The following is a 56,669-nucleotide window of genomic DNA, read 5'->3' as shown; positions in this document are numbered from 1 at the left end:
TGGCCGACGCCGTGGACGCCCCGAGCGCCCTCGCGACCTTCCCCTCGGCGTTCGCCGCGGACGCCGCAGCACTGGCCGATGCGCTGTCGTCGCTCGCCGATGATCACGGCGTCGAACTGCAGCCGGTCACCGAGCGCCGCGCCGCGTGGGCACTGGCCGCCGGCGGCGTCGGATCAGCGGCCGACGGGGTCGAGGTCGCCCACGGCAGCGCACCCGTGCGCTGGGCGGACGTCCCGCCCCAGGCCGTGTCCGCGGATGCCGAGGCACGCTGGTCGCTCCGGCACGTCGCCGGCGAGCCGACCCTGGCGGTCGAGGTCGCGGCCGTCGCCGGCGGCAGCGCCGAACTGCACGCTCGCTTCGGGCCGGACGAGCTGGGAATCGACATGCCGCTCGCCCTCTCCGGCGCGGTGTTCACCGGATCGGTCGCCGTGCCGGCATCCGTCGCCCTGCTGCCGATCGAGCAGCGCACGCTGTGGGTGCGCGACGTGCGCATGGCTGCGCACCCTGGCGCCGCCGAGTCGGCGGACGCGCACGGGTCCGCGCTCGCCCATGCATCCGCGCGCATCGTCGATGCCGACGCCGGGCTGGCGGAGCGGGCCGCGGGGGCGCGTCGATGACGGAGCAGGTCGACCCCAGGGCGGTCCGCGGGAAGAAGCCGCTCGGCCCGCAGTGGCACGCGCTGCGCGATGCCCACAATGCGGCCGTCAGGCTTCTGCAGACCGGCGATGTCGACACTGCCACGCGGCGCCTGCGCGAGGTGCTTTCGGCACTGGAGGAGACCGACGACGTCTCGGCGTGGGATCTGCGAGCGCGCGCCCAGCTGAACCTCGCATCGGCCCTCGAGAGCGTCGATGCCGCAGCCGCGCTGGAGATGACCGATCAGGCGATCACCACGGCATCCGCCGTCCTGGAGCGCGACGGCGACGAGTACGGCAGCCGCACCGTGCTCGTGAACGCCCTCCTGTCCCGTGCGCAGACTCTCGCCCTGCGCGACCGGCTGGACGACGCGCTGGCGCAGATCATCGTCGCCGAGGGCGTGCTGAACGAGCACGATCTCGAGCAGGCCGACCTGATGCGCTTCTCGGCGCACAACATCCGCAGCGGGCTCCTGATCTTCGCCGGCCGTCTGGAGGAAGCGGATGCCGAAGCCCGCCGCGCGCTGTCGGCAGCGCTCGTGGTGGATCCTCGGCTGGCCGTCCACGCGTACATGAACCTGGCGGCGATCGCCCAGCGCACCGGCGACGAGCAGGCGGCATGGGAGTTCACGGATCTCGCCGCGCGTCTGCAGGGCGACGACTCCGATGCGATCGCAGCCCAGATCACCGTCGAGAACCGCGCCAGGGTCGCGATGCAGCAGCGACGGTTCGCGGAGGCGGAGACGGCTTTTCTGCGGGCGGCGGAGCTGGCGGAGGCCGCTGGGCTGCGTGCGCGTCTCGCGGCGAGTCGCACCGGTCTGGCCGCGGTGTACCTGGAGTCCGGAAATCCGGCTCGGGCGGCGAAGCGCCTGCGTGAACTGATCGCGGGCATGGACCCCGCCGGCGACGTGCACGAGCGACGAGAGGCCTACGGATTCCTCGGCGACGCGGAGTCGAAGCGCGGCCGATTCGCCCTCGCGGAAGAGGCGTACCGCGCGGCGCGCGACCTCACGCGTTCGGCCCACGAACGCTGCCGCGTCAACCTGCGACGCGCCGAGATGCAGGCGGAGTGGGCGAGCTTCACGCCCGGCCCGCGCACGCGCACCGAGCGACTGACCGCCGGGCTGCACATGGCGATTCCCGTGCTGCTGGCGACCGAGGCGCTGCGCGGCGACTTCGCGCCGGGTCCGGTGCGCGAGCGGTGGAGTCTGCAGGTCGCCGCCCCGGCACGCGAGCTGGCATTCCGCCTCGCCGTGACGCTGCGCGACGGCGAACTCCTGTTCGCCCTCATCGAGAATGCGACGGCCTCCGCCACGCTGATGGCGGAGGCGATCGAGGCCGGGGACGCCGCGGCGACCCTGACCGCGCCGGATGCATCGCCGGGGCCGCGGGTCCACTCCCCCGCCACCACCGATGCGTCCGCCGATGATCTGCTGCCGGCAGCGGCATCCGGTTTCGTCGGAGATCTGGGCGCGGCCACCGCCGACCTGCGCTTCGCTCCCCCGCCGCGGGTCGTCGCCATCCCCGGCCGGCCGCCGGTGCTGGAGGCGTTCATCCGGGCAGCCGAGGAGGAGTACGGCGTCACCGTCCGTTCGGAGCGGGTGGTGGCGTCATGGTGAAGAACTGGCGCGAGCTCGCGCACCTCGGTCCCGCGGGCAGCGCGACGGTCGCCGACGGCGACCGTGTGCTCATCGATCTGCCCGCCGACCGGCAGCCGGTCGCGCGGCTGCGCTACGTCGACGGCGACGACCTCTTCGTCAACTGGATCTGGGACCACCAGCCGGAGTCTCCGCGCATGACCGTGATCGGACGTCATCTGGTCGCGCCGGCGCTCGAGTCCCTCGCGCAGGCGCTGCCGACGCCCATCCCGGGGTCCGGTGAGAGCGGAGACCAGGCGCTGACCCGCGCCTTGACGCACGGCGCGCTGCTCGACCTCGAGCGGGAGCAGCACCTCGCCGAGGCTCTGACGGCGGCGCTCATCCCGCACTGGCTCGCACGGGAGCTGAACGCACTCGAGGTCGCCGGGGTGCGCCCGCATGTGCGCGTGCAGCTGTCGCCGTCGACGTCGCAGCTGCCGTGGGAGCTGCTCAGCACGTCCGACGGTGAGCGCGGCATCGACATGGTCGACGTGTCGCTTCTCCTGCCGGCGACGCTGCGCAACGATCCGGCGCGGACGCTGTCGCCATGGGCGCCCGGTTCGCCCGTCGCCGCCGTGCTCGATCCGGTCGTTCCCGGCTTCTCCGATGCCGGCGAGCTGGGCAGCGTGCTGGGGCCGGTATCGCCCGAGTCGCCCCTCACGCGCATGGCGGCGGAACTCGGTGGACGCGTGCGCCCGGCCGGCCCGATCTTCCGGCGCGCGGACATGGGGCGCGTCGCACTGGCGACCGCAGCGGCCGATGCCGGTCGGCTGCTGTACGTCGGTCACGTGACGGCGTCGACGCACGCCCTGGATGCTCGGATGCACCTGTCCGACGGCCTCGATGCTCCGGGACTCGCCGCGCCGATCGGCGCGCACCGGCCGTACACCGCGGCCGACATCGCACTCGGCGCCCCCGGCCTCGAGCCGCTGCGCGCGCCGAACCGGGTCGCGTTGATCGCCTGCGATTCCGGCGCCGATGCGCGCTACGCGGAGCCCACAGGGCTGATGGCCGCGTTCGTGCACCGCGGAGCAGAGTACGTCACCGCGACCCGATGGACGCTGCCGACCGAGGCGGGCCTGGATCGCTACACCCCCGCTCTGGCCGGTCACGCCGAAGGCATGCTGGGCGACGCGATCGTCGCGGTCGACGCCGCGCACGAGGCATCCGATCCGGTCGTGGCTCTCGGCGCCTGGCAGCGCGAGCAGCGCCGCCGCTGGACATCGACCGGTGATCCGCGATTCTCGCCGATCATCTGGGCGACGCTGACGACGGCGTGGGCTCCGGCACCGCCGGCACCGAGCTGAGGGGCGCGCCTCGGCCATCGTGGCCCCGTTGTCCGAGGCACCGACCATGATGGAGACATGAGCGATGTGCTCGAGCGCTTCACGCCCGCGACCCAGGACTGGTTCCGCGGGGCATTCGCCGCGCCCACGCCAGCGCAGGCGGGCGCATGGGACGCGATCTCGGCGGGCAAGCACGCCCTCGTCGTCGCGCCGACGGGCTCCGGCAAGACCCTGTCTGCGTTCCTCTGGGCGATCGACAGCATCTTCCGCGAGCGCACGGCTGCGGCACCGGCGGATGCCGAAGACGAGGCCCCGCGAACGCGGGTGCTGTACATCTCGCCGTTGAAGGCGCTGGGCGTCGATGTCGAGCGCAACCTGCGCTCCCCGCTGGTCGGCATCGGACAATCCGCGCGCCGCCTCGGCATCCCGGCGCCATCGGTCACCGTCGGAGTGCGCTCCGGAGACACGACGTCGAGCGACCGTCGCAAGCTCGTGTCGAATCCGCCCGACATCCTCATCACCACTCCGGAGTCGCTGTACCTCATGCTCACCAGCCGCGCCGGAGAGACGCTCCGCGGTGTGCACACCGTCATCATCGACGAAGTGCACGCCGTCGCCGCGACCAAGCGAGGAGCTCATCTGGCAGTGAGCCTCGAGCGCCTGGACGCCCTCAGACGCGCTCGCGGCGCCGAGTCGCCGGCGCAGCGCATCGGGCTCTCGGCGACGGTACGGCCCATCGACGAGGTCGCCCGGTTCCTCGGCGGCGCTGAGCCGGTCGAGATCGTCGCACCGCGGGCGACGAAGACATTCGAACTCGGTGTCGTCGTCCCGATCCCCGATATGACGAACCCACCGGCGCCCCCGGGGGCACCGGATCCGATGGCCCAGGGCGACGCGGAGTACACCGAGGTCACCGGCTCGGTCTGGCCGCACGTCGAAGAGGCGATCGTCGACCGCATCCTGCAGAACAACTCCACGATCGTGTTCTCGAACTCGCGTCGACTGGCCGAACGCCTCACCGGCCGGCTCAACGAGATCTACGCCGAACGCAGCGGAGAGAGCCCCCCGCCGGCACCGGCCAGGCGGGTCCCCGCGGCGATGCCGGCTCAGGGCGGCACGACATCCGGTGCCGATCCGGTGCTCGCCAAGGCCCACCACGGCTCGGTCTCCAAAGAGCAGCGTGCCCAGGTCGAAGAGGAGCTGAAGTCCGGCGTCCTGCGCTGCGTCGTCGCCACCAGCAGCCTCGAACTCGGCATCGACATGGGCGCGGTCGATCTGGTGATCCAGGTCGAAGCCCCGCCCTCCGCGGCATCCGGCCTCCAGCGGGTCGGACGCGCCGGGCACCAGGTCGGCGAGATCAGTCGTGCAGCACTGTTCCCCAAGCACCGCGGCGACGTGCTGCACACCGCGATCGTGACCGAGCGCATGCTGGCGGGGAAGATCGAGGCGATCTCCGTGCCGCGCAATCCGCTCGACATCCTCGCCCAGCAGACGGTCGCCGCATGCGCGATCGATCCGATCGGCGTCGAGGACTGGTTCGAGACCGTGCGCCGCTCGGCACCGTTCCAGGCTCTGCCGCGTTCGGCCTATGAAGCGACGCTCGACCTGCTGGCCGGTCGCTTCCCGTCCGACGAGTTCGCCGAGCTGCGCCCTCGCCTCGTCTGGGATCGGGATGCCGGGACGCTCACCGGCCGCCCTGGCGCGCAGCGCATCGCGGTGACCAGCGGCGGGACGATCCCCGACCGCGGCCTGTTCGGCGTCTTCGTCGCGGGCGAGACGACCGGAGCACGGGTCGGCGAACTCGATGAGGAGATGGTCTACGAGTCCCGCGTCGGCGACGTGTTCACACTCGGCACGACGAGCTGGCGCATCGCCGAGATCACTCATGACCGCGTCAACGTGATCCCCGCGTACGGTCAGCCGGGGCGGGTGCCGTTCTGGCACGGCGACGGCATCGGCCGCCCGTTCGAACTGGGCGAAGCGCTGGGCGCGTTCTCGCGCGAGGTGTCCTCCGCCGAACCGGCGAAGGCGACGCAGCGCCTCATGGACGCGGGTCTCGACGCGATGGCTCGCGACAACCTCATGGCGCATCTCACCGAGCAGCGTGAGGCGACCGGCACGCTTCCCACCGATCGGACTCTGACGGTCGAACGCGGGCACGACGAGGTCGGCGACTGGCGCATCATCCTGCATTCCCCGTACGGCATGAAGGTCCACGCGCCGTGGGCGCTGGCCATCAACGCCCGCGTCAGGGAGCGTCTCGGCGTCGAGGGTTCGGCGGTCGCGAGCGACGACGGCATCATCGTCCGGATCCCGGATGCCGAGACCGAGCCGCCCGGTGCCGACCTGTTCGTGTTCGACCCGGATGAACTCGAGCAGCTCGTGACAGAGGAGGTCGGCGGCTCGGCGCTGTTCGCCTCGCGCTTCCGCGAGTGCGCAGCGCGGGCGCTGCTCATGCCCCGGACGAATCCGAACCGCCGCTCGCCGCTGTGGCAGCAACGGCAGCGCAGCGCCCAGCTGCTCGAGGTGGCCAGGCGCCATCCCACCTTCCCGGTGATCCTGGAGACGCTGCGCGAAGTGCTGCAGGACGTCTACGATCTGCCGTCGCTGCGCAGGCTCGCGACGTCGATCGCCGATCGTCGCGTGCGCCTCGTCGAGACCGAGCCGGCCCAGCCCTCGCCGTACGCCCGTGACCTGTTGTTCGGTTACGTCGGCGCGTTCATGTACGAGGGCGATTCTCCGCTGGCCGAGCGGCGCGCGGCCGCGCTCTCGGTCGATCCCGCGCTGCTGGGCGAGCTGCTCGGCACGGTCGAGATGCGCGAGCTGCTCGATCCCGAGGTGATCGCGCAGTTCGAACGCGAAGCGCAGCGGCTCGATCCGGACCGCCGCGCCCGCGGGCTCGAGGGCGTCGCCGACCTGCTGCGGATGCTCGGCCCGCTGGACGCCGCGGAGGTCGCGGACCGGCTGGAGGCCACCACCACGGCACCGGAGTCCGAAGCGGCCGCTCACCTCGATGCCCTCGTCACCGCACGGCGGGCGATCCCGGTCACGATCGGCGGCGTGCCGCGCATCACGGCGATCGAGGACGCAGCGCGTCTGCGCGATGCACTCGGCGCCGCGCTGCCCACCGGCATCCCCGTCGCCTTCCTCGAGCCGGTCGCCGACCCGCTGGGCGATCTCATCGCACGGCACGCGCGTACGCACGGGCCCTTCACGACGGATGCCGTGGCAACCAGGTTCGGCATCGGAACGGCCGTGGCCCGGCACGCCCTGCAGCGACTCGAGAGCGCAGGACGCCTCAGCAGCGGATACTTCCTGTCCGCGGCGGAAGCCGCTGACGACGCAGGGCCGGAATGGTGCGACACGGAAGTCCTGCGCCGCCTCCGCATGCGCTCGCTCGCGGCGATCCGGGGCAGCGTCGAACCCGTCGAACCGGCGGCCTTCGCCCGCTTCCTGCCCGACTGGCAGCACCTCTCGCGCCCGGTGGAGGGCCTCGACGGCGTCCTCAGCGTGATCGAGCAGCTCGCAGGTGTCCCGATTCCGGCGAGCGCCTGGGAATCGCTCGTGCTGCCGTCGCGCGTCAGGGACTACTCACCCGCACTGCTGGACGAGCTCACCGCGAACGGCGAGGTCATCTGGTCCGGGCACGGGACGCTGCCGGGCCGCGACGGCTGGGTGTCTCTGCATCCCGTCGACCTCGCACCGTTCACACTTCCCGAGCCCGACGAGACCGAGATCGCCGCCGATTCGCTCGAAGCGCGTCTGCTGGGCGCACTCGGGGCCGGTGGGGCGTCCTTCGCCACGCACCTGCGCGACCGCGTCGGAGCCGAGAACGAGCAGTCGGTGCTCGATGCGCTCTGGGCGCTGACCTGGTCGGGGCGCGTCACCAACGACACGTTCGCCCCGGTGCGGCAGCTGCTCGCCGGCGGTTCGCAGGCGCACAAGGCCGTTCGCCGCGCTCCCCGTGCGCGCACCTACCGCGGAGTCTCGTTCACGGGCGCGGCATCGCGCCCGACCATCACCGGCGGGCGCTGGTCACTGCTGCCGGCCGGCGAAGCCGACGCCGCACGGCGCGCGACGGTCACGGCGGGGTTGCTGCTCGACCGGTACGGCGTCGTCACCCGAGGCTCCGCGCAGTCCGAGGGCGTCCCCGGCGGTTTCGCGCAGGTGTACCGCGTGCTGGCCGGGTTCGAAGAGGCCGGACACTGCCGACGCGGCTACGTCATCGAGAAGCTCGGCGCCGCGCAGTTCGCGGCGTCGAACACCGTCGATCGTCTGCGGACGTTCGCGGGCCTCACCGATCCCCCGCCGCGCCATGCCATCACCCTGGCCGCCACCGACCCGGCGAACCCGTACGGGGCCGCTCTTGCGTGGCCGCGACGCGACGGAGTGACGCACCGGCCAGGGCGCAAGGCCGGCGGACTGGTCGTGCTCGTGGACGGTGCCCTCGTCCTCTACCTCGAGCGCGGCGGGCGCACGGTGCTGGCGTTCGGAGAGGACGACGAAGCGCTGCATGCCGCAGCATCCGATCTGGCGACGACATCGCGCGCCCGCCGACTGGAGACCCTCACCGTCGAGAAGGTCAACGGCGATCCGGTGTACGGCACGGCCTTCGCGATCGCGCTCCAGGAGGCGGGATTCGTCGCGACGCCCCGCGGCTACACTCTGCGCAAGGCGATCTGACGGCAGCAGCGCCGACCCGCGCGAACGCGCGCATGGCAGCGTGTCCGCACCGCCCTCTACGCTGGGAGCATGCTGCGCGAGTTCGGGATCGGCGTCGGGATGCTCCTGAAGGGGTTCCGGTTCTGGCGCACGCGGCCGCGGCTCATGGCCCTGGGCCTGATCCCGGCTGTCATCGCGTTCCTCCTGCTCGCCGCCGCACTCGTGCCGTTCGGCTTCAGCCTCGGCGTCGTCACCGACTGGGCGACGCCGTTCGCCGACGGATGGATCAGCCCCTGGCGCGAGGTCCTTCGCGTGAGCCTCGGCATCGTCCTCTTCATCGCCGCTCTCGCGCTGGCCGGGGCCGTGTTCACCGCGCTGACGCTGACGATCGGCGACCCGTTCTACCAGCGGATCTGGCGTGGAGCGGAGCGCGAGTTCGGCGGCGATGAGCCGACGGGTGAAACGGGATTCTGGACGACCGTCGGCGAGGGCCTCCGACTCATCGCGCTCGGCATCCTGGTGGCGCTGCTGACGCTGGCGATCGGATTCATCCCGCTCGTCGGCGGCTTCCTCGCCGGTGCCACCAGCATCGTGCTCACCGGCCGTCTGCTCGCCCGCGAGCTCACCGGTCGCGCGTTCGACGCGCGCGGCCTGACCGCCTATTCGCGCTCCGAGGTCCTCCGAGTCAGCCGCGCACGCGTGCTCGGCTTCGGCGTGGCGACGCAGCTGTGCTTCATGGTGCCGCTCGGCGCGATCGTCACGATGCCGGCGGCTGTCGCCGGGTCGACCGCGCTCGCTCGTTCGCTCGTGGAACGTGCCGCGGTACCGGTGCTGACACCGACCCCGCCGGCGGCCCCGGGTCCGATCCCCGGCCCGGTGCCGATGCAGACCCGGGCTCCGGCACCGCCCTCGATGCCGGCCCCGGCGTCCCCGCCACCGAGCTCTGATGCCTGAGGGCGACACCGTCTTCCGCACGGCGCGCCGATTGCACGAGGCGCTGGCCGGTCACACGGTGACGCGTTTCGATCTGAGGGTTCCACGCTTCGCCACTGCCGATCTCACCGGCCGGACCGTCCGCGGCTGCGTGGCCCGCGGCAAGCACCTGCTGCTGCGCATCGGCGATGACACGCTGCATTCCCATCTGAGGATGGAAGGCGCCTGGCACCTGTACGCGCCGGGGCAGAAATGGCGGCATCCGGCGTTCCGAGTGCGCGCGATCGTCGGCACCGCTCGCCGCGAGGCCGTGGGCGTCGACCTCGCCGAGGTGGAGCTCATCGCGACACGCGATGAGGATCAGCTCGTCGGGTATCTCGGTCCCGACCCGCTCGATGCGCAGTGGGATGCCGCGGAGGCCGCCCGGCGACTCGGCGCGGACGAGAGAAGCATCCATGTGGCCCTGCTCGACCAGCGCAATGTCGCCGGCTTCGGCAACGAGTACGCGGCCGAACTCCTGTTCCTGCGCGGCATCCTGCCCACCACGCCGGCCCGGGTCGTCGACGTCGACGCGCTCCTCGCGCTCGGATGCCGCGTGATCCGAGCGAACCGCGACCGGCCGGACCGCACGTTCACCGGCGTCGCACGACGCGGCGAGACGGACTGGGTCTACGGACGCGCCGGTCGGCCGTGCCGGCGCTGCGGAACGCTCATCCGTCGCGGCGAGCAGGGCGCGGATCCCACCCGCGAACGCGTGACCTTCTGGTGTCCGAACTGCCAGCGGTGATCGCATCCCGATCCGGGAATGAATTCACGGGAGTCGTGGTTGTCCATATATCCGGGAGTCTCCGGAACGGGAGGAATCGTGGGCAAGAACTACATCGATATCGAGGACGACCAGGGCGCCACGCTGCGATACCGCAAGCATGCCAACGGCCGCGGCCTCGTCGCGCACGGCGCGACGGTGCACCCGATGGCCGTCATCGAGGCCGGCGCCTATATCGAACCCGGCGCGCGCATCGCCGCGGGGGCGAAGATCGCCCGCGGCGCGTGGATCGAGCCGGGTGCCGTGATCGGCGAGAACGCGTCGATCGACGCGCACGCGCACATCGGAGAGGGAGCAGCCGTCGGCGCGGGGGCGCACATCGGCGTCCGCACCGAGGTCGGCGCCGGCGCACGCATCGTGCGCGGCTCGCGCATCGGCGACGACGAGACCGTCGCCGCGGGCCTCACGATCGCGACCGACCGCAAGGGACTCTGGCTGGCGGCCTGATCGGCATTCCCCCGAGAAACCCTCTCCGGCGCGAGACACCACCGCCGTCGTGGTTTCTCGGCGGCAGTCGGTGACGCGCGGCGCGGGCGAGTAGCCTGAAGGACGTGGCGAAAGCGGGAAACGGCGGGCGGAACGGTCGCGCAGGCGGAAGCCGGCGGACCGTCAGCAAAGGAACGCCCGTCCGAACCGGCAAGGGAGCGCCCACGCAGAAGAAGTCCACCAGGGGCGCGCAGAAGAACACCGCGCCCGCGAAGAAGTCGGGCACGCCCGCACCGACGGACGCCCGGTATGACGCCCCGGCATCCGAACCGCGCACGTTCCGCCTCGGAGCGATCCCCGGGGCGACCCCCGGGAAGTGGATCGACGCCTGGAAGCAGCGCATGCCGGACGTCGCGCTCGAACTCGTCCCGATCCTCTTCGCCGACCAGCGCACCGCGTTGGAGGAGTTGGACGCCGCACTCGTCCGGCTTCCGATCGAGGATGCCGATCTGCACGTGATCCGCCTCTACGACGAGGTTCCCGTGGTCGTGGCATCCGCTGAATCGCATCTGCTCGCGGCGGACGAGCTCGAGCCATCCGATCTGGACGGCGAGGTGCTGCTCGCATCGGACGAGGACGTCCTGGAACTCGATCTCCCCGGCACCACGGCATCCGCATACGGCGCGGTTCCGACGACGGCCGACCTGATCGCCACGGTCGCGACCGGCGCGGGGATCGCCGTCGTCCCGATGTCGCTCGCCCGCCTTCACCACCGCAAGGATGTCGACTACCGCGTGCTGCGGGACGGCCCCGTGTCGACCGTCGCGTTCGTCTGGGCGCGTGAACGCAGCACCGACGACGTCGACACCTTCGTCGGAATCATCCGGGGTCGCACCGCGCGCTCCTCGCGCTGACGTGTCACCGTCCGTCATCGGCTTCGGCGCGCGCGTTCCGACTGGCTAGAATCGCCGGATGGCCTCGCTTCTCTACATCAGCGTGCGCCCCGAGCTGGCCGCGGCGGATGCCGAGTACGCGTCGTTCCGCCGAGGCCTCGGCGTCGACGAACTCGACCGCCTGGATCTGATGGCCACCCCGCTGGATGCCGAGGCCATCGACGCGCATCGCGGAATCGTGATCGGCGGCTCCCCGCTCAATGTCACCGACCCCGCGCCCACGGCGCTTCAGCGCCGGGTCGAATCCGACCTCGAGCGCATCGCCGCGGCCGCGATCGACGGTCACATCGCCGCGCTGTTCACCTGTTACGGCATCGGCGTCGTGACCAGGATGCTCGGCGGCACCGTGACGCTGGAGCATCCCGAATCCACAGCGGCGGTGAAGATCCGCGCGACTCCCGCCGCGCGCCAGGACCCGCTGTTCGGCCCGAGCGGCCCCGAGCTCACGGTGTTCACCGCGCACAAGGAATCCGCCACCGAGGTCCCGCCGGGCGCCGAGCTGCTCGCCATCGGCGAGGCCTGCCCCGTGCAGGCCTACCGGGTCGGCACGCACCTGTACGCGACTCAGTTCCACCCGGAGCCCAGCCCGGCGGACTTCGCCGAGCGCATGACGTTCTACCGCACCAAGGGATACTTCGACGCGAACGCGTTCGACGCCGTGCAGCAGCGGGTGCTCGCCTCCACCGTCACCGAGGGCGAAGCCCTGCTGTTCCGCTTCGCCGCGACCTTCGCATAGCGGCCCCGCCGGCCCGGCCACCGCCAGGATCAGGTCAGCAGGGCGATCCGCTCGCGCAGGTATGCCTGCAGCGGCATGTATCCGCCGGCGTTGGACCATTTCACCTGCGGGATCCCGTCGATCATCGCCAGCGGCCCGGAGGCTCCGCCTGCCTCCACGGCCTCCAGATCGATCACGCTCCACCCGATATGGGCGACTTCCCCCTCGCGGAAGCCGCCGCGCAGTGCCCACTCCCGACGCGCCGCGCGTTCGCGAGCCGACTCAGCCGTGTAACCGCGCCGTCCGGCATCCGCGGCGCGCAGCACCTCGGCCGTGGCCAGTACCGCATCGTCCGTGAGCAGGAGAACGCCCACGTGCCATGCCTCGCCCACGCGGACGATGCGGTCCCCGCGGAACCGCGAGCGCTTCTCCTCGCCGAGCCCCTCCTTCGGCACGCCGACCAGCTCTCTTCGAACGTGGTCCAGCAGTGCGCGCGCCGACATCACAGCTCGCTGACCGGCTTGTTCTTCTCGGCTTCGGCGAGCGTGGCGCTGTCGCCACGCAGCGACATCGCGATGAGCGGATACAGCAGCACCGACAGCATGCCAGCCCCGACGAGCGCCGCGGCGACCCCGGAATCGAGCATCCCCTGCTCCACCCCGATCGCCGTCACCGCGACGATGATCGGCAGCCCCGTCGCCGAAAGCAGCGCCAGCGCCGACCGTTCGCGCACGCTCGCGCCCGCGGGTGCCGAGAACTGCGCTGCGGCACCTCGGAACAGCAGCAGCGCGACGAGGAAGACGGGCACGAGCGCCATGGCCTCCGGCGACGCGAGCAGCGCATCCAGGTCGTAGGTGATGCCGGTGTAGAGGAAGAAGATCGGCACGAGGAACCCGAACGCGATCGCCTCGATCTTGCTCTCGATCTCCTCGGCGTCCTCCTTCGGCGCGCGCGCCATGATGATGCGCCAGACCGCGCCGGCGACGAACGCGCCGAGCAGCATGTCCAGCTCCAGGACGACGCTGAGTGCCACGAGCGACGCGATCAGCAGCAGCACGAAGCGGATCCCGAACTGGTCGGAGGTGTGCAGCGTCGCGCGCAGGAACGCGTGCAGGCGCCCATGCGGTGTGCGCTGCGCGAAGAAGACGACCGCGGCGGCGAGCACGACGAACGTCAGCAGCACCGCGGTGGCGACCCAGGTCGTCCGCGTGCTGAGGAAGATCGAGATGGCGATCAGCGGCAGGAACTCGCCGACGGCCCCGATCGCGGTCACGGTGCGACCGAACGGCGTGTTCAGCTCTCCCGCATCCCGCAGGATCGGCATCAGCGTACCGAGGGCCGTCGAGCTCAGCGCGATGCCGATCACGACCATCCCCTCGCCGGGAGCGAAGAAGAACCCGAGCCCGATCCCGAGGACGACGCTCATGACCCAGCCCAGCGACGCGCGCACGAGCGGCTTGCCTGCCAGCTTGCGGAAGTCGATCTCCGAGCCGGCGACGAAGAACAGCATCGCCAGGCCGAACTCGCTGAGCTTCTCGAGCACTTCGCCGGCATCGACCCAGCCCAGCAGAGCGGGCCCGATCAGGATGCCCAGCACGAGCTCGAACACGATCACCGGAACACGCAGCACCGGCCGCACGCCCTTCGCCAGCAACGGCGCCAGTACGGCCATCAGGGGGACGAGGACGAGTCCTGCTTCGCTCGGGTTCACGCCTGTCAGATTATCGGCCCGCCCGCTGACGGGTCAGCCGATTCCGGGCGCCGTGCCCGGCGATTCGTCGCCGCCGCCATCGACGGGGCAGAATCGACGCAGACCGTTGCAAGGAGCATCCATGTCCCAGCCCGATACCGCCCGTCTGCTCATCGCGTGCGACGACCAGCCAGGAATCGTCGCCGCCGTCGCCGGCGTGCTGGCCGAGCACGGTGCGAACATCATCTCGCTGGATCAGCACTCCACCGACTCGGAGGGCGGACGCTTCTTCCAGCGCACCGTCATTCACCTGCCTGGTCTCTCGGCCGCACGCCCCGTACTGGAGGCCTCCATCCAGCAGGTCGCGGACCGATTCGGCATGGAGTGGTCGCTGCACGACGTCTCGCGCCGCAAGCGCGTCGCGATCTTCGTGTCCAAGTACGACCACTGCCTGATGGAGCTGCTGTGGCGCGCGCAGCGCGGGCAGCTCGACATCGACATCACGATGGTCATCTCCAACCACCCCGACCTGGCGGAGTCCGTGCGCAGCTTCGGCGTCCCGTTCGTGCACATCCCGTCCGGTGACAAGCAGGTGATGGAGCAGCGCCAGCTGGAGCTGCTGCAGGGCAACGTCGATCTCGTCGTCCTCGCGCGCTACATGCAGATCCTCACCGACTCGTTCATCGAGCAGCTCGGTGCACCGGTGATCAACATCCACCACTCCTTCCTGCCGGCCTTCATCGGCGCGAACCCCTATGCCAGGGCCAAGGATCGCGGCGTGAAGCTCATCGGCGCCACCGCGCACTACGCCACCGCTGACCTCGACGAGGGCCCGATCATCGAGCAGGACGTCACACGCGTCACGCACTCGGAGTCCGCCGCCGAGCTGCAGAGCCGCGGCGCGGACGTCGAACGCCTCGTGCTCGCGCGGGCCGTGCAGTGGCACGCCGAAGACCGCGTGATCGTGCACGGCCGGTCGACCGTCATCCTGTAGCGCCCCGGCCCGATCCTGCGCACACCTCCTGATCTCAGGAGGCCGGCAGTCCCGTCACGAGCTCGTCGAACACCTCGGATGCCGTGTCCCACCGCGCCAGCGACGCGGACTGACCGAGCCAGAGCGACTGCAGCTCACCGAGATTCTGCTGCCCCGCCGCTGTCCGGAATCGTCCGGTGAGCCAGTTCTGCATCGGGAACGGTGCGATCGTCCCGCTGGCCTCGATCGCTCGCACGACCCGGTTGCGGGCGCCTCGTGCGAGTCGCCCGCTCATCGCTCGGGTGAGCACGCTGGCGTCGGCCGACGTGCTCCGGATCGCCGCGCGGTGCGCGTCGGTCGCCGCCGATTCGCTGGTCGCGAGGAACGCCGTCCCCACCTGGACCGCCGAGGCTCCGAGGGCGAACGCGGCCGCGACACCGCGGCGGTCGGCGATGCCGCCGGCGGCGATGACGGGCACGCGCACGGCATCCGCGACCTGCGGAACCAGAGCGAACGTGCCGACCAGGGATTCCTCGGCGGAGCGCAGGAAGGACACCCGGTGGCCTGCGGCCTCCATGCCCGTCGCGACGATCGCGTCCACTCCGCCGGCCTCCAGCGCGAGCGCCTCGGCGACCGTCGTCGCCGTCCCGACGACGCGAATGCCTCTGCTGCGCGCCTGAGCCATGATGGCCTCCGACGGCACGCCGTAGACGACGCTCAGCACTGCGGGCGCGACATCCCAGATCGCGTCGAGCTGCTCGTCGAGCGATGGCAGGTAGCGCTCGGGGCGTGCCGGCACCTCGACCCCGACGGCCTCGTAGAACGGCTGCAGCGCCTGCGCGAACACCGCGTGCTGCGGTCCCGGTTCGGCCTCGTCCCCCACGGGAAGCCAGATGTTGAACGCGAACGGATGCTCGGTCCTCTCCCGCAGCTGCACGGCCGTCTGCCGGATACGTTCGCCGTCGTACCCGTACAGCCCGTACGAGCCCAGGCCCCCTGCTTCGCTGACGGCGGCGGTCAGGTCGACGGAGGACAACCCGCCGAAGGGTCCGAGGACGATCGGATGCCGGATGCCGAGAAGCTGCGCGAATTCGGTCATGCTTCGAGGCTACGCCCGTCGGGACGCATCCGGCCCGGCCGGGAACGGGACTGTCAACCCCCTCTGCCCCGAGGCCGTCCCGACCTACCGTCGGAGCCAGGAGGTCACCAATGAGCACGCACCCGCACACGCCCACCACCACCCACGACGCCTGGGGCGCCGGAGACCCGCATCTGCGCCTCACGAACGGGGAGGACCGCCTGGTCTATCACCTGCGCGACGACATCGTGCGCATCGGCTCTGCGGCCGGCAATGAACTCGTCCTGCCCGACGGCGATCCGGTGCACGCCACGATCACGCACGACGAGCGCGATGAGTACGTGCTCACGCTGCACGGCCCCGGCGAGACGAACGCGGCATCGCTGGATGCCTCGGGCGAGCGCACCCAGATCCTGCGCACCGGAGCGAGTTTCACGGTCGGTGAATGGGAGCTGGTCTACGGGCGCGAGGAGTCCGCCGATCATGGACGTCCGTACGGCGGACGCCAGGGCGGCGAACTGTCCGATCAGGACCTCCAGCCGCCTCGACCCGACTACACCGCCGATGCCGAGGATGACCAAAGCCGACGCACCGACACTGCCACCGCCCCTGAGGACCCGACGACGGCCAACGCGTCGGGGCAGGGCGGCTCGGCGGACGGCGGCGAGCGGTCCAGCACGACGCGACGACTGGCCGGTGACAAGCAGGGCGCGACCGCACCCGATGAGGACGGGGAGTCCGACGAGCCCTGGAGCTGACCGCTATCCGGTCGCCGAGCCGATAGGGGTACCCTCGATGACATGGCGGGAATGATCGAGCAGCTGATGGCCTTCGTGCTGTCCGCGCTCGGGCTCGCCGCCCTGCCGGACATGGCCGCCCTGGGACTCGCCGTCGCGATCATCGCGGTCGCGGCGCTGATCGTCGCCATCGCGATCATCGCGCCCCGCGCCGGGAAGGATTCTCCCCCGCATCCGCTGCGCGCCATCGATGCATCGACGCTGCTGTCGCAGAGCGATCCGGATGCCGCCGGGCACCCGCGTCCACGAGCGCCGGGAGTCGTGCGCGCCGTGTGACCCGTCCGTTCGCGTCGGGACACGGCTTCCGCCGACCCTCCCGACGCATCGAACGGACACATCATGGACCCCTTCTCCTTCCCTCCCCTCGCGGCGCTCCTCGACGCCGCCTACGGCGTTCTGGTCGGCCTCGCCGACTTCTTCGAACCCTTCGCCGGCGCGTCGGCGGCCGCACTCGCGGTCGTCGTCGTCACGCTGCTCGTGCGTGCGCTGCTCATCCCGGTCGGGATCTCCCAGGCCAAGGCGGAGCAGACCAGGGCGCGGCTCGCTCCCCGGCTCCGCGACATCCAGAAACGGCACAAGAAGAATCCGGAGCGGCTCCAGCGCGAGATCATGCAGCTCTACCAGGACGAGAACACCTCTCCGTTCGCGGGGTTCCTCCCTGTGCTGCTGCAGGCACCGATCGTCGGCATCCTGTACACGCTGTTCCTGCGCACCGAGATCGCCGGGCACCCGAACGAGCTGCTTTCGCACGACCTGTTCGGCGCTCCCCTGGGCACGGGCCTGGTGCACATGCTCGCCGTCGGGCCCTTCTCCCCGCCGACCCTCGCTGTCTTCGCCCTTCTCGTCGCGATCATGGTGGTCGTCGCCGAGATCACCCGGCGGGTGTTCCGGCCGACGCCCGCCGACGATGCGCCGCTGTCGTCGCCGGGGATGCTGCGGATGGTGAGCGCTCTGCACCATCTGACAGCGGTGTTCGCGCTCTTCGTCCCGCTCGCGGCGGCGCTGTACCTGACGATCACGGTCGTCTGGACGCTGGTGCAGCGTGTGGTCCTTCGCCGACGATATCCGTTGCCGGTCTGATCTCTAGTCGGGGCGGATGCCGCGGTCAACCCTGTTGAGCACGGCATCCCCCGCACGGATGCTGGGCTCATGCACGACCGAGCTGTTCACCGTCCCGTCCGTCGACGTGCGGCCGCCGCTGTGATGGCCGGCACGCTCACGATCGCCCTGACCGGATGCCTGGGCACCGTGCCCGCCGATCCGGACGGGACCCTCGATGGCGCGACCGGCGAGACGCTCCGGATCGGCGTGAGCTTCGAGCCGGACGTCGCCGAGGCCGGCGCAGCGTCCGACGACGCTCCGCATGGTCCGCTCGTCGACCTGGCGGAGGACTACGCGGATTCGATCGACGCCCGCATCCTGTGGGTCCCCGCGGGGGAGGAGACGCTCGTCGGGATGCTCGAGGAGGGCGACATCGACCTGGCCATCGGCGGGTTCAGCGACACGACGCCGTGGTCCGAACGGGTCGGAACGACGAGAGGATACGCAGATCTGCCCGGTCTGCACGACCGCACCGTCGTGTGGCTCGTCCCCGCAGGGGAGAACGCTCTGCTGTCCGACATCGAACTCTTCCTCGACCACGAGGCCGGATCATGACCCGCCCGGATCCGCACCGGTTCGGACGGACCGACCTGCCACCGCAGCAGCGGCGTGCGCTGCGCTCGGCGATCCGCTGGGAATGGTTCACGATCGGCTATACGACCGTGACGATCGTCCTCGTGGCGTTCGTGGTCGGCGGCTCGCAGTCGATGCGCACGGCGTGGATCGAGGACATGCTGTCCCTGCTCCCCCAGATCGCCTTCCTGATCGCGCTGCTGCTCGTCCGGCGGCGCCCCAGTGTCGACCACCCGTACGGGCGTCATCGCGCGATGGGCGTCGGTCACATCGTCGCCGGCGTCGCCCTGGCGACGGTGGGGCTCAACCTGGCGTTCGAAGCCGTCAGCGGACTCGTCACGCAGGATCATCCGACGATCGGTACTGTGCAGCTGTTCGGCCAGACGATCTGGCTGGGCTGGCTGATGGTGGGCGTGATGAGCGTCATCGTGGTCGGGCCGGTGTTCTTCTACGGCCCGGCCAAGGCGCGCCTCGCACCGCTGCTGCACAACAAGCTCCTGTACGCGGATGCGGACATGGCCAAGGCCGACTGGCACACCAATGCCGCCTCGATCGTCGGCGTGCTGGGGATCGGACTCGGCGTGTGGTGGCTGGACGGTGCGGCAGCCCTGTTCATCTCGGTCGGCATCGTGCGCGACGGCGTCAGGAACACGCGATCCGCCGTCCGCGACCTCATGGATCAGCGGGCACGGACGTACGACGACGAGGCCCCGCATCCGCTCGCGGCCGACGTCGTGCAGTACCTGCGCGGGCTGGTGTGGATCCGCGACGCAGCCGTCCGGATGAGAGACGAAGGGCAGGTGTTCCACATCGAGGCGTTCGTGCGACCCCATCGCAAGCGGGTTTCGCTGACGAAACTGCGCCGCGCTTCCGAGGGCATCGCGGGGCTGGACTGGAAGGTTCAGGACGTCGTCGTCATCCCCGTCGAGCAGCTTCCGGACGAGGCCGACCGCACAGAGGATGCCTCAGCGAGCGGTGCTCGCTGAGGCATCACCCTCCGGTCCCTCCGGCTGCTACCTCTCCGGCGGGAAGTGCGGGATCTCGAACGGTCGCGTCGAACGGTCCTCCGCGGCGGCCGCCACTGCGGCATCCAGGTCGGCGAGCAGCTCCTTCAGATCCCGGTAGCGCGACCGATGCGGGCAGGGGCTGCGCAGCCAGAGAACCTCGATGGCACCGAGCTCGCTCTTCTCCGCATACGCCACGAGTCGTGCCGCATCGGCATGACCGCGGGTGGCATCGCAGATGCGCCAGCCTGCGCGCCCGAGCGGAACGATCTCCCACGAGGGAGTGGCGGATGACGGAGGGTCTGTGGGGGCCACGATGCTCACAGTGCCTTCCCCCCGGTCACGGCGAGAACCGCACCTGATGTGTACGACGACTCCGCCGACGCGAGATACACGTAGGCGCCGGCGAGTTCCGCCGGCTGGCCGGCGCGCCCCAGTGGCGTGTCGGAACCGAACTCGGACACCTTCTCCTGGTCCCAACCGGTGGACGGGATCAGCGGGGTCCAGATCGGCCCTGGCGCGACGGCGTTCACCCGGATGCCGCGTTCGCCTGCCTCCTGCGCGAGAGCCTTCACGAACGCGACCTGGGCGGCCTTCGTCATCGCGTAGTCGATGAGACCTGGCGACGGCTCTGCCGCCTGGATCGATGCCGTCACGATGATCGATGCCCCTGCCTCCATCGACGGATACGCCGCCCGTGCGGAGTACATGAGACCGGCGAGGTTCGTGTCGAACACTCGGCGCATGTCCTCCGTCTTCAGATTCGCGAAACCGCCGACGTCGTGCTGGTACGCGGCGTTCAGCACCAGCACGTCGAGACCGCCGAGTGCGCGGCGTGCCTCGACCACGGCATCCGTCGCGAACCGCTCCTCCCGGACGTCGCCGGCCAGGCTCAGGCCCTTCCGGCCTGCATCGCGGACGAGGTCGAGTGTGTCGTCGGCATCCTCCTGCTCCTGCGGCATGTGCACGATCGCGACGTCCGCGCCCTCGCGGGCGAAGGCGATCGCGACGGCGCGTCCGATGCCGGAGTCGCCGCCCGTGATGAGGGCGCGACGCCCGGTCAGTCGACCATGTCCGACATAGCTCTGCTCGCCGTGATCGGGCGTCGGTCGGGTCTCATCCGTCTGCCCCGGCTGCGCGTCCTGGGACTGCGGAGGGAACGGGCCATCCGTGTGCGCGTAGCGGGGGTCTTCGGCAATGCGTGTCATCATCATCCTCGCTCTGGGGAAACGGTGGGAAGGTCGTCACCGACCCTCTCCCGGATCCCGCAGGAGAACCAGGGGGTTGACACTGACTGGCCAGTCGTCCTTCGCGTGCGTGAGCGCTCGCGCGCGACCTGTCAACGGGGCTGACGGCCCGATACCCGTGCGCGACGGTGGGAGTCCACCAACCGAAGGAGTCGGACATGTCAGGCACGCGAGCCATTCCTGAAGAAGAACTTCCTTTCCCTCCCGAACGCGTCGAGCAGCGGGATGCCGAGAACACCGATCCCGCAGATGCCGAAGCGACGCCGGGTGGCGAGGCGATGGACGACGATCCGGCGGACGAAATGGACGACGATCCGGCGGACGAAGAAGAGCAACCCGAGACGCAGGGGGATGAGCCCCTCGAGGCCGACCTCGGAGAGGACGGTCAGGGCGACCTGTCGCCCGAGGACGAACCGGATGTCCTCGCCGCAGATCTGGCGCGAGAGGATGCGGCGCCCGCAGACCTCCGCGACGAGGCACCATGAGCAGGGTCGGCGACCGGCGTCGACGCGCCGATCAGGAGCGACGGGCGTTCGTCCCCACGCGCCGCAGCCAGCGGAATCCGTAGCCCTCCAGGTCCAGCATCAGACGCCCGTCCGTCAGATCGAGCGGCGCATTGGACAGCAGGTCGGCGACCGTCGCGTCGTCGTCGGAGTCGGGGATGTCGATCTCCACGCGGCGCGCCCCCTCCGCGAAGTTGTGCACAGCGACGAACACGACGCCGTCCGCCCGGCAGGCGTGAGCCAGCACCGCAGCGTCGCCGGTCTCGAGGATCGACAGCTCGCCCCATGCGATCTCCGGCGCCGACTTGTAGCGGGCGATGAGAAGGCGGATGAACGACAGCAGCGAATCCGGATCGCGCAGCTGGTCGTGCACGTTGATGTGCTCCGGCGCGTATCCGTTCGGAGGCATGGCGGGCACGCGCGAGGGCCGCGCTGTGGAGAATCCGCCGGCGCGAGAGGCGCTCCACTGCATAGGAGAGCGAACGGCGGCCCTGTCCGACAGCCCCGGAATCTCCCCCATCCCGATCTCCTCGCCGTAGAACAGCGTCGGCGCCCCCGGGAGTGAGAACAGCAGGCTGTACGCCTGTCGGATCCGGCGCGGATCGCCGTGCAGCATCGGCGCCAGTCTCCGGACGATCCCTCGTCCGTAGACGCGTTGGCGCTCATCGGGCGCGAGCGCCTCGAAGATCTCCGTCTGCTCGGTCTCGTCGAGCTGCTGCAGTGTGAGCTCGTCGTGGTTGCGCAGGAACATCGCCCATCCGAAGCGCCGATCGACCGTCGGTCGGTGACCGAGCGTCTGCGCCAGGGGCGTCGCATCCTGACGCACCAGCGAGAGGAACACGGCCTGCATGGTCGCGAAATCGAACTGCAGTTCCAGCTCGGTGCCCTCCGTGCCGAAGTACGCCAGTTGCTCCTCGTGAGGGAGTGCGACCTCGCCCAGCAGCACAGCGCCGGCCCGTCGACGGCCGATGAAACGGCGCAGTTCCCGCAGGAACCCGTGCGGGTCGGTCTCGTCCGCCGCACCGGGCGCCGCGATGAGGAACGGGACGGCATCCACTCGGAAGCCATCGACGCCGAGCTCCGTCCAGAATCCGATGACACGTGCGATCTCGGCCCGCACGGCAGGCTCGGCGAGATTCAGATCCGGCTGATGCCGGTAGAAGCTGTGCAGGTAGTACTGGTCGGTGCGCTCGTCGTGCTCCCAGACGCCGTCCTCCTCCCCGGGGAACACCGTCTTCTGCGCAGTCCGCGGCGGGCGGTCGCGCCATACGTAGTAGTCGCGATGCTTCGAGGAACGCGATCGTCGGGCGGAGCGGAACCACGGATGCCGGTCCGAGGTGTGATTCACCACGAGGTCCATGATGACCCTGATGCCTCTGTCGTGCGCGATCCGCAGCAGCTCGACGAAACCGCCGAGGTCGCCGAGGCGTGGGTCGACCCCCGTGAAGTCGGTGATGTCGTACCCGTCGTCGAGGTCGCGCGTCGGCTGGAACGGCATGAGCCAGAGGCACGTCACCCCGAGCTCGGACAGGTAGTCGATGCGGTCGCAGAGTCCCTCGATGTCACCGACGCCATCGCCATCCGAGTCCTGGAACGTCTCGATGTCGAGGCAGTAGATCACCGCGGTCCGCCACCACAGATCGCTGGTGTCGGCAGGTCTCACAACAGCCTCCGCAGTGCGGGAAGCAGTTCGCTCTCGCAACGACCGAGGAACTCGGTCTGATCCGCACCGACATGATGCAGGTAGATGCGGTCGAACCCGAGCGCGACCTCGGCTATCCGCTCGGCGAGATCCGGCGCCGAATCCGAGATCAGCACCGCTGAGCGCAGCTTCTCCTCGGTCGGGTCTGCGAGCGCCTCGAAGTCCTCCGGCTGCTCGAGCTCCCACATCCGGTCGGCGGGCGCCGTCGCGTGCGACCACTGGTCACGGGCGAGCGCGAGCGCCTCGGCATCCGAATCGGCGAGACTCACGTGGATCTGGATCGCCAGCGGGCCACCGCCGGCGGCGTCCCGATAGGCCTCGCGCGTCTGCGCCACGGCGGTCGGATCTGCACCGACCGTGATCAGTCCGTCGGCCCAGGAAGCCACCTCGGCTGCCGTCTCGGGGCTCACCGCCGCCGCCAGCAGTTCAGGCGGAGCCTCAGGTCGGCTCCAGACGCGCGCCTCGTGCACCCGCACCTCCCCGTGGTGCTCGACGCGCTCACCGGCGAGCAGCGCACGGATCACCGCCGCGCTCTCGCGCAGGCGGAGGTCTCGCCGTTCCTTGTCCGGCCACTCATCCCCGGTGACGTGCTCGTTGAGAGCCTCGCCGCTTCCCAGAGCGGCCCAGAAGCGGCCGGGGAACAGCATCGCGAGCGTCGCCGCGGCCTGCGCCGTGATCACCGGGTGGTAGCGCTGCCCCGGCGCCGTGACCAGCCCGATGGGGAACTGCGTCAAGGCCAGTGCGGCGCCGATCCAGCTCCACGCGTACCCTGATTCACCCTGGGCGCGCGACCACGGAGCGAGATGGTCGGAGCACATCGCACCGTCGAAGCCGACGGTCTCCGCATCCCGGACCGCCTGCAGCAGCTTCGCCGGGCCGATCTGCTCGTGCGAAGCGTGGAACCCGATGAGGACCATGTGCGCTCCGGGTCAGAAGGCGAGGTCGGGATCGGCGCCGACGCGGTTCCCGCCACCGCCGCCCTCCATGAGCTCCTTGAAGCGCTTGAGGTCGGACGATGCCGCCCGCTCGTCGAGGTTGAGCAGTGCTCCGGCCTTCTCCGTCAAGGTCTCCGGCACCCAGCCCATCTCGAGTTCGACGCGTGTGCGCTCGGCGTCGATGGGCGTGAACTGCACCACGCCGGTATGAACCTTCTCACCCTCGCTCGCCCAGGCAATGCGCTGATTCGGAACTGCTTCGGTCACGACGGCGTCGAACTCGCGCTCGACCCCACCGACGTTGACCACCCAGTGCGTCCGGTTCTCACTCAGACGCTCGATACTCTTCACCATCGACATGTAATGCGGCATGTCCTCCAACCGCGCCCACTGGTCGTACACCGCACTCGCCGGCGCTTCGACCTCGATCTCTGCCCTGATCACCTCGGTCATTCGGCTCGTCTCCTTCGTCTCGTCGTCTCGGGTGCCTCACTCTATGGATGCCGCGTCCCCTGCCGTCTCGGGGTTGACCTCGCCGGGTCAGGCGCGTACGGTGCCGTCGCGCCTGAACGGGTCCCGCTCGGACGGAGCCCCGATGCGCAGGTTCGACACGGTCCGGGGGTAACGGTTCACCTGGCCGCCGTCAATCCCCTGCGCCCGCCGGCACCTCGCCTCTACCGTGAACGACATGAGCGATGTCACGGTCTTCGCGCCGTCCCCGACTCTGACCATCACCGTCGAGGACCACCCGCAGGGCTCCGAGATCCACGTCCATGCCGGTGGGCAGGGCGTCTGGCAGGCCAGGATGCTCCGGCGTCTGGGTTGCGAGGTCACGATGTGCTGCGTCCTCACGGGCGAGATCGGCAGCACTCTCGGTCACCTGCTCGAGGACGAAGGACTGCGCGTCATGGCGGTGGAGCGCGCGGGTCGAGGCTCGGCCTACGTCCACGATCGCCGTGAAGGGAAACGGGTCGCTGTCGCCGAGGAGCAGGGCGACCCGCTCGGACGTCATGAGCTCGACGACCTCTACACGCGGATGCTGGATGCCGCGTCGCGGTCGCGCGTCTCGATCCTCAGCGGACCCGCCGGCGACGCGACCGTCCCCGCCGACATGTATCGACGTCTGGCTTCCGACCTGCGAGGCGACGAGCGCCGAGTCGTGGCGGATCTCGCCGGCGATCGGATGCAGGCGGTCATCGCCGGCGGAGTCGACGTCCTCAAGGTGAGCCACGAGGAGCTCACGGACGACGGACTCATCGACGACGACTCCACCGATGCCATCCGTGCCGCGATGCGCGCGCTGCGCTCCGACGGTGCGCGGTCGGTCATCGTGACGCGCTCGTCGCAGCCGCTGCTGCTCATGGACGAGTACGGAACGGTCGAGGTGTCGCTGCCGGCCTTCGCCGAGGCGGAGACCCGAGGCGCGGGCGACTCGCTCACGGCCGGTGTCGTCGCCGGGATGGTCCGCGGCGAACCGCTGCGGCGCGCGATCTCGCTCGGAGTGGCGGCGGGGGCCCTCAACGTCACCAGGCACGGGCTGGGCACCGGCGACGGATCCGCGATCCGCGCGCTGCGCGATCGCGTCCATCAGCGCACGATCGACGCCGACGAAGCGCCGATCGCCGAAGAGCGCACCAGCCCGGACGGGCTCGCGGCGCGCGCGACGCCCCAGGAGGACTCATGACCCGCGTGCTGGTCACCAACGACGACGGCATCGATGCCCCCGGGCTGCAAGCGCTCGCCGTCGCAGCCGTCTCGGCAGGCTTCGATGTGGTCGTGGCAGCACCGGCGAAGCAGTCCAGCGGGTCGAGCGCATCGATCCTGGCGGAGGAGGCGGATGGTCGGATCCGCATCGAGAAGCGCCGATTGGAGGGCCTGGACGGCATCGCTGCTCACGCCGTGCACGGCGGCCCGGGCCTGATCGCCCTGATCGCCGCGCGCGGCGCGTTCGGCGACCCCGCCGAACTCGTCCTCTCGGGCGTGAATCACGGTGCGAACGTCGGTCGTGCGATCCTGCACTCCGGAACTGTCGGCGCCGCACTCACGGGCGGACTCGGCGGCACCTGGGGCATGGCCGTCTCGCTCGACGTCGGGATCGAGCCGATGGCGTACCACTGGCGCACCGGCGCCGACGCTGCGCTGCGGCTCGTCCCGCAGCTGATGACCCGCCCGCGGGGTGCGGTCGTCAACGTGAACGTGCCGAACGCGGCAGAGGTGCGCGGCTTCGTCGAAGCCCCTCTCGCCCCGTTCGGTATCGTCCAGACCACGCTCATGGAAGCCGACGAGCACTACGTGCGTCTCGCGGTGGAGGACCTGCCCCTCATCCCCGCCGAGGACAGCGATGCCGCGCTGCTCGCCGACGGCTGGGTCACCGTCACGGGAATCGATCCGGTCAGCAGCTGCGCGTTCCCGCTCCCGGAGGAGTTCTCGGGTCAGAGCGCAGGGTTGTCCGCCGTCACCGGTTCGCCGCCGTCGGCCGGCTCCGGCACGAGATAGAGCCCGCCCGGCGAGTTCGCTGTGAAGGCAAGAGCCTCGATCCAGGCACGATTGATCGCGGGCGAACGACTGCCGTAGTACTTGAACACGAGCGCGCTGGACGCGTGCACCCACACCGTCGTCCTGCCGCCGCCGACGCTGGCGTCCTCGCGCCAGGAGAACGGAAAGGGCTCGCCTCTGCGCAGCTTCGCGCTGACGACCAGCTGGATATGCGTGAGGGCACGGTCCTCGATCTCGACCTTGACGCCACCCTCATAGATGAACTTGCCCATGCAGCAGCATCCTCTCTCATATGTCGAGCCCGATCGGAGCGGGCTCTGCTGAAGCGCGTCCCCGTCGACAGCGTATCCCGCGGGGGCGGATTCCGATGCGCTCGGCATGCCGAGCGCCGCGAGTCACTCCTGCCTCCGCGTGTCAACCCCCGTCGAAGGTCGGGCGGGCCCTCGTATCGTGGCCCGCACAGACAGGAGAGGAACATCATCATGACTCTGGTCAGCGAAATCATGACACCGGGGGCCCGGTGCATCGGCGAGAACGACTCTCTTCACATCGCCGCGACGGTGATGGCCGAACTGGATGTCGGAGCGCTGCCCATCTGCGGGGAGGACAGCAGGCTGAAGGGGATGCTGACGGATCGTGACATCGTCGTCAAGGCGGTCGCGAACGGCATGGACCCCGAGACGACCCGGACCGGGGTGCTCGCCGCTGGGAAGCCGATCACGGTCACGGCGTCGGATGACATCTCCGTGGCGCTCGCGCGTATGCAGGAGCACCAGATCCGACGGCTCCCCGTGATCGACGACCACCTGCTGGTCGGCATCGTCAGCCAGGCGGACGTCGCGCGCGCGATGCCTGCGGAGGACACCGGCGAGACCGTCGAGCGCATCTCGCTCTGAGCAACGGAAGGAAGCAGGAAATGCCACGCGATCAGCGATCCCGCCTGAAGGACCCGGAACTGTATGAGGAGCTCCGCGAGGACGGTGCCTCCAAGGAGAAGGCTGCGCGGATCTCGAACGCCACCGGCGGAACGAAGAAGGGCCGATCGGAAGTCGGCCGCCGCGGCGGGGAATCGGGCACCTACGAGGACTGGACCGTGCCCGAGTTGAAGAAGCGCGCGAAGGAGCTGGGGCTGACCGGCTACTCCGACAAGCGCAAGAGCGAACTCATCACGGCGTTGCGGGATCACTGAGCGGACCGGGCATCTGAGCGGACCGGGCGTCAGCGTGGAACGAGCCCGATCCGCAACGGTGCGTCCGGTGCCGCCGCATCGGCGAGCGCGCCGTCCGCATCGGCGAGCGGGTGGACCGCGCCGACCACGTCGCCGAACGGATACGCTCGGCCGCGGCCGGCAAGGAACCCGACGGCGGCCGAAAGATCCGACCCCGAGTAGTTGTGGACCCCCGTGATGGTGACGAGGCGACGAACGATGTCTTCGGCATCCAACGCGACCGGTGGGGCGGGGAACACGCTGCCCACGAGAACGACGGTTCCGCCGACGTCTACCTCGTCGATGGCCTGCGCCACGGCATGCCCGGATGCCTCGATCACGACCTTCGGGCTTTCGATGTCCGCATCCGCCTCGACGCCGAAGCGCTCCGCGAGCCTGCGCCGCTGCTCTGATGGATCGACCACGGTGACCCTCGCGCCGAGATCTGCGGCGATGGCCGCTGCCGACAGGCCGACCAGACCGGCGCCGTAGACGCGGACGTGCACGCCGTCGAGGTCGCGCCCGGCACGCGCCACAGCCGCCCAAGCGGTCGCTGTCGCGCACGAAGCCGGGGCGAGCACCGCCGCAGGCAACGACTCCGGCGCGCGCACGATCGAGGTCCCCCGCCGCAGATGCACGTGGGATGCGAACCCGCCGGTGAGCTCCCAGCGCGGTTCGATGCGCTCGTGCCCGTACTTCGCGAGCGATCGGCACTTCTGCGCGGTGCCGGCAGCGCATCGATCGCATGTGCCGCACGACACCGTGACCGACCACACCACACGATCGCCGACGCGCAGTTCCCCGCCCTCGACCGTGTGCGCGCCGCCCTCTCCGATCGCGATCACGCGTCCGACGCTCTCATGTCCGAGCACGACGGGCACCGGGGAGCTGCGGTCACCGCGCACCGTGTGCACGTCGGACCCGCAGATCGTCGACAGCTCGACAGCCACCAGCGCATCCCCCGCGGCCAGAGCGACGCCGGGGACCGCGACCGTCTCCAACGGCATCCCGACACCGAGCCAGACCCGCGCGATCGCCGCGGGGCGCAGCACGACGTCGCGCAGCTCGGCATGGGGCAGCAGCGTGCGCACGTCAGCCGACCAGCACCGGAGTCGCGAGCGATGTCACGTGCGCGACATCGCCCCGCGGGAAATGAACGGTACTAGGGGGCTGCATGGCGACCTTTCGAACGTGCACAGAGGTAGTCGCGTGTCACTCTGGCATCTCCGGTAACAAGATCCGCGCCGCCATGGCAAGAGTTCAGGACCCGTTCACCTGCCTGACCTGCATACCTCGGATAGCGCGGGACCGCTGGCCTCCAGCGCCAGGCAATGCCCGAAAACAGAAGATCGCGAGCGCGGATCGGTTTGGAAGCCTTGACCCTGCGCTCGCGATCACGGCGCTGGGGACGCCGTACTCTGGGGAACCCTCAGGATATGCGCGTCGAATCGCGCCCGAGTAGCGTCGAAGGTCGACACCCACTACGACTTTCGGACAGACTCCGGCGGTGTCTGCTCGTCCGCTCGCCGCGCGATCGGCAGTCGCGCCGCGACGACCCAACGGCCGTCGACCTCTCCGGCGTGGAAATCCCCGCTGCCGTCGAGAACGCGCTCGGCCATCCGCTCGAGTCCGGTGCGACTGGACGACAGCCCGTGTCTCGGCGCCGATGACAGCGGGCTGTTGATCGTCAGCTCCGCCGTCTCGTCGGTGACAGCCAGCCGCATGTCGACCGAGCCCGCGCCCGCGTACTTCAGAATGTTCGTCGACGATTCGCGCGCCACTCGCGCCAGGATGATCTCGGCCGAACGGGGGATGCGATCGTCACCGGGGTCGCCATCGAGGATGACGGGGTGGCCGGCCGCTTCGAGCTCCTCTCGAGCCTCGGTCAGCGCAGCGGCGAAGTCACCGGTCTGAACCTCGGAAGCGCGCGGCCCGTCGTCGGCCAGATCGATCACGAATCGCAGGTCGGTCATGGCTTTGCGCGCCGCGACTCGGATGGCCTCCTGCGAGTCCTGGCGCGCGCGTTCGTCGTCGAGCATCTGCACGTGCAGCGACACGATCGTCAGGTGGTGGGCGATACTGTCATGCAGCTCCCCGGCGATCCAGCGGCGCTCCGCCAGCACGGCCTGCCGCTCCTGCTCGGCGCTGGCCGCCAGCTGCTGCTCGAGCCGTCGCCCCCGCGCGAAGGCCATCCGCAGCGCGAAGCCGACACCGCCGGCGACGGTCGCGAAGATCAGATAGATTCCCACGTTCACGGGGACGTTGGTCGGCCCGTAGGCAAGGATTGCTGCGGCGACGAGGAACCCGGCTGTGTACGACAGGATCAGCGGCGTGCGCCCGAGGCGCATCACGAGAGCGGCGGCCACGGCGGCGGTCGTCAGCACCTGCGCCTCAGCCCCGACCAGAAACGACAGCGCGAAGGCGGCTCCGAGCGCGCACGTCGCGACCAGCGGAGACCAGAGGAAGAGGGTCAGGAGAGCGGTCGTCAGGATGCTGACGACCGATCTGACGATGTCCACGCCGGGCGTGAAGATCAGGCTGAAGAGATCGAGAGCGATGATGCCGCCGATGATCGCGATGACGACGACGCGCTCGATCGTGCTCAGCCGTTCGCTCCGGCCCAGCCGGAGGATGTCAGATGCACCCCGCGTCGACCGGTCCAAAGCCATAGTTCAGTATGTCCTATCCGCCAGGTAGGCTTAGCGATACAGACCGAAGAAGCGTCCGAACTGTTCCCAGAAAGACATAGTCATTCACCTCCAAGGTTGGCTATTTGTCCAAGCGTGAGTTCATCTTCTCGGTGATCTGCTTGGAGCACATCTGTCTTCCTGGCAGACTTCGCTGGCCAAAGGTCTAGGAACCCATCGACGGTCCGCCCAGCCGTTAGGCTTCCTCCATGCCGGAAATCCGCGTGCTCATCGTCGATGACGACCCCCTGGTGCGTACCGCGCTCGCGCACTTCGTATCCCGCGATCCGGAGATCGACGTCATCGGTCAGGCCGAGGATGGAAAGCAGGCGATCGCCACGATCGAGCGCGACCGACCTGACGTGGTGATGATGGACGTCCAGATGCCTGAGATGAACGGCATCGACGCCACCGCGGCGATCACTCAGCGCTGGCCGGATGTCCGCGTGGTCGCGGTCACCACCCTCGACGGCAGCGACACCGTGCTCCCCATGCTCAGCGCCGGCGCGGCCGGCTACCTGCTCAAGGACTCGAGCGCCGAGAGCATCGTCGCCGGTGTCCGCGAGGTGCACGGCGGCGGGAGCTCGCTCTCACCACGCGTCGCGGCGATGCTCATCCGCCATGTGCGCGACGCGTCCTCCGGCAGTCAGGATGCTCGAGCGCTCGAACCGCTCACGGACCGCGAGACCGAGGTGCTCGACCGGCTCGCCGCCGGGATGTCGAACGCCGAGATCGCTCAGGCCCTCATCGTCTCGGAGGGCACGGTCAAGGCGCACCTCGGGCGCATCATGTCCAAATGGCATGTGCGCGACCGGGTGCAGATCCTGGTGACCGCTGCACGCGCAGGGCTGATCGACTTCCGCTGATCCCGGTGGCAGCGCTCACAGCGCGAGCAGCACGATGCCGGCGACGACGACGAGGGCCGCGACGACCCTCCGCCCCGGATGGCGCTCCTTCAGGACGAAGGCGCCGAACAGGCTCACGAGCACGACGCTGACGATGACGATGACGGCGATTACGCCGCCGAGTGCCCCCGCGGTATCCCCGCCGCAGAACCAGCATGTAGACCACGTGCAGGATGCCGGACACCCCGACGCCGATGAGGAAGCCAGGGAGGTCATCACCGACGCCTCCGGTGAAGGGGATGACGAGGCCCCAGAAGATCGCCGAGACGGACCGCCCCGCGCTGAGATGACGGGCCCGTTCTGCCGCTCGCTATGCTCATCGGCATGAGCATCGGTACCGTCCAGCACCAGTTGTCCACGCCCGAGGGCTTCGCGAAGGCCGTCGCCCCGCGGAGCGCCGTCTACGCCGGCGGTCTCACGAGCCTGATCGCCGGTCTCGCCGGCGTTGCGATGAACATCTTCCAGCTGGGATCGGCCAGCGACTGGAACTGGCGCCTGATCCTGCGCTTCTTCTTCGACGCGCAGGCCGTCGAATTCACCGGCAGTCGCGCCGGCCGTGCGGAGATGTGGCGCTTCCTGTACGTGTACGGTCCGATCATCCTGATCCCGCTCGGCGTGATCCTGCTCATCGTGCATTTCTCGACGCGCAGCAAGAACGGCGCGAAGCTCTACGCGGACTTCCGGTCCCGCGGATGGGTGGGCCGTCAGCGATTCACCGGTCTCAAGGTGAAGAACGGTCGCGCTCAGGTCGACGTCGTCTACGTGTCGCACCCGGACATGCCCGAGGAGACCTTCGACGCCATCGTGCAGCAGCACGCGACCCAGATCGCCGCGCTCGACAAGAAGGCGGCCAGGGCCGCGTCCACCGCAGCGGTCAAGGCGGGCATCCTCAAGGGCGGCATCAGCGCCGCGGCTCTGACGCCGGGCCTCCCGCCCGAGATCGTCGCCGCGCCCGTGCAGGGCAAGGGCGAGTTCGTCGCCGTCGTCCCGCCGGAATCAGGAACGACAGGCCGGTTCCAGGTGCTGCCGATCAAGGAATGACCTGCTGACGGAACGGGGGCGGAGTCGATCGACTCCGCCCCCGTTCTGCGTCACACCGGTCGTGTCCGGCGGATCCTCGCGATCAGCATCCCGAGCAGGCCGAGTGCGATCAGCAGAACCGCCCAGCCGAGCCCGGTCACGATGCCACCGGTGACGGCGAGTTCGGGCAGATCGACCGTGACCGAGTCGGATGCCGACACCACGGAAGCCCCGCTGATCGCCGTCACAGTCGCCGCGTTCGTCACCGAGCGGGCCTTCGCCTCATCGGTCGTGATCTCGTACGCCACCGGCCCGCAGGTGAACGACTCCCCCGGCGCGAGTTCGGGGATGTCGCAGGCGACCGCACCGCCCAGCTTCGGGTCGTCGATCGTGACGTCGGTCACCGTCGCCGCACCGGAGTTCGTCACCGTGAACCGGAACTGCACGGTGTCGCCCGCGCTGACCTTCGCATCGCCGTTCGCGTCCGCGTAGTCGCCACCGGTCTTCTCCACCGAGACCGCCGGCTGCGCCTCGATCGGCGTGGTGACGCTCGCGTCGGACGTCGTCTCGACCCCGCCGGCTCCGGTCGCCGAGGCCGTCGCCGTGTTGACGATCTCGCCGGCGTCGACGTCGGCCTGCGTCAGCGCGACGGTCACCGGACCGCACACGACCATCTCGCCCGGAGCGATCGACGTCGCCTCGCATTCGATGTCGCCGTCGACGCGCGCATCCGAGATCGTCGGATCCGTCACGGTCGTCGTGCCGGTGTTCGTCACCGCGAACGTGTAGTCGATGGTGTCACCGGCATCCGTGATGCCGTTGCCGTTCGCGTCCACGATCGCGGCGGCCGACTTCACCAGCGCGATCGCGTCCTCGCCTGCGACGACGACGTCCGCGACTGCCGCATCGGCGACCGAGCCCGATGCTCCCGCGGCCGTCGCGGTGGCCTCGTTGTGGACGGTCTGCGCATCGACGTCATCCTGCGTGAGGGTGTAACCGACGGGGCCGCACACGAGCTCCTCGCCGGGAGCCAGCTCAGCGCCGTCGAGCGACGGGCAGTCGAGGTCGCCGCCCAGCAGCGGGTCCTCGATCGCAACCTCGTTCAGCACCGTCGTGCCGGTGTTGCGCACGGTGAAGGTGTAGCCGATCTCGTCGCCGGCGCCGATGCGACCGTCGCCATCGGCGTCGATCGGCGCGGATCCCGCCTTGTCGAGCGAGATGCCGTCGGTGCCGGCGATCACCACGTCGGCGCTCGCGGCATCCATGGTCGTGCCCGACGCGGCGTCTGCCGTGACGGTGGCGTCGTTGTGAACGACCTGCGCCTCGATGTCCTGCTGCGTGATCGCATAGGCATACGGACCGCAATCGATCGCCGCCCCCGGCGCGATCTCCGCGCCGTCGAGCGCCGCGCAGGTCAGCTCACCCCCGAGCTTCTCGTCGGTGATCACCGCACCGGTGACCGTCCTCGTTCCCGAGTTCGTCACAGTGAACGTGTACGAGATCTCGTCGCCGATGCCGATCAGCCCGTCGCCGGTCGTGTCGATCACGGCCCCGGACGTCTTGGTCAGCTCGATCGCGTCCGTGCCGTCGATGGTCGACTCGGTCTGCGCCGAGTCCTCCACGGCATCGGTGGGCGCCTGGGCGGTCACCGACGCCGTGTTGCTGACGACACCTCCGTCGACGTCGTCCTGCGTGAGCGTGTACGTCACTGCGGCGCACGCGAGACTCGCGCCCGGCGCGAGCGCCGCGCCGTCAGCGTCCGGGCATTCGATGGCACCGCCGAGCATCGGGTCGGTCACGACGATGTTCGTGAGCGTGGTCGTGCCGGTGTTCGTGACGGTGAAGGAGTAGTCGATCGTGTCACCCGCTCCCAGCTCGCCGTCGCCGTCCGCGTCGACCGGCTCGCCGGCGGTCTTGGAAAGACTCACGCCGTTCGCGGCGGTGATCGTCGCATTCGCCTCGGCGTCGTCGGTCACGGAAGCCGACGGGGAGGATGCCGTGACCGATGCCGTGTTCTGCACGGTCGCCGCATCGACATCGGCCTGGGTGAGCACGTAGACGATCGGACCGCACTCGACGGCGTCACCGGGGGCGAGCGTCGCCGCGGCGACGTCCGGGCAGTCGAGTGCCCCTCCGAGCAGCGGGTCTTCGATCGCCGCCCCCGTCAGGGTCGTCGTTCCGGTGTTCGTCACCGTGAACGAGTACGACACCTCATCGCCCGCGCCGATCCGACCGTCACCGTCGGCATCCGTCGGAGCGCCTGCGATCTTGACCAGCGCGACGCCATCGGTCCCCACGACCGCGACGTCGGTGGTGGCCTCGTCCGAGGCGGAGCCGGTACCGGATGCCGCAGCGACCGTCGCCGCATTCGTCACCGAGCCGCGATCCACGTCGTCCTGGGTCAGGACGTACGCCATCGGGCCGCACGCGGCGTCGTCACCGGGTGCGAGGGACAGGCCCGCGAGTTCGGGGCACTCCAGCGCACCGCCCAGCAGCGGGTCATCGACCACGGCGGACGTCAGCGTCGTCGTTCCGATGTTCGTCACCGCGAACGAGTACGCCACCTCATCGCCGGCGCCGATCATGCCGTCGCCGTTCACATCGACCGGAGCCGCAGCCGACTTCGTGAGAGCGACGTCGGTCGTTCCGCCGATCAGGGCGCGCGCCGTACCCGCGTCTGTGACGGGGATGCTCCCCTCCGCCTCGACGGTGGCGGTGTTGTCCAGCACGCCGGCGTCGATGTCCGCCTGAGTCAGCTCGTACACGATCGGGCCGCAGTCGACCTCGGCGTCCGGTGCGAGCGTCGCGGCGCCATCGGCAAAGCATCCGGTGTCTCCCCCGAGCAGGGGGTCGTCGATCGCGGTGACCGAGAGGGTCGTCGTGCCGGCGTTGCGCACCGTGAAGGTGTACGAGATCTCGTCGCCCACGCCGATGCGTCCGTCGCCATCGGCGTCCGTCGGCACTCCTGCGGTCTTGATGAGCTCGACGGCGTCGCTGCCCTCGACACTGATGTCGGCCTGCGCGGTATCGGTGGCCGGTCCGCCTGCGGCGTTCGCGGTCACGCTCGCCTCGTTGTGCACGGTTCCGGCGTCGACGTCATCCTGCGTCAACTCGTAGGTGATCGGTGTGCATTCGATGGCGTCGTCCGGCGCCAGAACGACCCCGTCGAGTTCGGGGCAGATCACAGCGCCGCCGAGCATCTCGTCGAAGATGTCCGCGTCCGTGATCGTCGTCGTCCCGGTGTTGGTGACCGTGAACGTGTAATCGACCGTGTCACCCGCACCCAGCACGCCGTCGCCGTCCGCATCGCTCGGGTCACCGGCCTGCTTCTCCAGGCTGACGGCGCTCACGCCCGGCACCGTGACCGTCGCGCTGTCGTCGTCCGTGATCTGACCGCGGGGAGTGTCGGCCGTCACGGTGGCAGTGTTCAGCACCTCGCCGGCGTCGACGTCTGCCTGGGTCAGAACGTAGACGTACGGGCCGCAGTCCACGGCGTCCGTCGGGTCGAGCGTCGTACCGTCCAACGCGGCGCAGGCGAGCGGACCGCCCAGCAGCGGGTCGTCGATCACGACGCCCGTCGCCGTCGTCGGCCCGACGTTCGTGACCGTGAAGTCGTAGGTGATCTCGTCGCCGACGCCGATCGCACCGTCACCGTCCGCATCGGCCGGCGCACCGGCCGTCTTGGTGAGTTCGATCGCGCCGTCACCCGTGATCGGCGTCGTCGTGGAGTCCGTGTTGTCTGTCGTGTCGGGGTCGGCCGTGGCCGCCGAGACCGTGGCGGTGTTCGTCACGCTGGTGGAAGCCGTGGCCGGGTCCACTGTCGCCGTGTACACGAGCTCTCCACCGGAGGCCGAGGGGAACTCCGCCACTTCGCAGCGGAACTCGTTGCCGACGAACGAGCAGCCGGGGGTGCTGGTCGTGGGGTCGATGAGCTCGGCGGGCAGCGGGTCGGAGATGACCATGTCGGTCGCCGCATTCGGACCCGTGTTGCGGACGGTCAGCGTGTAGGTGATCTGTCCGCCCACCTCGACGGATGCCGGCGAGGCGCTCTTCTCGATCGAGAGGTTCGCGGATGCCGCGACCGTCACCTCCGCCGTGCCGGTCAGATCATCGGTGTCGGGATCCGCGGTCTCGGCGGATCCCGTGGCCGTGTTGGTGAACGTCCCCTCCGCCGTGGCGACGGCGGAAAGCGTGATCGTCTCCTCCGCGCCGGGCTGCATGGCGCCCACCATCCAACCGTCGATCGACCAGGTTCCCACGGACGCTTCGGCGTCGACGAGCGTGATGCCGTCCTCGACCACGTCGGCCACGACGACACCGGTCGCCGTGGACGGGCCGTCGTTGCGCACCGTGATGAGGTAGGCGACGTCACCGTCGAGGGTGACGGACGGTGTCGATGTGGTCTTCGTCACAGAGAGGTCGGCCGACGGCTCGAGCGGGACGACCACGCTGTCGGAGTAGTTGTCACCATTGGGGTCCGGTGTCGCCGAACCGACGGTCACCGAGTTGGTGAGCGAACCGGTCGCGTCAGGGGCGATCACGCCCTCGATCGTGAAGGAAACGGATCCGTCGGGTTCGATGTCGCCGAGGAAGCAGTCGGAGATGAACTCGGTGTGGCGGCACCCGTCGATGGTCGCGGTCGGCTCGAGGAACCCGTCCGGAAGGATGTCGGCGACCGAGACGCCGCGCGCCGTGGAGGGACCATCGTTGGTCACCGTGATGGTGAAGGACTGAGCAGTCCCCGGCACACCGGTGGTCGGTGTGGCCGTCTTCTCCACCCCGACGTCCGCGCTCTGCTCGACCGCCACCGTGGCAGATGCGGAGTTGTTCGTCGTGTCGGCGTCGTCAGCGGGAGCGGCCACCGAAGCCGTGTTGATCAGGTCGCCGGTGGGTGCATCCGCGTCGACGAGGACGGTGATCGTCACCGTCTCGGTCTGTCCCGGGTCCAGCGTCGCGAAGTCGCACCGGACATCCGTCGTCGTCTGTGCGCACGTCGCGGCGGGCGGCGCCACGACCGACTGCACGGTCATGCCCTGCGGGACGGTGTCGGTGAGCACCGTGTTCAGCGCGACCGACGGCCCGACGTTGGTGACGTCGACGGTGTACGTCAACGCGTCGCCGGCGGTCGCGGTCGCCGCCGACGCCTGCTTCGTCACTGCGAGATCCGCAACGATCGTCGGGTCGAAGCTGGTCGAGCTGGCGTTGTTGGTCGCATCGCCGTCGGAGGTGGATGTCGTGATCGTCGCGGTGTTCTGCACTGCGGCGTCCACGTCCGGCGCGAGCGTCACGATCACGGTGGCCTCGACGGAGGCACCGGGCGCGAGGGTGCCGATCGCGCAGGATACGACGGATCCGTCGAAGTCGCAGTCGCCCGCATCCGACGTGGCGCTGACGAACGTCGTGGCGGGGTCCAGCGGATCGGTGATCACGACGTTCTCGGCGGCGGAAGGGCCGGAGTTCGACGCGACCATCGTGTAGACGACCTCTTCACCCGCGATGGGCGTCGGCGGCGCGAACGTCTTCTCGATCGCGACGTCGACGGCGGCGGTGACCGTCCCCGAGGCCGTGGAGGTGTTGTTCGACTGGTCGGGATCGGTGGTGCTCGACTCGACCTGCGCGGTGTTCACGACAGCCGAGCCCGCCGGTGCATCCGCCGAGAGCGTGCCGGTGATCGTGATCTCGACCTCGTCACCGACGCCGATCGGCCCACCCGCGCAGTTCACGCTGGCTGTCACCAGACACGAGCCGGAGCTCGTCTGCGCCTGCACATCGCTCAGCGAGGCGGGAATCGGGTCGTACACCGAGAAGTCCGCGGAGGCCTGTGGACCGTTGTTCGTGACGACGACGGTGTAGGCGACCGGCTGACCGGCCACCAGCGGGGACGTGTCGAGAGTCTTCGTGATCGCGAGGTCCGCCGCATCGCCTACCGGGGTCTGCGTCGTCTGCGTCGTCGATACGCGGTCCTGGGCTACGACGTTGTCACGAAAGGCCACCTGTGCCTCGTTCAGGATCGTCGTCCCGGCGGCATCCACGTTCACGCGTGCATCGAAGGAGTACGTCGTGGTGGTGCCCGTGAGGACCGAACCGCCTGCTGTCGCGGACGCCTGCTCCCCGAGCCTGACGCGCACGGTGCGCGCAGCTTCGTCGTATTCGCCTCGGTCATCGCCCGCGGCATCCGTCAACGAGCCCGCACCTGATCCGTTCACGATCCTGAGGGATCCGGAAACGAAGTCGAGGCCGGGGTCCAGGACATCCGCGGCCACCGCCTGCTGCGCCGGGTTGCCGCCGTCGTTGCGCGTGGTCACGGTGTAGCGCAGCACGTCGCCCACCTCGGCATCCGTGCCAGCGCTCGTGATGTTCGCGACCGTCTTGTCGCTGATCAGACACGGCCCCGTGCCGAAGGTGATGTTGTCGAGAAGGTTGCCGACGCCGGCGCCGCCGACAGACGTCACCGCCTCGAACGCGAATCGAGTGGTGGTCTGCCCCGCCGGGACCACGTATGTTCCGGCGTGCGAACCCCAGGTGAGACCATCGCTGAGGTTGGGTCCATTCTGAACCGGCGCATCAGGCGGGCCGATGAGCACCCGCATCACATCCGTGCCCTGCCGTCCGCGGTGGTTGAGCGACCACGACAGCGTCTGGCCCGGGGTCGTCGGGACGTCCTGATACAGCCGGCTTGCGCTGTACGCGTTGAGTTCCGCGAACTGCTTGCCTTCAGCGGACGCCACGTTGTTGAACCCGCTGCTCCAGATCTCGATCTTGTTCTGGACATCGGTGGTCAGCCATCCCGGCACCGCTGATTCATCCAGCAGAGAGTATTTCCCGGCCGGCACCACCGGTTCCTCGAAACCGCCGTTCTCAAGCGCGACAGTGCCCTGGCAGACCGTCGGATCCTGGACCGCGGCGGCGGGCTCTGCCTGAATCGTCTCCGCGACCACGCCGAGCAAGGACACGGTCAGCAGAGCGGTGACCGCCATGGCGAGGCTGCGCGTACGGCCTCTGCGAACATCCTGGGGCACGTCTCTGTCCTTTCAAGGGCTACGGACATGCTAGTAGGCGGGCCCTCGCCGCGGACCCCGCCGTAATACGATCGAAGTGTTGTCCGCGCTCGGAAGGTCCCGCATGCCCGTCTCCCCCACCGCTCTCGCCCATGCCGAAGACCTCGCCGACTTCGTCGCCGCGTCGCCGTCGAGCTATCACGCCGCCGAAGAGGTCGCGCGCCGGCTCGAAGAGGTCGGTTTCGTCCGTTTGGACGAGGAACAGGCCTGGCCGGCGCAAGCCGGTGGGCGGTTCGTCGTGGTCCGCGACGGAGCCGCGATCGCCTGGGCCGTCCCCGCGGATGCCTCCGCCACCACCGCGTCTCACATCTTCGGTGCGCACACGGACTCACCCGGCTTCAAGCTCAAGCCCAAGCCCACCACCGGCGCGCGCGGGTGGCTGCAGGCCGGAGTCGAGGTCTACGGCGGCCCGCTGCTGAACTCCTGGCTCGACCGTGAGCTGCGGCTGGCCGGGCGCCTCGCCCTCGCCGACGGCCGGGTCGTGCTCGCCGATACGGGGGCTCTGCTGCGCCTCCCCCAGCTCGCCATCCACCTGGATCGCGAGGCCAACAGCGGCCTGGCGCTGGACAAGCAGCTCCAGACCCAGCCGGTGTGGGGCCTCGGGGAGCCGTCGGAAGAGGATCTGCTCGGCGAGCTCGCGGCATCCGTCGGCGTGGATGCCGCAGACATCCGCGGCTTCGACGCCGTCGTGGCGGACTCCGCGCGCGGCGCGGTCTTCGGCAAGGACGACGCGTTCTTCGCCTCCGGCCGATTGGACGACCTCGCCTCCGTGCACGCGGGTGTCGTAGCGCTCGGCGCCCTCGCGTCGTCCTCGCTCGCGGGCGGTGCGATCCCGGTGCTGGCCGCCTTCGACCACGAGGAGCTCGGCTCTGCGTCGCGCTCCGGTGCCGCAGGACCCTTCCTCGAAGACGTTCTGGTGCGCGTCTACGCCGGCCTCGGTGCCGATGCCTCCGAGCAGCGTCGTGCGTTCGCGGCATCCTGGTGCCTGTCCAGCGATGTCGGCCATTCGGTGCACCCCAACTACGCGCACAAGCACGACCCTGTGGTGCAGCCGCTGCTCGGCTCCGGCCCGATCCTGAAGGTCAACGCCAACCAGCGCTACGCCACGGATGCCGTTGGCGCCGCCGCCTGGGCCGCCTGGTGCGAGACGGCGGGCATCGCCTCTCAGGAATTCGTCTCGAACAACGGCGTCCCGTGCGGTTCGACGATCGGACCGATCACCGCGACGCGCCTCGGCATCCGCACCGTCGACGTGGGCATCCCGATCCTGTCGATGCACTCCGCACGCGAGCTCGCCGGCGTCAGCGATCTGCACGACCTCGCCCGCGTCGCGGGGGCGTTCTTCTCGGCCTGAAACGGCTGGTCAGATCGAATTCACCTTCCGGTATATCGGAAAGAGTGCGCAGTCGCTACATTGAGGTGCCCTCCGTCCTCGATCGGGAGAACACCTATGTCGCGCACCAGTAACGTCCGATTCGAGCGCAGACGGGGCCGAAACGCTGTGCTCGCCCTTCTGGCGACAGTGATGCTCGTCGCTCCAGCGACGGGCGGTGCACTCTCGGCATCCGCTGCATCGACGGTGACGTGGGCGAGCTGGGCCGAGCTGACCGGCACCGCGAACGACTACACCACGGCGATCTCGTTCGTCGACCGGCCGGCGCTGACTGCGACGGTCACCAGCGACTCCCGCGCCGGCTCGGTGGGCGTGATCTCGGGGGCGTCGACGTGGTTGTCCGAGGGCACGCCGGTCGGCGCGAAGTACGGTTCCAGCCGGAACAGCCCATACCTGAACCTCCGCCCGAAGGCCGACAACGCGTCCTCGCCGTCGACGACGACCTATTCGTTCGACCGCCCCACGCCGACGTCCGGCTGGGCCTTCACGCTCGGCGACATCGACGCCGACGCCGTCCGAATCTCCGCCGTCACGGCCACCGGTGCCCGTGCGACCGCCCCCGATCTCGGGTTCCAGGGCGGGTTCAACTACTGCGCGCCGGGCGTCGCCGGAAAGCCCTCCTGCACGGGCGCCGCGGACGACATCCCGGAGTGGGATGCCGACGCCCTCACGCTCACGGGCAACGAGCAAGCACTCGACACGTCCGGCTCTGCAGCCTGGTTCGAACCGACGGTCGCACTCTCGTCGCTGACCATCGAGTTCACCCGCCGCTCAGGCCTCCCCGTCTATCAGACCTGGTTCTCGATTCTCGCCCGTGACATCACCGGCACAGTCACCGACACGGGTGCCGGCGCCGGGGTCGAAGACGCAACCGTCACGCTGATCGACGCGAACGGCGAGATCCTCGCGACGACGACATCGGGCGCCGGTGGGTTCTACGCGTTCCCCGGCCAGATCGCCGCGGACGGCTACACCGTCACCGTGACGCCACCGATCGGCCAGATCGCAGTCATCGGATCCGGCTCGGCCGACCTGCGCAGCACGGATGCCGTCGTCGACCTCTCCGTGCGTGACATCATCCCGGTGGCGGTCTCCGGCACCGTGCGGGACGAGGCAGGCGATCCGGTGGCCGGCGCCACCATCACGATTCCCACCGACGAGGGCGATCTCACGGCCACGACAGGGCTGGACGGCACCTACCTGTTCGATGAGGTACCGGTCGGCACGTGGCAGCCGCAGGTGACGCCACCGGCCGGATACACCGTGCTGACCCCGCCGCCCGCCTTCACGATCGACGTGGGCGACGACACCCCGATCGAGAACATCGACGCGGTGCTGACCGAGAACCCTTCGCTGTCCGGACGCGTGACGATCGCCGGCGACGGCGTCGCGGGCGTCACCCTGCAGCTCGAGGGGCCGAGCGGTCCACTCACCACCGTCACGAACGCGAATGGCGAGTACTCCTTCCCGGGGCTGCCGGTCGGCGAGTACACCGTGTCCGTCGGACAGGAGGACATCCCCGCCGGAACGTACATCTACACGTCGTCGCGCACGCACCCGGTGGACGAGGACGTCACGAACGCGGACTTCGCGCTCGGGCGGTACGGCACCGTCATCGGGACCGTCCTCGACGAGACCGGCGCTCCCGTCCCCGGCGTGACTCTGAACGTCACATCGGTCGGTGAATCCTCCTCCGTCACGACCGCCGGGGATGGAACGTACGGCGTGACCGATCTGCGCAACGGCCGACACACGATCGAGGTCCTCGCTCCGGACGGATACGAGATCGAGGGCGCCCCGACGATCACCGTCACGGTGACCGACGCGGGCGAAGTCTACGTCGAGCAGAACTTCACACTCGTCGCGGTCGATCCGGGCGACCCGGATGCCGACACGGACGCAGGAGTCGACGCGGACGCAGAAGTCGACGCGGACGCAGAAGCCGACGCGGACGCAGAAGTCGACGCGGACGCAGAAGCCGACGCGGACGCAGGAGTCGACGCCGACGCCGCAGTCGACGCGGACGCAGGGATCGACGCCGACGCAGGAGTCGACGCGGACGCGGGGATTGATGCAGAGGCGGGAGTCGACGCCGATGCGGGAGTCGACGCCGACGCCGCAGTCGACGCCGACGCCGCAGTCGACGCGGACGCAGGGATCGACGCCGACGCGACCGCGGAGACAGACACTGCTGCGGCCGCCGATGTGACAGCCGATGCCGACGTGACAGCCGATGCCGGCGCAGCCGCCGATGCGGGCGCAGATCCGGCGGCAGACCCCGATGTCGCAGCTGCCGCAGACGCGGTCGCGGCGGCGGACGCCGACGCGACCGGGTCCGATGCGGATGCCGTCGGTGGCGCCGTCGGCGCCGGCGCAGACGCCACCGCAACAGCCACCGATCCGATCGACGCCGGCACGTCCGGCGGCGGCTCGGGTGGTGCAGGCAGCACAGGCGGAACCGACGCGACCGACCCGGACGACCTCGCCACCACCGGTGCACCGTTCCCGATCGCATTGGTCGGCCTCGGCGTCGCGGCGATCGGCGTCGGCGCCGTCCTGTCGATCCGCCGGGGGCGCGCCGAGCACGGCTGATCCGGCTGGCGCCGCGCGGTGCCATGATGAATCCCAGCGGGCGGCTCGACGCAGCAGCCGCCGTCGGGAGGCAGTCATGTCCGAGAAGATCGCCGCGGCACCGGCACTGATCGAGCGCGCCGGCATCGAGATCATCCCCGAGTCCGATCGCACCGCGAGACCCCGCGACCTGTTCTGGCCGTGGTTCGCGGCCAATGTGTCGGTGTTCGGCATGTCCTACGGGTCGTTCGTGCTCGGCTTCGGCATCTCGTTCTGGCAGGCGACGCTGGTGTCGATCATCGGCATCGTGGTGTCGTTCCTGCTGTGCGGGCTGATCGCGATCGCCGGCAAGCGCGGCTCGGCGCCGACCATGGTGCTCTCCCGCGCTGCTTTCGGAGTGCAGGGGCAGAAGATCCCCGGGATCGTGAGCTGGCTGACCTCGATCGGCTGGGAGACGTTCCTGGCGATCATGGCCGTGCTCGCCACCGCGACCATCATCACGCAGCTCGGCGGCGACGGCGACAGCCTGTGGTTGAAGATCGTCGCCACCCTGATCGTCGCTGCGCTCATCGTCGCGGCATCCGTCCTGGGATATCACACGATCATGCGGATGCAGTCGGTGCTCACCTGGATCACCGGCGTCGTGACGGTCCTGTACATCATCCTCGCCTCATCGAGCATCGATCTCGCGGCAGTGATGGCGCTGCCGGCCGGCAACGTCGGACAGGTCACCGGAGCGCTCGTCATGGTCATGACCGGCTTCGGACTCGGCTGGATCAACATCGCCGCCGACTGGTCGCGATATCAGAAGCGCACGGCCTCTGACGGTGCGATCGTCGCCTGGAACACGATCGGAGGCTCGGTGGCACCGGTCATCCTGGTGGTCTTCGGCATCCTGCTCGCCGGTTCGGATGCCGAGTTGAGCGCCGCGATCGCCGCCGACCCGATCGGCGCCCTGGCGACCATCCTGCCGACCTGGGTGCTCGTGCCGTTCCTTCTCACCGCGGTCCTCGCGCTCGTCTCGGGCGCGGTGCTGGGGATCTACTCCTCCGGGCTCACGCTTCTCAGCCTCGGCATCCGCATTCCCCGCCCATCGGCGGCGGCGATCGACGGCGTGATCCTCACGATCGGAACCGTCATCGTGGTGTTCTTCGCGACGGACTTCCTCGGGCCGTTCCAGAGCTTCCTCATCACGCTCGGCGTGCCGCTCGCCTCGTGGGCAGGCATCCTCATCGCCGACATCCTGCGACGCAAGAAGGACTACGACGAGGCCGCCCTGTTCGACAGCTCAGGACGCTACGGTGCCTGGGACTGGACCTCGATCGGCACCATGATCGCGACGAGCCTGATCGGCTGGGGCCTGGTCGTGAACAACTTCGCCGAGGCCGCACCGTGGAACAACTGGCAGGGCTACCTGCTGTTCCTCATCGGCGGCAGGGACGGCGAATGGGCGTACGCGAACCTCGGCGTCTTCTTCGCGCTGGTGCTGTCGTTCCTGGTCACCTGGTTCGCCCGTGCGGGGAAGATCCGGCGGCAGGAGCAGCGATGACCGACATGGACTGGTTGGTCGTGATCGACCCGCAGACGATCTTCGCGTCGCCGAACTCGGCGTGGGGATCGCCGTTCTTCGGCCAGGCGATAGCACGGATCCGCGAGCTCGCGGAAGCCTTCGGCGAGCGCGTGATCGTGACGCGGTGGATGCCGACGGCCGACCGCACCACCTCGTGGGGCGCGTACTTCGAGGCCTGGCCGTTCGCCGACCAGTCGCCGACCGACCCGCTGTTCGACCTGGTGCCCGAGGCCGCGGAGCTCTCGCCGCATCCGAGTCTGGACCTGCCCACGTTCGGAAAGTGGGGGCCTGCGCTCGAGGAGATCGTCGGGCGCGGCGCCCGGGTGGTGCTGGCCGGGGTGTCGACGGACTGCTGCGTCATCTCGACGGCGTTGGCGGCCGCGGATGCCGGAGCGCATGTGACGATCGCCGCCGATGCGTGCGCCGGGTCGACGGCCGAGAACCATGACGCGGCGCTGCACGTCATGGGACTGTATCCGCCGCAGATCGCGCTGAGCGATACCGCGGCTGTGCTCGCCGGACTCTGAGGCTCCACCGGATCAGGCCGTTCGCACCTCGGCGACGAGGTCGATCGGGCGCCCGTGCCACGGTGCGCCGTGCCCTGGCAGCACCCAGGACGCCGGGATCTCGGTGAGCCGGTCGAGCGATCCATCCGCCACGGCCGGTTCATCCGTGAACGGCGCCGGTTGGGCGCCTTCGCGTCCCGTCAGCACATGGCGCGTGGTCAGCGCGTCGCCGACGCACACGGCATCCGCAGCGGGGATGAGGACGGCGATGCTGCCGGGCGAGTGCCCAGGCATCCCGATGATGACGGGGGCACCGGGGAGGTCCAGGACATCTCCATCCGCCACCTCGATGACGGCCTGCACGTGATCCGTGCGCATCCCCTTCTTGCGCACCCCGTACGCGAAGAAGCCGAGGGTCGGCCAGAGCCGGGCCGGGCCCATCGGGGTCTTGGGCTTCTCGCCGGTGCGTGCACGATGCGCATCCGCGGCGTGGACGTGGATCGGCACGCCGGTCTCCCTGCGGAGCCGCTCAGCGAACCCGATGTGGTCGCTGTCTCCGTGGGTGAGGATGAGTCCGCGGATGTCCGAGAGCGACCGGCCGATGAGCGCGAGTTCGTCCTGCAGGTCGTTCCAGTGCCCCGGCAGCCCCGCATCGACGAGCGTGATCCCCTCGGGCAGGTCGATGAGGTACGAGGCGACGATGTCGTTGCCGAGACGGTGCAGGTGCGGCGCGATCTTCATGTGCGGTCCTTTCCGATGACATGGCTACGATAATTAGCTATCATGGCTAATGTCAATAGCTTTGGAGAATCGCATGCCGACACCCGAACGCACCTCATACCGAGCGATCGTCACCGCGGGACGAGAGATCCTCGAGCTCTCCGGCCCGACGGGACTCACCATGCAGGCGGTCGCGACACGCGTCGGCGTGCGCGCCCCGTCGCTGTACAAGCGGGTCAAGGATCGCGACGCACTGCTCGCCGCGGTCACGGAGGCTGTCATCGATGATCTCGCCGCGCGTCTGGCGTCGGCGGACGACGACCTCGCGGAGCTCGCCGCCGCCTACCGCGGCTACGCGCAGGACAACCCGGAGGGGTTCCGGCTGATGTTCACGTCGGCGGCACCGCTGCCGTCGCTGGATCGGGCCGCGGCCCCCGTCATCCGTGCCGCGGCCGCACTCGTCGGCGAGGAAGCCGCCCTGGACGCTGCACGCCTGTTCACCGCCTGGGCGACCGGATTCCTGCAGATGGAGCTCTCCGGCGCCTTCCGTCTCGGCGGCGACGTCGACCGGGCATTCGACTACGGCCTGGCGCGGATCATCGCCGGACTGCGCACGTGAGGCGAGCGGGGTGCATCCACCACCTGCCACACTGAGCGCAGGGAGGTTCCATGACCACGCCGCCGGATGCCGAGACGACCGAACCCGAGACCGCGAAGCCGCGACGACGTTGGCGGAAGACGAAGATCACCCTCGGCATCCTGATCGCCGTGGTGCTCGTCGTCATGGCCGTGTCGTCGCTCACGCCGTGGCCCAGCGCCATGGCGATCCGCGCCGTGTTCACCCAGGGCGGTGAGGCCACCGCCGAGGAGATGGCAGGCCACGTCCCCGATACGGCCCTCACCGAGACTCCGGATGTCGCATACGCGGACGACGGCGTCGACACGACCATGGACGTGTTCACCCCGGCATCCGCCGACGGGCCCCTCCCGACCATCGTGTGGGTCCACGGTGGAGCATGGGTCTCCGGCTCGAAGGAGAACGTCGATCCGTACATGCGGATCCTCGCCGCCGAGGGGTATACGACCATCGCGGTGAACTACACGCTGGGACCGGAGGCCGCCTATCCCACCGCCGTGCACCAGCTCAACGAGGCGCTCGCCTACATCGACGAGCACGCGGACGAGTTGAACGTCGACGCGTCGCAGATCGTGCTGGCCGGCGACTCCGCCGGTGCGCAGCTCGCCAGCCAGATGGCCACCATCATGACGAGCCAGGACTATGCGGAGATCATGTCGGTCGAACCCGCCCTGCAGCCCGCTCAGGTCATCGCCACGGTGCTGAACTGCGGCGTGTACGACCTGGCTGCTCTCGCCGCACTGGACGGCATCGTCGGGTGGGGGCTGAAGTCCTCGATGTGGGCGTACGCCGGCACCAAGACCTGGGCCGAGGACTCCTCTGGCGCGACCATGTCGACCGTGAACTGGGTGACCGCCGACTTCCCCACCACGTACATCTCCGGCGGCAATGGCGACGGACTCACCTGGTTGCAGTCGATCCCGATGGCGGACCGCCTGACCGAACTGGGCGTCGACGTCACCACCCAGTTCTGGCCGGCCGCTCACACGCCGGCGCTGCCGCACGAGTATCAGTTCCACCTGGACATGCCGGACGCGCAGACCGCGCTGCAGAAGACGATCGACTTCCTGGACGCGCACACGACCCGCTGACCCCGGACAGGAAACATGTCACCCCTGTGACGATCGTCACGATAGTGATATTGTTCGGACGTGAGCTCCGAACAGAACGAACGCGCCCTGGAAGACGGCATCGTCACCGATCTCCGTGATCGCATGACGTACGGGTCGTACCTGGAACTGGACCGGCTGCTGTCGGCCCAGCATCCGGTCAGCCGGCCGGAGCATCACGACGAGATGCTCTTCATCATCCAGCACCAGACCACCGAGCTGTGGCTGAAGCTCCTGCTCCACGAACTCACCAGCGCTCGCGATCTGCTGGCGAGCGACGACCTGCGCGAGGCCCTCAAACGCATCGCGCGCGTCAAGCGCATCCAGGACGTCATGACGCAGCAGTGGTCGGTGCTGGCGACGCTCACGCCGACCGAGTACGCCCAGTTCCGCGGCGCGCTCGGCAACTCGTCCGGGTTCCAGTCGGTGCAGTACCGCGCGGTCGAGTTCGCCCTCGGCAACAAGAACGAGCGGATGCTGTCGGTGTTCAGCGAACACCCTGAGAACCTCGCCCTTCTCACGGCGGAGTTCGAGCGCCCCACGCTCTACGACGAATTCCTGCGCTTCGCCGCCCGACGGGGGCTCCCGGTGCCGGCCGAGATCCTCGATCGCGACGTCCGCGAGCCGTATCGTCCGCACGCGGAGCTCGTGCCGGCCATCCGCGAGATCTACCAGGATCCGCAGACGCACTGGGACCTCTACGAGGCCTGCGAGGACCTCGTCGACCTCGAGGACAACTTCCAGTTCTGGCGCTTCCGGCACCTGAAGACCGTGACGCGCACGATCGGCATGAAGCACGGAACCGGCGGATCCAGCGGCGCCGCGTTCCTGCAGCGCGCACTCGAGCTGACGTTCTTCCCCGAGCTGTACACCGTCCGCACGGAGATCGGCGGCTGAGATGCCGACGTTCAGGCGCGTCGCCGACGGTGTGATCTGCGGTGGATTCACCGACCACCACGTGCATCTGCAACTGGTCGATGCCTCCCGCCTGAGCGGGTCGGTGCTCGGCCGCGTGGTCGACCTCGGCGGCGATCCGGCGGCACTGGCCGCGCTGGCGACGGCGAGTCCCGGGGTCGGGATTCGGTTCGCGGGCGCCTTCCTCACGCCGCCGGGCGGGTATCCCTCCGACCGCGCGTGGGCCCCGGATGGCTCGGTGCTCGAGATCGCCGACGCGGATGCCGCGGCGACCGCCGTCGCCGCGATGACAGCCGCCGGGGCAGCCGTCATCAAGGTCACAAGCAACAGCACCGCGGGGCCCGTCTTCTCCGATGCCCTGTTCCGCGCGATCGTCGAGGTCGCAACTGCGAACGACCTGCCGGTCGTCGCCCACGCGGAAGGCCCCGGCGAGGCGCAGCGTGTCGCCCGCCTCGGCGCTCAGGTGCTCGCACATGCCCCGTTCACCGAGCGCCTGACCGATGCCGAGATCGCCGCGCAGGCCACCTCGGCGATGTGGATCTCCACTCTGGCGATCCACGAGGGATCGACGTACGACATCGCGGTCGACAACGTCCGACGCTTTCACGCGGCCAGCGGCCAGGTGCTCTACGGCACGGACATGGGCAACGGCCCGACACCCGTCGACCTCGACCCGCGCGAGATCGCCGCCCTCCGCGCGGCCGGCATCGACGGAGAGGATCTGCTTCGCGCGCTCGCCCCGCAGGACGTCGACGACCCGGAGTCTCGACTGCTCTTCGCTCCCGGCGACCCGGACGACCCCATCGACCCGCTGCTCGCCCGTCCACTCACCCCCGCCGACCTGGAGGATCCGTCATGACCGATCTGCTCGCCCACGCGCGCGACCTCGACGCCGCCGACCCGCTGGCGCGCCACCTCGATGCGTTCGCCGAGGCGCCGAGCGTCTCCGCCTATCTCGACGGCAACTCTCTCGGGCGTCCGCTGGCCGAGACCGCGGATCGCATCGCCGCGTTCGTGCAGCACGACTGGGGGACGCGCCTGATCCGCTCATGGGACGAGCAGTGGATGGACCTGCCCATGCAGCTCGGGGACCGGATCGGCCGCGTCACGCTGGGAGCGGCGGCAGGGCAGACGGTCGTCGCGGATTCGACCAGCGTGCTCATCTACAAGCTCATGCGCGCTGCCGCCGGCCACGACCGCAGCAGGACCGAGCTCGTGATCGAAGCCGGCAACTTCCCGACCGACCGCTTCCTCGCGGAGGGCGTCGCCGCCGAGAGCGGGTTGACCCTGCGCTGGCTCGAGCCGGATCCGGTCACGGGCGTCACGCTCGACGACCTCGCCGACGTCGTCTCGGACCGCACCGCACTGGTCTGCCTCAGCCACGTCGACTACCGCTCCGGCGCCGTCGCCGACATGCCGGCGATCACCGCGCGGGTGCACGAGTCGGGCGCCCTGATGATGTGGGATCTCTGCCATTCCGTCGGCGTCATCCCGACGCACCTTGATGCGTGGGGCGTGGACCTCGCCGTCGGATGCACCTACAAGTACCTCAACGGCGGGCCGGGCTCCCCCGCGTTCGCGTACCTGCGCAGCGGACTGCAGGGGATTCTGCGCCAGCCGATCCAGGGCTGGTGGAGCGCGGCCGACATCTTCGCCATGGGGCGCGAGTACGTGCCGTCCCCCGACATCCGCCAGTTGCTCAGCGGCACGCCGCCGGTGATCTCGATGCTCGCGATGCAGGGAATGCTGGATCACATCGAGGATGCCGGGATCGACGCGATCCGGGCCAAGTCGATCTCGCTCACCGATCTCGTCGTGCAGGCGTACGACCAGGAACTGGCGCCGCTCGGCGTGCGGCTGCTGAGCCCGCGTGATGCCTCCGTGCGCGGAAGCCACGTGACGATCGGGCATCCGGACTTCCAGCGGGTCACGCAGGAGCTGTGGGCGCAGGGCGTCATCCCCGATTTCCGGTTCCCCGACGGCATCCGCCTCGGACTGTCGCCACTGAGCACCTCGCACGTCGAAGCGCTCTCGGGCGTCCTGGCCGTGCGGGACGCGCTGCGGGCATGAACGTCGAGGCCGTCGTCCTCGACGACTTCGACGCACGACCGGGCAGCAGGGCATCCCTGCTGCGCACCGTCGTCGGACTGTACCTGCGTCCGCTCGGCGGATGGATCTCGGCATCCGTTCTCGTGCGTCTCGCCGGCGATCTCGGCATCCCGCCGGACCGTGCTCGCACCGGCATCGCACGGCTGAAGCAGCGCGGGCTGCTCCTGGCCGAGCGCGCCGATGCCGCAGGCTACCGTCTCAACCCGGCGGCGCTGGGGATGCTCGAGCGGGGCGACCGCCGGATCTTCGACATCCGCACCATGGCCGAGGGCGAGCCGTGGTGCCTCGTGTCGTACTCGATCCCGGAGTCGCGCCGCGAGCTGCGCCATCGCCTGCGCCGCGGCCTGCAGTGGCTCGGAGCCGGCGCCGTCTCCCCCGCGCTGTGGATCATGCCTGGCCATCTGGAGGACGAGGCCGAGGAGCTGCTGCGCGACATCGGCGTCCGTGACGCCGCCGTGCTGTTCCGCGCGGATGCCCCATCGGTCGCCGGCTCTCTCGCCGACGCGGTGCAGGGCTGGTGGGATCTGACAGCCCTGCGCGCCGAGCACGAACGGTTCCAGACGGCGGTGTCGGAGCTTCCGGATGCCGTGACCGACCGCGACGCGTTCGTCTCGTACGTCCGGCTCATCGATGCCTGGCGGACGCTGCCCTACCTCGACCCCGGACTGCCGCCGTCGCTGCTGCCGTCGGACTGGCCAGGCGAACGCAGCTTCACCGTTTTCGCCGAGCTCTCCACCGCCCTGATCGCGCGAGCGCGAGCGCACGTCACCGCGGTGAGCGAGACGTCGCGGCCCTAGGATGGTGCTCGACCCCGCCGTCCACCGGATCGGAGACGCATGTCGACCCCGCGTCGTTTCCCCTCGGCCGTCTACCGCCACGGCGACGAGCCCGACCCGCGCTTCACGCTCGCGAACGAGCGGACACTGCTGGCCTGGATCCGCACCGCCCTGGGCCTGATCGCCGGCGGCGTCGCACTCGAGGTGCTGGGGCTCGACCTGCATCCGCAGTTGCGTCTGGCCGCGTCGCTCGTGCTCATCGTCGCCGGGATCGCGACACCGCTGCTCGCCTGGCTGGGATGGATCCGCGGTGAGCGCGCCATGCGTCTGGACGCCCCGCTGCCCGGCTCCGTGCTCGCCCCCGTCGTCGCGGTGGCTGTGACCGTCGCGGGCATCCTGGTGCTCGTCGCGGCCCTGCTGTGACGCAGTACGACCCTGGACTTCAGCCGGAGCGGACACAGCTCGCCTGGCGCCGCACCGCCCTGTCGATCGCGGTCGTGTCGCTGATCGCCGCCAGGGCGCTGCCGCTGATCCTCGGGTCCGGCGTGTGGGTCATCCCCGGGGTCGTCGGCGTCGCGGCATCCGCTGTGCTCTGGGTCGCCTCGGCACGGCGCGCCGGCGCCGTGGACCGCGCGCTGTCGCCCGTCCCGCACCCGGATCGGATGCCGGACGGACGACTGATCGCGGTAGTAGTGGTGTTCACCATCGCCGCGGGTCTGCTCGCGCTGGTCGTGCTGCTCGTGGGCGTTCCGGCCTGAAGCCGCCAGTCCGAGCGCGCGTCAGCCGCGGATCTCGCGGAGGAAGGCCGCCACGTTCTCCTGCAGCTTCAGGATGCGCAGCTCGCGTGCCGTCTCGCGGTCGTAGCCCTCGTACGCCAGTGGGGGCAGCATCCGCACATTGCGGGAGCAGCCGAACTCGGCGCACGCGAGCGTGCCGATCGTGTCGCCGTTGCGACCGCGCGGTCCGGCCAGGCGGGCCGCATAGAACTGGACGTCGTTTCGCAGCGTGACGTCCTCGCACCAGGAGCACTGCGCGCGCGTCTGCACCCGTTGCTCGGCGCGCTGCAGCAGCGCGGCGGTGAGCACACCGTCGACCTCGGTCACGATGCAGGCGCGACGCGGGTGCTTCGCGTCGACCCAGCCGAGGTAGTCGAGTCGATCGAAGTCGAGTTCGGCGAAATCGGCCGGCATGGTCAGGGTGGCTGCCTCTTTGCGAGAGGCGTTGATGAGGGCTGCGCGGATCTCGCGCTCGTCGATGGGACGCATGGGTGAATGCTTTCGGACGGTGGCCGCCGCAGCGGCTTCGGAAGGATGAGGTGACGGCATCCGCTCAGAGGGATGCCGGGTACGACGCGTCACCGGAGACGGGAGTTCCGCCACCGGCTGATGGTCAGCCTCTGCCGCCGGCGCGAAGCGCGCCTGCGGCCACCTTCCGCGCCCCGAGGGCGCTCATCGTGAACAGCACCCGGCGAGTTTACACCCGCCGGGTGCGCGCAGCTGGGACCGCGGTGAGCGTTCGGGTCGGGCGATCGCTCACCCGCCTGCCGCGTGTCAACGCACCGGAGACAGCTGCGGCACGTCGTAGCGACGCGGCGTGCCGAAGCGGTGCGCCGTGATCGACACCGCCTGCTCGCGCAGGAACGTCAGCAGCTCGACGCGGCCGGCCGCCACCACGGGGTTCGCGTACAGCGCCAGGCTCGGTGCACCGTCGACGGCCTCGGCGGTCGTCGACGCCTCTGCACCGATCAACCGGACGCGTCCGTCGGATGCCGCGAGCCGCCGCGCCCTCGCCGCCCACTGGTCGGCGTTCTCCACGACCACGGTGATGTCGCGCGCGCCCAGCCAGGTGATCACGCCGGACGGCAGCGGCGACGCCACGCTCGCCGTCACACGGGATCCGGCCCGGCGACCGGCGGCGGCGACGCGCAGGAGCTCGACCACGCGCGATCCCTCGAAGCGCAGCGTCACCGGCACCGCCTGGTAGCGCAGCACGTTCTGCTCGGTGACGAGGCCCGTCGCGTCGCGGACGATGCCGAACTCGGACGCCCAGGCGTCGATGTCTGTGGCGAGAGCTCCGCGGAGCCACTCGGCGTCCGGTCCGTCGACCAGGGAGACGGCCGACGATGCCAGCTCGTCGAGCGAAGTATCCGAGTGCACCGCGGCATCCGTCCACTCCGACAGCCCGACCAGGTAATTGGGGCCACCCGCCTTGGTTCCCGCGCCGACCGCGGCCTTCTTCCAGCCGCCGAACGGCTGACGCTGCACGATGGCGCCCGTCGTTCCGCGGTTGACGTACGCATTGCCCGCCTCGATCGACGCCAGCCACTGCTGGATCTCGTCCTCGTCGAGCGAGTGGATGCCGCTGGTCAGGCCGTAATCGATGTCGTTCACGACGTCGATGGCCTCATCGAGGCTGTCGGCCGTCATGATGCCCAGCACGGGTCCGAAGTACTCGACGCGGTGGAACTCGCTGCCGCGCACCACACCCTCGCGGATGCCGGGGCGCCAGAGCTGCCCCGCGTCATCCAGCTTCTCGGGCTTCAGCAGCCAGGACTCCCCCGGGTGCAGGGTGGTCAGCGCCTCGAGCAGCTTGCCCTCGGCCGGACCGATCAGCGGACCGATGCGGTTCGACCCGTCCACGGGAGATCCGACGTCGTAGGCGCGCACCGCGTCGACGAGCTGACGGCGGAACCGCTCCGACCGCGCGGCCGAGCCGACCAGCACCACGAGCGAAGCCGCCGAGCACTTCTGACCGGCGTGGCCGAACGCCGAGTACGCGACATCCTTCGCCGCGAGATCGAGGTCAGCGGACGGCGTGACGATGATGGCGTTCTTGCCGCTCGTCTCCGCGAGCAGGGGCAGGTCCTTGCGGAACCCGCGGAACAGCTCGGCCGTCTCGAACCCGCCGGTGAGGATGACGCGGCCGACAGCCGGGTCGCTGATGAGCTGCTGCCCGAGTTCGCGGCCGTCGAGCTGCACGTACTGCAGCACCTCACGAGGGACGCCGGCCTCCCACAGCGCCTCGACCATCACTGCACCGGAGCGGCGAGCCTGCCTGGCGGGCTTGATGATCACGGGCGACCCGGTGGCGAGCGCCGACAGCGTGGAGCCGGCGGGGATCGCGACGGGGAAGTTCCAGGGCGGGGTCACGACCGTGAGCCCGACCGGCTGCATGACCGCACCGTCGACGTCGGCCAGCGCGCGCGCGGACTCGGCGTAGTAGTGCGCGAAGTCGATCGCCTCCGACACCTCAGGGTCGCCCTGCTCGATGACCTTGCCCGCCTCGGATCCCATGACCTCGAGCAGGTCGGCCCGCCGTGCCTCGAGCACCTCGCCGGCGCGATGCAGGATCGCCGCGCGCCCCTCGGCTCCGAGCGCGCGCCAGGCCTCGCCTGCGGCGACGGCAGCCGCGATGCGGTCCGCGACCTGCTCCGGCGTCGACAGGGTGTTCGCCGCGACCGTGTCATCGCCCAGGGTCGACTGCGCCATCCGGGAGCGGATGCCGTCGGCCCACGCCCGATTCGCCGCGAGCGACGGGTCGGTGTCCGGAGTGTTCTCGAACGCGTCGGTCGGCGCGGAAGTCGCCGGAAGCTGGCGGTTCTGCGTGCGATTCGCGCCGGGGACGCCCGTCGGCAGCGACGCGACTGAGGCGAGGAACCGCCGCTTCTCGCGCTCGAACAGCGCGGGATCCTGGTCGAGGTCGAAGACGGCAGACATGAAGTTCTCCTGCGATGCGCCCTCTTCCAGTCGGCGGATCAGGTACGCGATCGCGACGTCGAACTCGTCCGGGTGGACGACGGGCGTGTACAGCAGCAGCGAACCGACGGTGCGCTTGATGACCTGCGCCTGCGCGCTGGCCATGCCCAGCAGCATCTCGAACTCGATGCCGTCGGTGACGCCGCGGCGCTGCGCGAGCAACCAGGCCAGGGCGATGTCGAACAGGTTGTGGCCCGCGACGCCGATACGGACGCTCCCGATGTGCTCGGGGCGCAGTGCGTATTCGAGGACCGCCTTGTACGAGGCATCCGACTCCTGCTTGGTCGACCATGTGGCGAGGGGCCAGCCGTGCGTCTCGGCATCCACCGTCTCCATCGGAAGGTTCGCGCCCTTGACCACGCGCACCTTGATCGGTGCGCCGCCTTTCGCCACGCGAGCGGACGCCCACTCCTGCAACCGCATCATCGCGCCGAGGGCGTCCGGGAGGTAGGCCTGGAGCACGATGCCGGCCTCGAGTTCGTGGAACTCCGGCCGGTCCAGGATGCCGGTGAACACCGCGATCGTCAGATCGAGGTCCTTGTACTCCTCCATGTCGAGGTTGATGAAGGTGTCGCCGGCGACCGCGAGCTCGTAGAGCGGGTGCAGCGCCTCGGCCGCGTGCGCGACGGCCTCGTCGAACGCCCACGGGCTGTGCGGCGCGACCGTCGAGGACACCTTGATCGAGACGTAGTCGACGTCGTCGCGCTGCAGCAGGCGACGGGTGCCCTCCAGACGGCGGGATGCCTCGTCGCGCCCGAGGATGGCCTCGCCGAGCAGGTTGATGTTGAGCTTCACGCCCTGCGTCTCGCGGATGTGCGCGATCGCGGCGCCGAGCTTCTCGTCGCGCGCGTCGACGATGAGGTGGCGCACCATCTGGCGCAGCACGGCACGCGCGGCGGGGACGACGATGCCGGGGACCATCGTCGAGGTGGCGCCGCCGAGCCCGATGGCGGCGCGCATCGGCGCAGGGAGGAACCCGGGAGTCAGGGGCACGAGCTCCTTGAGCTTGCGGGCGGCGACCTTCGTGTCCTCGGGGCGGACCACGCCGTCCACGAACCCGACGGTGAAGTCCAGACCGTTCTCGTCGCGCAGCACGCCGGCGAGGCGCTCGCCCGCGGCATCCACCGGCACGTCGCGGCTCTCGACGAGCCACCGCTTCACCAGGGCGACGGCGTCGTCGGCCAGGTCTGCGAGGTCGGAGACGGATGCTTCGGTCGACGGCGCGGCGGAGGTCATGGTCTCAGTGTGCGCCTCGACGAATGGTCGTGAATAGCGCACGTTTACGATGGGTACTGTTCGTATCCATCGATGTTTTCCCGGAGGTGCCGTGTTCGAGCTGAGACGTCTGCGGCTGCTGCATGAGCTGGCGCTGCGCGGCACGATCGCCGAGGTGGCCGCATCGCTGGGATACAGCGCATCGACCGTGTCGCAGCAGCTCGCCCAGCTGGAACGCGAGGCCGGAGTCCCGCTCCTCGAACCGGACGGGCGGCGCGTACGGCTGACCGCGCAGGGGCGCGTGCTCGCCGCGCACGCCGCGCGGGCGCTGGAGCTCGACGAAA

General features: G+C 69.8%; 51 protein-coding genes (2 of these 51 cut by a window edge). 35 read left to right on the top strand and 16 right to left on the bottom strand.

Annotated elements, in window-relative coordinates; translation table 11 throughout:
• The 9 genes from ACFCYE_RS05430 to ACFCYE_RS05390 form a co-directional block, all read left to right on the top strand.
• On the top strand, positions 1-617 hold the 3' portion of the coding sequence (locus ACFCYE_RS05430; RefSeq protein WP_376176975.1) for a hypothetical protein. 457 nt of this gene lie to the left of the window's left edge; only the last 617 of its 1,074 coding nucleotides appear in the window; the start codon falls outside the window, past its left edge; it ends in the stop codon at positions 615-617.
• The gene (locus ACFCYE_RS05425) at positions 614-2,254 is read left to right on the top strand and encodes a tetratricopeptide repeat protein (protein ID WP_376176974.1); all 1,641 of its coding nucleotides are present in this window, start codon (positions 614-616) and stop codon (positions 2,252-2,254) included. Before ACFCYE_RS05430 ends, ACFCYE_RS05425 begins: the two co-directional genes overlap by 4 nt.
• Entirely contained in the window at positions 2,248-3,579 is a 1,332-nt protein-coding gene (locus ACFCYE_RS05420) for a CHAT domain-containing protein (protein WP_376176972.1), read from the top strand. Before ACFCYE_RS05425 ends, ACFCYE_RS05420 begins: the two co-directional genes overlap by 7 nt.
• A gap of 57 nt (positions 3,580-3,636) precedes the next feature.
• A complete protein-coding gene (locus ACFCYE_RS05415) occupies positions 3,637-8,241 on the top strand; it encodes an ATP-dependent helicase (RefSeq protein WP_376176970.1) in 4,605 nt (1,534 codons plus the stop codon).
• 69 nt (positions 8,242-8,310) lie between these two features.
• Positions 8,311-9,174: an EI24 domain-containing protein gene (locus ACFCYE_RS05410; RefSeq protein WP_376176968.1), complete on the top strand. Its 864-nt coding sequence runs from the start codon at positions 8,311-8,313 to the stop codon at positions 9,172-9,174.
• Entirely contained in the window at positions 9,167-9,940 is a 774-nt protein-coding gene (locus tag ACFCYE_RS05405; protein WP_376176966.1) for a DNA-formamidopyrimidine glycosylase family protein, read from the top strand. The genes ACFCYE_RS05410 and ACFCYE_RS05405 overlap by 8 nt, the downstream gene beginning before the upstream one ends.
• Before the next feature lie 78 nt (positions 9,941-10,018).
• Positions 10,019-10,426, top strand: a complete 408-nt coding sequence (locus ACFCYE_RS05400; RefSeq protein WP_376176964.1) for a transferase — start codon at positions 10,019-10,021, stop codon at positions 10,424-10,426.
• A 104-nt stretch (positions 10,427-10,530) separates the two neighbouring features.
• Complete coding sequence (locus ACFCYE_RS05395) at positions 10,531-11,319, top strand: LysR family substrate-binding domain-containing protein (protein ID WP_376176962.1); 789 nt, start codon at positions 10,531-10,533, stop codon at positions 11,317-11,319.
• Between the two features lie 58 nt (positions 11,320-11,377).
• A complete protein-coding gene (locus tag ACFCYE_RS05390) occupies positions 11,378-12,094 on the top strand; it encodes a GMP synthase (protein WP_376176961.1) in 717 nt (238 codons plus the stop codon).
• Positions 12,095-12,123: 29 nt separating this feature from the next.
• On the opposite strand, the gene ACFCYE_RS05385 is transcribed toward ACFCYE_RS05390, so the two are convergent.
• Both ACFCYE_RS05385 and ACFCYE_RS05380 read right to left on the bottom strand, forming a co-directional pair.
• On the bottom strand, positions 12,124-12,576 hold the full coding sequence (locus ACFCYE_RS05385) for a glutaminase (protein ID WP_376176959.1): 453 nt from the start codon (positions 12,574-12,576) through the stop codon (positions 12,124-12,126).
• Positions 12,576-13,784, bottom strand: a complete 1,209-nt coding sequence (locus ACFCYE_RS05380; protein WP_376176957.1) for a cation:proton antiporter — start codon at positions 13,782-13,784, stop codon at positions 12,576-12,578. The genes ACFCYE_RS05385 and ACFCYE_RS05380 overlap by 1 nt, the downstream gene beginning before the upstream one ends.
• Before the next feature lie 121 nt (positions 13,785-13,905).
• Between ACFCYE_RS05380 and purU the strand changes: the two genes are divergently transcribed.
• Positions 13,906-14,757, top strand: coding sequence for a formyltetrahydrofolate deformylase (gene purU / locus ACFCYE_RS05375; RefSeq protein ID WP_376176955.1), 852 nt, complete (start codon positions 13,906-13,908; stop codon positions 14,755-14,757).
• A 34-nt stretch (positions 14,758-14,791) separates the two neighbouring features.
• Here the strand turns inward: purU and ACFCYE_RS05370 are convergent, their stop codons facing one another.
• Positions 14,792-15,835: an NAD(P)H-dependent flavin oxidoreductase gene (locus ACFCYE_RS05370; protein ID WP_376176953.1), complete on the bottom strand. Its 1,044-nt coding sequence runs from the start codon at positions 15,833-15,835 to the stop codon at positions 14,792-14,794.
• Positions 15,836-15,945: 110 nt separating this feature from the next.
• On the opposite strand from ACFCYE_RS05370, the gene ACFCYE_RS05365 reads away from it, so the two are divergent.
• The 5 genes from ACFCYE_RS05365 to ACFCYE_RS05345 all read left to right on the top strand — a co-directional run bounded on the left by ACFCYE_RS05365 (position 15,946) and on the right by ACFCYE_RS05345 (position 19,271).
• On the top strand, positions 15,946-16,572 hold the full coding sequence (locus ACFCYE_RS05365; protein ID WP_376176951.1) for an FHA domain-containing protein: 627 nt from the start codon (positions 15,946-15,948) through the stop codon (positions 16,570-16,572).
• A gap of 42 nt (positions 16,573-16,614) precedes the next feature.
• Complete coding sequence (locus tag ACFCYE_RS05360; protein ID WP_376176949.1) at positions 16,615-16,887, top strand: DUF6412 domain-containing protein; 273 nt, start codon at positions 16,615-16,617, stop codon at positions 16,885-16,887.
• Between the two features lie 63 nt (positions 16,888-16,950).
• Positions 16,951-17,691, top strand: a complete 741-nt coding sequence (locus ACFCYE_RS05355; RefSeq protein WP_376176947.1) for a YidC/Oxa1 family membrane protein insertase — start codon at positions 16,951-16,953, stop codon at positions 17,689-17,691.
• Positions 17,692-17,760: 69 nt separating this feature from the next.
• On the top strand, positions 17,761-18,267 hold the full coding sequence (locus tag ACFCYE_RS05350; RefSeq protein ID WP_376176945.1) for a hypothetical protein: 507 nt from the start codon (positions 17,761-17,763) through the stop codon (positions 18,265-18,267).
• On the top strand, positions 18,264-19,271 hold the full coding sequence (locus ACFCYE_RS05345) for a cation transporter (protein ID WP_376176943.1): 1,008 nt from the start codon (positions 18,264-18,266) through the stop codon (positions 19,269-19,271). The genes ACFCYE_RS05350 and ACFCYE_RS05345 overlap by 4 nt, the downstream gene beginning before the upstream one ends.
• A 27-nt stretch (positions 19,272-19,298) precedes the next feature.
• Here the strand turns inward: ACFCYE_RS05345 and ACFCYE_RS05340 are convergent, their stop codons facing one another.
• Positions 19,299-19,613, bottom strand: a complete 315-nt coding sequence (locus ACFCYE_RS05340; RefSeq protein WP_376176941.1) for a hypothetical protein — start codon at positions 19,611-19,613, stop codon at positions 19,299-19,301.
• Entirely contained in the window at positions 19,610-20,497 is an 888-nt protein-coding gene (locus tag ACFCYE_RS05335; RefSeq protein ID WP_376177147.1) for an SDR family oxidoreductase, read from the bottom strand. The genes ACFCYE_RS05340 and ACFCYE_RS05335 overlap by 4 nt, the downstream gene beginning before the upstream one ends.
• A gap of 197 nt (positions 20,498-20,694) precedes the next feature.
• Between ACFCYE_RS05335 and ACFCYE_RS05330 the strand changes: the two genes are divergently transcribed.
• A complete protein-coding gene (locus tag ACFCYE_RS05330; RefSeq protein ID WP_376176940.1) occupies positions 20,695-21,021 on the top strand; it encodes a hypothetical protein in 327 nt (108 codons plus the stop codon).
• Between the two features lie 31 nt (positions 21,022-21,052).
• On the opposite strand, the gene ACFCYE_RS05325 is transcribed toward ACFCYE_RS05330, so the two are convergent.
• Genes ACFCYE_RS05325 through ACFCYE_RS05315 form a run of 3 tightly spaced genes read right to left on the bottom strand, consistent with a single transcriptional unit; the run spans position 21,053 to position 24,129 of the window.
• On the bottom strand, positions 21,053-22,702 hold the full coding sequence (locus ACFCYE_RS05325; RefSeq protein ID WP_376176938.1) for an alpha-amylase family protein: 1,650 nt from the start codon (positions 22,700-22,702) through the stop codon (positions 21,053-21,055).
• Positions 22,699-23,658, bottom strand: coding sequence for a TIGR03885 family FMN-dependent LLM class oxidoreductase (locus ACFCYE_RS05320; protein ID WP_376176936.1), 960 nt, complete (start codon positions 23,656-23,658; stop codon positions 22,699-22,701). Before ACFCYE_RS05320 ends, ACFCYE_RS05325 begins: the two co-directional genes overlap by 4 nt.
• Before the next feature lie 12 nt (positions 23,659-23,670).
• Positions 23,671-24,129, bottom strand: a complete 459-nt coding sequence (locus ACFCYE_RS05315; protein WP_376176934.1) for an SRPBCC family protein — start codon at positions 24,127-24,129, stop codon at positions 23,671-23,673.
• Between the two features lie 235 nt (positions 24,130-24,364).
• Between ACFCYE_RS05315 and ACFCYE_RS05310 the strand changes: the two genes are divergently transcribed.
• Both ACFCYE_RS05310 and surE read left to right on the top strand, forming a co-directional pair.
• Positions 24,365-25,360, top strand: coding sequence for a 1-phosphofructokinase family hexose kinase (locus tag ACFCYE_RS05310; protein WP_376176932.1), 996 nt, complete (start codon positions 24,365-24,367; stop codon positions 25,358-25,360).
• Positions 25,357-26,172 (top strand): 5'/3'-nucleotidase SurE, encoded by an 816-nt coding sequence (surE, locus tag ACFCYE_RS05305; RefSeq protein WP_376176930.1) that lies wholly within the window; start codon positions 25,357-25,359, stop codon positions 26,170-26,172. Before ACFCYE_RS05310 ends, surE begins: the two co-directional genes overlap by 4 nt.
• Here the strand turns inward: surE and ACFCYE_RS05300 are convergent.
• On the bottom strand, positions 26,109-26,444 hold the full coding sequence (locus ACFCYE_RS05300) for an ATP-dependent DNA ligase (protein WP_376176929.1): 336 nt from the start codon (positions 26,442-26,444) through the stop codon (positions 26,109-26,111). The genes surE and ACFCYE_RS05300 overlap by 64 nt on opposite strands.
• A 210-nt stretch (positions 26,445-26,654) precedes the next feature.
• Between ACFCYE_RS05300 and ACFCYE_RS05295 the strand changes: the two genes are divergently transcribed.
• Together ACFCYE_RS05295 and ACFCYE_RS05290 are read left to right on the top strand one after the other, a co-directional pair.
• The gene (locus ACFCYE_RS05295) at positions 26,655-27,068 is read left to right on the top strand and encodes a CBS domain-containing protein (protein WP_376176927.1); all 414 of its coding nucleotides are present in this window, start codon (positions 26,655-26,657) and stop codon (positions 27,066-27,068) included.
• 20 nt (positions 27,069-27,088) lie between these two features.
• Entirely contained in the window at positions 27,089-27,361 is a 273-nt protein-coding gene (locus tag ACFCYE_RS05290; RefSeq protein WP_376176925.1) for a Rho termination factor N-terminal domain-containing protein, read from the top strand.
• Between the two features lie 29 nt (positions 27,362-27,390).
• On the opposite strand, the gene ACFCYE_RS05285 is transcribed toward ACFCYE_RS05290, so the two are convergent.
• Complete coding sequence (locus ACFCYE_RS05285; protein ID WP_376176924.1) at positions 27,391-28,470, bottom strand: alcohol dehydrogenase catalytic domain-containing protein; 1,080 nt, start codon at positions 28,468-28,470, stop codon at positions 27,391-27,393.
• 390 nt (positions 28,471-28,860) lie between these two features.
• Positions 28,861-30,048 (bottom strand): sensor histidine kinase, encoded by a 1,188-nt coding sequence (locus ACFCYE_RS05280; RefSeq protein ID WP_376176923.1) that lies wholly within the window; start codon positions 30,046-30,048, stop codon positions 28,861-28,863.
• A 227-nt stretch (positions 30,049-30,275) separates the two neighbouring features.
• Here ACFCYE_RS05280 and ACFCYE_RS05275 point away from each other — a divergent pair, with 227 nt between their 5' ends.
• Positions 30,276-30,932 (top strand): response regulator, encoded by a 657-nt coding sequence (locus tag ACFCYE_RS05275; protein WP_376176921.1) that lies wholly within the window; start codon positions 30,276-30,278, stop codon positions 30,930-30,932.
• A 15-nt stretch (positions 30,933-30,947) separates the two neighbouring features.
• Here the strand turns inward: ACFCYE_RS05275 and ACFCYE_RS05270 are convergent, their stop codons facing one another.
• Complete coding sequence (locus ACFCYE_RS05270; protein ID WP_376176920.1) at positions 30,948-31,187, bottom strand: hypothetical protein; 240 nt, start codon at positions 31,185-31,187, stop codon at positions 30,948-30,950.
• A gap of 108 nt (positions 31,188-31,295) precedes the next feature.
• Between ACFCYE_RS05270 and ACFCYE_RS05265 the strand changes: the two genes are divergently transcribed.
• A complete protein-coding gene (locus ACFCYE_RS05265) occupies positions 31,296-32,012 on the top strand; it encodes a hypothetical protein (protein ID WP_376176918.1) in 717 nt (238 codons plus the stop codon).
• Positions 32,013-32,062: 50 nt separating this feature from the next.
• On the opposite strand, the gene ACFCYE_RS05260 is transcribed toward ACFCYE_RS05265, so the two are convergent.
• A complete protein-coding gene (locus ACFCYE_RS05260) occupies positions 32,063-39,010 on the bottom strand; it encodes an isopeptide-forming domain-containing fimbrial protein (RefSeq protein WP_376176916.1) in 6,948 nt (2,315 codons plus the stop codon).
• Positions 39,011-39,113: 103 nt separating this feature from the next.
• Between ACFCYE_RS05260 and ACFCYE_RS05255 the strand changes: the two genes are divergently transcribed.
• From ACFCYE_RS05255 to ACFCYE_RS05240, 4 genes are all read left to right on the top strand, one after another.
• Positions 39,114-40,403: a M18 family aminopeptidase gene (locus tag ACFCYE_RS05255; RefSeq protein WP_376176914.1), complete on the top strand. Its 1,290-nt coding sequence runs from the start codon at positions 39,114-39,116 to the stop codon at positions 40,401-40,403.
• 96 nt (positions 40,404-40,499) lie between these two features.
• Complete coding sequence (locus ACFCYE_RS05250; RefSeq protein ID WP_376176913.1) at positions 40,500-43,034, top strand: collagen binding domain-containing protein; 2,535 nt, start codon at positions 40,500-40,502, stop codon at positions 43,032-43,034.
• Between the two features lie 76 nt (positions 43,035-43,110).
• On the top strand, positions 43,111-44,562 hold the full coding sequence (locus tag ACFCYE_RS05245; protein ID WP_376176911.1) for a purine-cytosine permease family protein: 1,452 nt from the start codon (positions 43,111-43,113) through the stop codon (positions 44,560-44,562).
• The gene (locus ACFCYE_RS05240) at positions 44,559-45,110 is read left to right on the top strand and encodes a cysteine hydrolase family protein (protein ID WP_376176909.1); all 552 of its coding nucleotides are present in this window, start codon (positions 44,559-44,561) and stop codon (positions 45,108-45,110) included. Before ACFCYE_RS05245 ends, ACFCYE_RS05240 begins: the two co-directional genes overlap by 4 nt.
• Positions 45,111-45,122: 12 nt before the next feature.
• On the opposite strand, the gene ACFCYE_RS05235 is transcribed toward ACFCYE_RS05240, so the two are convergent.
• Entirely contained in the window at positions 45,123-45,830 is a 708-nt protein-coding gene (locus ACFCYE_RS05235; protein WP_376176907.1) for an MBL fold metallo-hydrolase, read from the bottom strand.
• Positions 45,831-45,903: 73 nt separating this feature from the next.
• On the opposite strand from ACFCYE_RS05235, the gene ACFCYE_RS05230 reads away from it, so the two are divergent.
• The 8 genes from ACFCYE_RS05230 to ACFCYE_RS05195 are packed head-to-tail and all read left to right on the top strand — an operon-like array spanning position 45,904 to position 52,113.
• Positions 45,904-46,428, top strand: coding sequence for a TetR/AcrR family transcriptional regulator (locus ACFCYE_RS05230; RefSeq protein WP_376176906.1), 525 nt, complete (start codon positions 45,904-45,906; stop codon positions 46,426-46,428).
• Between the two features lie 50 nt (positions 46,429-46,478).
• On the top strand, positions 46,479-47,537 hold the full coding sequence (locus tag ACFCYE_RS05225) for an alpha/beta hydrolase (protein WP_376176904.1): 1,059 nt from the start codon (positions 46,479-46,481) through the stop codon (positions 47,535-47,537).
• A 60-nt stretch (positions 47,538-47,597) separates the two neighbouring features.
• Positions 47,598-48,452: a tryptophan 2,3-dioxygenase gene (gene kynA / locus ACFCYE_RS05220; RefSeq protein ID WP_376176902.1), complete on the top strand. Its 855-nt coding sequence runs from the start codon at positions 47,598-47,600 to the stop codon at positions 48,450-48,452.
• 1 nt (position 48,453) lies between these two features.
• Positions 48,454-49,329, top strand: a complete 876-nt coding sequence (locus tag ACFCYE_RS05215; protein ID WP_376176900.1) for a hydrolase — start codon at positions 48,454-48,456, stop codon at positions 49,327-49,329.
• The gene (locus ACFCYE_RS05210) at positions 49,326-50,540 is read left to right on the top strand and encodes a kynureninase (RefSeq protein ID WP_376176898.1); all 1,215 of its coding nucleotides are present in this window, start codon (positions 49,326-49,328) and stop codon (positions 50,538-50,540) included. Before ACFCYE_RS05215 ends, ACFCYE_RS05210 begins: the two co-directional genes overlap by 4 nt.
• Entirely contained in the window at positions 50,537-51,376 is an 840-nt protein-coding gene (locus ACFCYE_RS05205; protein ID WP_376176896.1) for a PaaX family transcriptional regulator C-terminal domain-containing protein, read from the top strand. The genes ACFCYE_RS05210 and ACFCYE_RS05205 overlap by 4 nt, the downstream gene beginning before the upstream one ends.
• Positions 51,377-51,415: 39 nt before the next feature.
• Positions 51,416-51,778: a YidH family protein gene (locus ACFCYE_RS05200; RefSeq protein WP_376176894.1), complete on the top strand. Its 363-nt coding sequence runs from the start codon at positions 51,416-51,418 to the stop codon at positions 51,776-51,778.
• Complete coding sequence (locus ACFCYE_RS05195) at positions 51,775-52,113, top strand: DUF202 domain-containing protein (protein ID WP_376176892.1); 339 nt, start codon at positions 51,775-51,777, stop codon at positions 52,111-52,113. Before ACFCYE_RS05200 ends, ACFCYE_RS05195 begins: the two co-directional genes overlap by 4 nt.
• Positions 52,114-52,134: 21 nt before the next feature.
• Here ACFCYE_RS05195 and ACFCYE_RS05190 read toward each other — a convergent pair whose 3' ends face one another.
• A complete protein-coding gene (locus ACFCYE_RS05190) occupies positions 52,135-52,620 on the bottom strand; it encodes an FBP domain-containing protein (RefSeq protein WP_376176890.1) in 486 nt (161 codons plus the stop codon).
• Between the two features lie 285 nt (positions 52,621-52,905).
• Positions 52,906-56,346: a bifunctional proline dehydrogenase/L-glutamate gamma-semialdehyde dehydrogenase gene (locus ACFCYE_RS05185; RefSeq protein ID WP_376176888.1), complete on the bottom strand. Its 3,441-nt coding sequence runs from the start codon at positions 56,344-56,346 to the stop codon at positions 52,906-52,908.
• Positions 56,347-56,437: 91 nt separating this feature from the next.
• Between ACFCYE_RS05185 and ACFCYE_RS05180 the strand changes: the two genes are divergently transcribed.
• Positions 56,438-56,669: the beginning of a LysR substrate-binding domain-containing protein gene (locus ACFCYE_RS05180; protein ID WP_376176886.1), read on the top strand. The gene runs 659 nt beyond the window's last position; the window shows 232 of its 891 coding nt (coding positions 1-232); it begins with the start codon at positions 56,438-56,440; its stop codon lies beyond the right edge, outside the window.

The organism is Microbacterium sp. NPDC056234, from assembly GCF_042267585.1.
Classification (GTDB): Bacteria; Actinomycetota; Actinomycetes; order Actinomycetales; family Microbacteriaceae; genus Microbacterium.
The sequence above is the reverse complement of the archived record's forward strand: the minus strand, read 5'-3'. Positions and strand labels throughout refer to the sequence as shown.

Excerpts from the sequence above, each read along its gene's own strand:
- ACFCYE_RS05295 (WP_376176927.1), top strand. The coding sequence starts at position 26,655 with ATGACTCTGGTCAGCGAAATCATGACACCGGGGGCCCGGTGCATCGGC.
- ACFCYE_RS05345 (WP_376176943.1), top strand. The coding sequence starts at position 18,264 with ATGACCCGCCCGGATCCGCACCGGTTCGGACGGACCGACCTGCCACCG.
- ACFCYE_RS05390 (WP_376176961.1), top strand. The coding sequence starts at position 11,378 with ATGGCCTCGCTTCTCTACATCAGCGTGCGCCCCGAGCTGGCCGCGGCG.
- ACFCYE_RS05355 (WP_376176947.1), top strand. The coding sequence starts at position 16,951 with ATGGACCCCTTCTCCTTCCCTCCCCTCGCGGCGCTCCTCGACGCCGCC.
- ACFCYE_RS05410 (WP_376176968.1), top strand. The coding sequence starts at position 8,311 with ATGCTGCGCGAGTTCGGGATCGGCGTCGGGATGCTCCTGAAGGGGTTC.
- ACFCYE_RS05415 (WP_376176970.1), top strand. The coding sequence starts at position 3,637 with ATGAGCGATGTGCTCGAGCGCTTCACGCCCGCGACCCAGGACTGGTTC.
- ACFCYE_RS05310 (WP_376176932.1), top strand. The coding sequence starts at position 24,365 with ATGAGCGATGTCACGGTCTTCGCGCCGTCCCCGACTCTGACCATCACC.
- ACFCYE_RS05210 (WP_376176898.1), top strand. The coding sequence starts at position 49,326 with ATGACCGATCTGCTCGCCCACGCGCGCGACCTCGACGCCGCCGACCCG.
- ACFCYE_RS05205 (WP_376176896.1), top strand. The coding sequence starts at position 50,537 with ATGAACGTCGAGGCCGTCGTCCTCGACGACTTCGACGCACGACCGGGC.
- ACFCYE_RS05255 (WP_376176914.1), top strand. The coding sequence starts at position 39,114 with ATGCCCGTCTCCCCCACCGCTCTCGCCCATGCCGAAGACCTCGCCGAC.
- purU (WP_376176955.1), top strand. The coding sequence starts at position 13,906 with ATGTCCCAGCCCGATACCGCCCGTCTGCTCATCGCGTGCGACGACCAG.
- ACFCYE_RS05190 (WP_376176890.1), bottom strand. The coding sequence starts at position 52,620 with ATGCGTCCCATCGACGAGCGCGAGATCCGCGCAGCCCTCATCAACGCC.
- ACFCYE_RS05250 (WP_376176913.1), top strand. The coding sequence starts at position 40,500 with ATGTCGCGCACCAGTAACGTCCGATTCGAGCGCAGACGGGGCCGAAAC.
- ACFCYE_RS05350 (WP_376176945.1), top strand. The coding sequence starts at position 17,761 with ATGCACGACCGAGCTGTTCACCGTCCCGTCCGTCGACGTGCGGCCGCC.
- ACFCYE_RS05300 (WP_376176929.1), bottom strand. The coding sequence starts at position 26,444 with ATGGGCAAGTTCATCTATGAGGGTGGCGTCAAGGTCGAGATCGAGGAC.
- surE (WP_376176930.1), top strand. The coding sequence starts at position 25,357 with ATGACCCGCGTGCTGGTCACCAACGACGACGGCATCGATGCCCCCGGG.
- ACFCYE_RS05225 (WP_376176904.1), top strand. The coding sequence starts at position 46,479 with ATGACCACGCCGCCGGATGCCGAGACGACCGAACCCGAGACCGCGAAG.
- ACFCYE_RS05235 (WP_376176907.1), bottom strand. The coding sequence starts at position 45,830 with ATGAAGATCGCGCCGCACCTGCACCGTCTCGGCAACGACATCGTCGCC.
- ACFCYE_RS05360 (WP_376176949.1), top strand. The coding sequence starts at position 16,615 with ATGGCGGGAATGATCGAGCAGCTGATGGCCTTCGTGCTGTCCGCGCTC.
- ACFCYE_RS05370 (WP_376176953.1), bottom strand. The coding sequence starts at position 15,835 with ATGACCGAATTCGCGCAGCTTCTCGGCATCCGGCATCCGATCGTCCTC.
- ACFCYE_RS05270 (WP_376176920.1), bottom strand. The coding sequence starts at position 31,187 with ATGACCTCCCTGGCTTCCTCATCGGCGTCGGGGTGTCCGGCATCCTGC.
- ACFCYE_RS05185 (WP_376176888.1), bottom strand. The coding sequence starts at position 56,346 with ATGACCTCCGCCGCGCCGTCGACCGAAGCATCCGTCTCCGACCTCGCA.
- ACFCYE_RS05335 (WP_376177147.1), bottom strand. The coding sequence starts at position 20,497 with ATGACACGCATTGCCGAAGACCCCCGCTACGCGCACACGGATGGCCCG.
- ACFCYE_RS05215 (WP_376176900.1), top strand. The coding sequence starts at position 48,454 with ATGCCGACGTTCAGGCGCGTCGCCGACGGTGTGATCTGCGGTGGATTC.
- ACFCYE_RS05230 (WP_376176906.1), top strand. The coding sequence starts at position 45,904 with ATGCCGACACCCGAACGCACCTCATACCGAGCGATCGTCACCGCGGGA.
- ACFCYE_RS05200 (WP_376176894.1), top strand. The coding sequence starts at position 51,416 with ATGTCGACCCCGCGTCGTTTCCCCTCGGCCGTCTACCGCCACGGCGAC.
- ACFCYE_RS05245 (WP_376176911.1), top strand. The coding sequence starts at position 43,111 with ATGTCCGAGAAGATCGCCGCGGCACCGGCACTGATCGAGCGCGCCGGC.
- ACFCYE_RS05275 (WP_376176921.1), top strand. The coding sequence starts at position 30,276 with ATGCCGGAAATCCGCGTGCTCATCGTCGATGACGACCCCCTGGTGCGT.
- ACFCYE_RS05265 (WP_376176918.1), top strand. The coding sequence starts at position 31,296 with ATGAGCATCGGTACCGTCCAGCACCAGTTGTCCACGCCCGAGGGCTTC.
- ACFCYE_RS05240 (WP_376176909.1), top strand. The coding sequence starts at position 44,559 with ATGACCGACATGGACTGGTTGGTCGTGATCGACCCGCAGACGATCTTC.
- ACFCYE_RS05425 (WP_376176974.1), top strand. The coding sequence starts at position 614 with ATGACGGAGCAGGTCGACCCCAGGGCGGTCCGCGGGAAGAAGCCGCTC.
- ACFCYE_RS05330 (WP_376176940.1), top strand. The coding sequence starts at position 20,695 with ATGTCAGGCACGCGAGCCATTCCTGAAGAAGAACTTCCTTTCCCTCCC.
- ACFCYE_RS05280 (WP_376176923.1), bottom strand. The coding sequence starts at position 30,048 with ATGGCTTTGGACCGGTCGACGCGGGGTGCATCTGACATCCTCCGGCTG.
- ACFCYE_RS05320 (WP_376176936.1), bottom strand. The coding sequence starts at position 23,658 with ATGGTCCTCATCGGGTTCCACGCTTCGCACGAGCAGATCGGCCCGGCG.
- ACFCYE_RS05315 (WP_376176934.1), bottom strand. The coding sequence starts at position 24,129 with ATGACCGAGGTGATCAGGGCAGAGATCGAGGTCGAAGCGCCGGCGAGT.
- ACFCYE_RS05365 (WP_376176951.1), top strand. The coding sequence starts at position 15,946 with ATGAGCACGCACCCGCACACGCCCACCACCACCCACGACGCCTGGGGC.
- ACFCYE_RS05405 (WP_376176966.1), top strand. The coding sequence starts at position 9,167 with ATGCCTGAGGGCGACACCGTCTTCCGCACGGCGCGCCGATTGCACGAG.
- ACFCYE_RS05420 (WP_376176972.1), top strand. The coding sequence starts at position 2,248 with ATGGTGAAGAACTGGCGCGAGCTCGCGCACCTCGGTCCCGCGGGCAGC.
- ACFCYE_RS05385 (WP_376176959.1), bottom strand. The coding sequence starts at position 12,576 with ATGTCGGCGCGCGCACTGCTGGACCACGTTCGAAGAGAGCTGGTCGGC.
- ACFCYE_RS05290 (WP_376176925.1), top strand. The coding sequence starts at position 27,089 with ATGCCACGCGATCAGCGATCCCGCCTGAAGGACCCGGAACTGTATGAG.